Genomic DNA, 56610 nt, shown 5'->3' on the forward strand with positions numbered 1-56610 from the left:
GACGCGGCCGTCGGGGGTGATGCATGCGACTGCTCCTGTCGATGCGTGGCGGTGCTGGCGGTGGCGGTGCGGGCGGTGCGGGCGGTGACGGTTCGGGGCTGGCGGTGATGGGAGCAGCTCCAGCAGGACCGGGAGCGCTCCCATGGATACTCAGCAATGTATCGGGCGGGTCACCGTTTTGTGAAGAGTCCGGATGACGCCAGTGCGCTGCCTCGGAATGGCGATGGGCGGGGCCCCCGCACCGGGAGCCCCGCCCATCTCACCGCCCTCCGCACCGGAGGGCGGTCGTCTGTCACCCCGGCCTCAGCCGGGGCTCTCCGCGGGCGCCGGCACCTCGGCGATCAGCGGCACGGTCATGGTCATGGTCAACAGGGAGTCGTCCCGCTCGACCGCGATCGGTCGGGACAGTCGCCGCAGCGTACGCAGCATCGGCGCGTTGTCCGCCTGGACGTGCAGCACCATCGCCGCGTAGCCGGCCGACTCGGCCTGCCGAGTCAGCCGCCGCAGCAGGGTCGAGCCGAGCCCGCGCCGCTGCCAGTCGTCGCGTACCAGCAGCGCCAGCTCGGCCTCGTCGCCCTCGGCGAGCAGGTTCGCCATCGCGACGACCGACTCCGCCGCCCCGCCGGAGCCGGTCGTCGCGGCGACCAGGGTGAGCCCACGGGCCGGCTCCAGCAGCCGACGCAGCCGGGCCGGGGAGGGCTGGGCAGCGCCGCCCAGGTAGCGACGCTGGCGGCTGCGCGCCGAGCAGGCCTGGTGCAGTTCGACCACCGCCGTCAGGTCGTCCGCGACGGCGGGGCGTACGGTCAGCTCGGCGCCGTCCGGCAGGACCACGGTGACCTGCTCGCCCGCGCGCCGGGCCGCGGTGGCGCCCAGCTCCAGCAGCGCCTGTGCCCGTGCGTACTCGGCCGGCGTGAAGCTCGGCGCGACACGGTGCAGAGCGTACGAACCGCCGTTCGGGTCGGCCAGCAGCATCGTCGCGCCGTCGATCCCCGGTCGGGCCGCGGCCGGCGCGGGTCGCCAGGTCACCTCGTCGGCACCGAGCAGGGCACGCAACACCTCCCCGGTCGCGTCCGGGTCGTGGACCAGTCGGGTCGCCAGCCCGAGCACCCGGGTCGGCTGGTCGGCCAGGCCACGCGCTTCGCTGCGCGCCACCCAGCACTCCCGCCCCCGCCCCCGCTCGACGGCGGCGATGAGATCCGGCTCGTCGATCGTGTCCGGCGCATCGACGAGGAAGTCGTCGACGGCACCGTGCTCGGTGGTGTGCACCTGCACGGTGAGGATGTTGACTCCGCGCAACGCGAGGCTCGCCGTGAGGACCGACAGGTAGCCCGGCCGGTCGTCCACGGTGGCCCGGATCCGCCACAGCGTCATCGTTGCCTCCCTTCCCGTGCCACCCTCGCCTGCGGCTGTTGCCAGCCGGTTGCCCAACCGTGTCCGGCCGCGACCGGCCCTGCGGTCTGCGTCACAGCCGGCGGGTCACGGGTTGGTGCTGATCGACGGGGTGCCGACCAGATCCAGCCGGTCGCCGAGAATGACCGCGCTGGCCCGGACCAGTTGGGCCAGCCGGTCGACCTCGGTGGAGTGGAACGAGGCCGGGGAGAGGGTCTCGCCGTGCTCGCGGGAGACCACCATGACCAGCCCGGCCCGACCGAACGGGGCGACCGCGAAGTGGCCGCCGTCGGGCATGGTCATCGACCGGGCCCGCAGCGGTGTCACCTCCGGCAGCTGCGGCGGTACGGGCGTACGCCAACTGGCGTGCCCCACCGTCGCCCCGCCGCCACCGCCGGTGCGTGACGCCCAGTCGACCGGCACCATCGCCGCCACCGCCCAGTCGGCGGCGAGCAGGCCGGGCACCGCGTCGACCAGGGTGGCCAGCCCGTCGGCCGGGTTGGCGGCGACCTGCGCCAGCAGTTCGGCGTCCTGGCCGGTGGTGGTGGGCGCGCCGATCGCCCGCCACACCCCGTCCACCCGCACCCCGGGGATCGCCGCCAGGCCGGCCAGCAGGCGTTCCACCCGGGCGGCACCCGGCCACACCACGGTGAAGTCGTCGACCGCCCGCCCGCCGAGGCGTTCCAGCACGACCACCTGGACGATGTCCGCGCCCGACACCCCGAGTGTCCGCGCCACCTGGCCGAGCGTGCCTGGACGGTCCGGCAGGGTGACTCGAACGCGCAACAACATCTCAAACCCCTCCGCTCGGCGGGCCGACGCGGTGGCCGGCAGGCTGGTCACAGCCTGACAGTTGACCATTTCGTCCCTGTTGCGGCGGCATGTCCCGAGGGTCAAACCTGACCTTGACAACCCGCCCGAGCTGCCATGAACTGTGCGGATGACCGATCCGGCCGAGGGCACGACCGCTTCCGCCACCGGCTCCCCCGCCGGTCTGGATCTTGATCGGCTCCGCGGCCACCTGGCCCGGCACCGGCCCGATCTGGCCGCCGGGCCGCTGCGGGCCGAGCTGATCGCCGGCGGCCGGTCGAACCTGACCTACCTGGTCCGGGCCGGCGGGCAGGAGCTGGTGCTGCGCCGCCCGCCGCTCGGGCACGTGCTGGCCACCGCGCACGACATGACCCGCGAGTTCCGGGTGATCTCGGCCTTGGCGCCGACCGCCGTGCCGGTGCCCCGGGCCGTGCTGCTGTGCCCGGACGCCGACGTGCTCGGTGCCCCGTTCTACCTGATGGAGCGGGTCACCGGTGAGGTGCTCCGCGACCGCGCCCGGACCGACCAGCTCACCGCCGAGCAGCGGTACGGGCTGGTCATGGCGATGATGGACACCCTCGCGGCACTGCACGCGGTCGAGCCGGCGGCGGTCGGTCTGGCGGATTTCGGCCGACCGGAGGGCTACCTCGCCCGGCAGGTCCGCCGCTGGGCCGCCCAGCTGGACCGCTCCCGGAGCCGACCGCTGCCCGGCATCGACGAGCTGCGCGACCGACTCGCCGCCACCGCGCCCGAGGGGGCGAACGCGGGCCGCGTGGTACACGGCGACTACCGGCTGGACAACCTGCTCGCCACGGTCGACCCGGTGGCGGTGACGGCGGTGCTCGACTGGGAGATGGCCACCCTCGGCGACCCGCTGGCCGACCTCGGGCTGCTGCTGACGTACTGGGAGGTGCTCGGCGACCGCGACGGCGCCGACGGCAACCCGGTCGCCGACGGACTCGGCCCGCGCGCCGGCTTCCCCGGCGGGGCCGAGTTGATCGAGAGGTACGCGGCCCGCAGCGACGTCGACGTCGGACCGTTGCACTGGCACGTGGCGCTGGGCTGCTTCAAACTCGCCGTGATCTGCGAGGGCATCCACTACCGGCACACCCTCGGGCAGACCCTCGGCGCGGGGTTCGGCACCATCGGCGACATGGTGGCCCCACTTGTCGACCACGGTCTGACCGCGGCAAGGGAGGCGTGATGGACTTCGCGTACGACGCCCGGACCGAGCAGTTGCGCGGGGAACTCGCGGAGTTCCTGGAGCAGCACGTCTACCCGGCCGAGGCGGTGCACGCCGCCCAGGTGGCCGCCGCCGGTGACCCGTGGGCCCGCCCGCCGGTCATGACCGAGCTGAAGGCCGAGGCGCGCCGGCGCGGCCTGTGGAACCTCTTCCTGCCCGACCCGCGCCACGGTGCCGGGCTCACCAACCTCCAGTACGCTCCGCTGGCCGAGTTGACCGGGCGCAGCCCGCACCTCGCCCCGGAGGCGCTCAACTGCGCGGCGCCGGACACCGGCAACATGGAGCTGCTCGCCGAGTTCGGCTCCCCCGCCCAGCAACAGCGGTGGCTGGCGCCACTGCTAGCCGGGGAGATCCGCTCCGCGTTCTGCATGACCGAACCGGAGGTCGCCTCCTCGGACGCGACGAACATCGCCACGTCGATCCGTCGCGACGGCGGCCACTACGTGATCGACGGCCGCAAGTGGTGGTCCTCCGGGGCGATGGACCCGGCCTGCGAACTCCTCATCGTGATGGGCAAGACCGACCCGGACGCCGACCGGCACAAGCAGCAGAGCATGATCCTGGTTCCGCGGGACACCCCGGGGGTCACGGTCCGCCGGGGGATGACGGTCTTCGGCTACGGCGACGCCCCGCACGGCGGGCACGCCGAGGTCGACTTCCATGGCGTACAGGTGCCGGCGGAGAATCTGGTCGGCGCCGAGGGCAGCGGTTTCGCCATCGCCCAGGCGCGGCTCGGCCCCGGCCGGATCCACCACTGCATGCGCCTGGTCGGGATGGCCGAGCGAGCCCTGGAACTGCTCTGCCGGCGGGCCGCCGAGCGGGTCGCCTTCGGCCGCCCGCTCGCCGAGCAGGGCGTGGTACGCGAGTGGATCGCCGAGTCCCGGGTCCGCATCGAACAGACCCGACTGCTGGTGCTCAAGACGGCCTGGCTGATGGACACCGTCGGCAACAAGGGCGCACACACCGAGATCCAGGCCATCAAGATCGCCACACCGGCGATGGCCGAGTGGGTGATCGACAGGGCGATCCAGACCCACGGTGCTGCCGGGGTCAGCCAGGACACCCCGCTGGCCGCACTCTGGGCGCAGGCTCGCACGCTCCGCCTCGCCGACGGTCCCGACGAGGTGCACCGGGCCAGCCTCGCCAAGCGCGAGCTGCGCCGCTGGGCCAGCTCCCCCTGACCACCCGCCGCACCGCTGGCCCTGCCCCAAGGTGGCGCGTCGGCCGTGGCGCACGCCCGGATGTCACATTCGGTATTCGTCGACCGGCCCCACCCAATCGCAGTCATGTCCTTTGCTCTGCTTCAACCCACGCATCGGTCACACTCAGTAGCGACCAACGGCCGGCAGCAAAACTCGCTGCCCACATCACCGCTGCTCGGGAGCTGGTGCGTGGGTTGAAGCAGAGCAAAGCGTGCGGGGTGGACATGGCGATACGGGCGAGATGGTCACGCAGCGTCAGAACCGCGGGGAGTTACCGGCAGGTGGCATCGTGCCGCGCCGGCTCGTTGACCGGCTCGGCGCCGCTGGCCGCCGCCGCTGGCCGCCGCCGCTGGCCGCCGCGGGAGGCGGGGCGATCCGGGTGCGGAGATCAGGCGGAGGCGCGCTCGACGAGCTGGGTGTCCAGGACGATGTGTGGCGCGGGAATCTCGTCGCCGCGGATCCGGTCGACCAGCAGCCGCGCCATCTGCCGGCCCATCTCCTCCACCGGCTGGAACACCGACGTCAGCGGTGGGTCCGCCTGCCGGGCGATCGGCGCGTCGTCGAAGCCGACGACGGCCACGTCCTGCGGCACCCGTCGGCCGGCCTCGCGCAGCGTCCGCAACGCGCCGAAGGCCATCAGGTCGGCGGCGACGAACACCGCGTCCAGGTCGGGGCAGCGGTCCAGCAGTTGCCGCATGGCCCGCACCCCGCTCTCCTCGCTGAAGTCGCCGTACGCGATCAGATCGACGTTGACGCCGAACCCGGCGGTGCACACTGCGTCCCGGTAGCCGGACAACCGGGCCAGCCCGGCGCCCATGTCCTGCGGGCCGGCGATGGTGGCGATGCGCCGCCGCCCCGGCTGGCGAGGTGCTCCACCGCCTGCCGCGCCCCGCCGGCGTTGTCGACGTCGACGAACGAGGCGGGCTGGGCGTCGGGGTGCAGCATCCGCGCGGGCCGGCCGCCGAGCACCATCGGCAGGCCGCGCTCCTCCAGCAGGGTGGGCAGCGGATCGGAGTCGTGCAGCGACAGCAGCAACACCCCGTCGACGTGCTGGTTGGTCAGGTGGTGCTCGACCCGTTCCCGTTCCAGCGGTGACTGCGCCATGGCCAGCCAGAGCTGCAACGGCGTCTCCAGCAGGGCCGAGCTGATCCCGCGGACGATGCCGGCGAAGAACGGCTCGGCGAAGAGCCGGTCACCGGACTCGCTGACCACCAGCGCCACCGAGTCGGTCCGCTGGGTGACCAGCGCCCGGGCGGCCCGGTTCGGCACGTAGCCCAGCTCCGCGATGGCCTGCTGGACGGCGGCGCGGGCCTCCGGACTCACCTGGGGAGAGCCGTTGACCACGCGGGAGACCGTGCCGCGGCCGACACCGGCGCGGGCGGCGACCGCGTCGAGGGTCGGGCGCCCGAGCGACCGGGTGCGCTGCGTTGTCATCGTCTGCTCCTCCGACGTCAGGCGGCCCCGGCACCTGCTCCAGGGTCGGTGCCGGGCCGCCCGCTACTGGCTGGCCATCGCCCTATTGTGCGGCCAGACCGTTGCGTCGGATCACCTCCGCGTACCACCTGGCGCTGGACTTGGGGATGCGGGTCTGGCTGTCGTAGTCGACGTAGATCATGCCGAACCGCTTCGTGTAGCCCCAGGCCCACTCGAAATTATCCATCAGCGACCAGGCGAAGTATCCCCGCAGGGGGACTCCCGCGCTGATCGCCTCGTGGCAGGCGCGCAGGTGCGCGTCGAAGTACGCCAGCCGATCGACGTCGTCGACCTGGCCGTCGACCACCGCGTCGACGAAGGCCGACCCGTTCTCGGTGACGTAGAGTGGCAGATCGGTGTACTCCTCGTGCACCCTGCGCAGCGTCTCCACCAGACCGGGGGCGTCGATCTCCCAGTCCATGTCGGTGACCGGGACGCCCCGGGTGACGAACCGGACGTCCTCGCTGCCCGGCCAGCAGGACGCGGCCCGCCAGTAGGGTTCCGGCTCCGCGCCGGCCACCGGCGCGGCCACCACGTGCCGGCTGTAGTAGTTGACGCCGACCACGTCCAGCGGCGTGGCGATGACGGCAAGGTCACCGTCGCGGACGTGCCCGAAGTCGGTCACCTTCGCCAGGTCCGCGACCAGATCCCCGGGGTACGCCCCACGCAGCATCGGGTCGAGGAAGAACCGGTTCGCCAGACCGTCGATGCGTCGGGCCGCGTCGACGTCAGCCGGCGCGTCGGTGGCCGGGGTGACCGGGTAGAGGTTGACGGTCACCCCGAGCTGTGCGGTGGGCACGGCCGCACGCAGCGCCTGCACGGCGAGCCCGTGCCCGAGCATCAGGTGGTGTCCGGCGCGGACCGCGGCGGCCCCGTCGGAACGGCCCGGGGCGTGCACCCCCGAGCCGTAGCCGAGAAAGGCCGAGCACCAGGGCTCGTTGAGCGTGGTCCAGTACTTCACCCGGTCGCCCAACGCGTCCACCATCAGCTGGGCGTAGTCGGCGAACCGGGCGGCGGTGTCCCGCGCCGGCCAGCCGCCGGCGTCCTCCAGTTCCTGCGGCAGGTCCCAGTGGTAGAGGGTGAGCCAGGGCTCGATCCCGTTGGCCAGCAGCTCGTCGACCAGCCGCCGGTAGAAGTCGAGCCCCTCGGCGTTCACCGGACCCGACCCGCCCGGCTGCACCCGGGGCCAGGAGACCGAGAAGCGGTACGACTTCAACCCCAGCTCGGTCATCAGCCGGACGTCGTCGCCGAGCCGGTGGTAGTGGTCGCAGGCGACGTCGCCGGTGTGCCCGGCGACCGTCCGGCCCTCGGTGTGGCTGAAGACGTCCCAGATCGACGGGGTCCGGCCGCCCTCGGCCGCCGCGCCCTCGATCTGGTACGCCGCGGTCGCCGCGCCCCAGAGGAAGCCGGGCGGGAAGGTCAACGGCCCGCGTGCGTCGAGCAGGCCGACGGCGGGTGGGGTGGCGGGGTTGCTCACGACTTGACTGCACCTTCCATGATCCCGCCGATGATCTGGCGGCCGAACAGGAGAAAGACGAGCACCAGCGGGATGGTGCCGACCGCCGTGGCGGCGAAGACCTGGGAGTAGTCGGTGTAGTACGCGTACGACAGGAAGGAGAGCGAGACCTGCAGGGTCGGGTTCTCCGGGGAGAGGATCGCGTACGGCCAGAGGAAGGAGTTCCAGGTCTCCATGAACGTCAGCAACCCGAGCACGCCGGCCGCCGGCCGCAGCGCGGGCAGCACGATGTTCCAGTAGATCCGGAAGGTGCTGGCCCCGTCGACCCGGCCGGCCTCGATCAGCTCGTCCGAGATCGCCTGACTGGCGTACTGCCGCATCATGAACACGCCGAAGGCGCTGACCAGGAACGGCACGGTGACCGCGTAGAGAGTGTCGTACCAGTCCAGCGACTGCATCATGCTCCAGAGCGGGATGAGGCCCATCTGGGTCGGGATCATCATGGTGACGATGATCGCCAGCAGCAGCACGTTGCGACCGCGGAAGCGCAGCTTCGCGAAGGCGAAGCCGGCCAGGGAGCCGGTAAGCACCACCGACACGGTGACCACCGAGGAGACGATGATCGAGTTCATCAGGCCCTTGAGGAAGTTGGCCGCGTCGTTGTCGAGCACCCGGCCGAAGTTGTCGCCGAACGCGCCGCCGGGGGTCATCGGCGGCGGCACGTCGTTGATGGACTCCAGGCTGCGGGTCCCGATCACGATCATGTAGTAGAAGGGGTAGATCGACAGCAGCGCCGCCAGGACGAGCGCCATGTAGGTGAGTGGACTGGTGCGCCACAGGCGCCTTGAAGCCGAGGTCATCGATCTTTCCTCACTTGGCCGCGCGGCGGACGAGTACGAAGTTGATCAGCGACACGAAGACGATGATCATGAAGATCGCCCAGGCCACCGCTGCCCCGTAACCTGCGGTGCTCAGGTTGTAGATGCCCTTCTCGTACATGTACATGGCGAGGGTCTGGTACTCCCGCTGGTTGCCGCCGATGATGCTGCCGTTGGCGAAGAGCAGCGGCTCGGTGAAGAGCTGCATGCCGCCGATCGTGGAGAGGATGACCACGAAGATGAAGGTGGGCTTGAGCATCGGCAGGGTGATCTGCCAGAACTGCCGCCACGGGCTGGCCCCGTCGATCGCGGCCGCCTCGTACAGATCCTTCGGGATGGCCTGCATGCCGGCGAGCAGGATCAGGGTGTTGTAGCCGGTCCACCGCCAGTTGACCATCGTGGCGATCGCGGTCCAGGAACTCCACTCCTGTGCGCGCCAGTCGATCTGGTCCACGCCGACGAGGTTGAGCAGCCAGTTGAACAGGCCGAAGTCGCGCTGGAACAGCATGCCGAAGACGATCGCGACGGCGGCCACCGAGACCACGTTCGGCACGAAGATGGCCAACCGGAAGAAGGTCTTGGCGCGCAGCAGGGTCTGGTTGAGCAGGTTCGCCAGGAACAGCGCCATCAGCAGCTGCGGGATGGTCGACAGGGCGAAGATGCCGAACGTGTTGATCAGCGCGTTCCAGAAGTAGTCGTCGGAGATCAACTCGGTGTAGTTGTCGAACCCGATGAACGTGTGCTCGCCGACCATGTCCCAGTCGTGCAACGACATCCAGGCGGTGCGCAGCATCGGGTACAACCCGAAGGCCCCGAAGATCAGGAAGAACGGCGCGATGTAGAGGTACGGCGAGTACTTGATGTCCAGGCGGTTGAGGAAGTACCTCCGGCGGCGCCGGGAGGCGACGTCGGGAGGTGGCGGTGCTGCTGGCGGCGGCGCCGTGGTGGCCGAAAGGCTCATGACGACACTCCGCTGCGCTCCGTGCCGCCACGAGGCACCAGGGCACTGATGTGATGGTTCGCTCGCTTACGCTCGCTCATGAGAAGTTCCTTTTTCCGGCGAGGCCCGGGGGCCCTCGCGCAGGGTGCTACGCGGAGGGGACCGACCGGTGGCGTTCGGGTAGTCCCCGAACGCCACCGGAAGGGGAATCAATCAGAAGGCACCCTGAGTCGTTGCGTCCGTGGTGAACTGCTTCCAGGCCTCGTCCTTACTGGCCTGCCCGTTCTCGAACGCCCGCATCGCCGGCTCGAACGCGTTCTCCTTCACCGCCTGGTGCTTCGGGCCGAGGTGGATCGGCTCGATCTGGGCGACGCTCTCGCCGAAGATCTTGCCGGTCGGCGCGTTGCTGAAGTACTCGTTGGTGTAGCTGAGGAAGGCCTCGTTCTTCAGCGCCTCCAGGTTGGTGGGCAGCGGGCCCTTGGCCTTGAAGGCCTCCACCTGGCTGGTGGCGTTGGTCAGGAACTGGGCGAGCTTCGCCGCCTCCTCCGGGTACTTGCTCTGCTCCGGCACGGCCAGCCACGAGCCGCCCCAGTTGCCGCCGCCGCCCGGCACGGCCGCCACGTCCCACTTGCCCTTGTTCTCCTCACCGGAGTTGTCCGCGACGATGCCGAGCATCCAGGACGGGCAGAAGGTGGCCGCGAAGGTGCCCTGCTTGAAGCCGCCGGACCACTCGGGCGACCAGGTGGACGCCTTGGCGGAGATGTCGGCCATCGAGGTGGCGGTCTCCCAGGCGGCCTTCACCGCGGGGCTGGAGTCCGCGATGATGTTGTTCTCCTTGTCGTAGAACAGGTCGGCGCCCTGCTGGAACAGCACGCCGTTGGAGACGGCGGTGATCGAGTCGACGAAGGCCTTGCCGGTGGCCTGCTTGTACTTCTGGCCGGCCTGGTGGAAGCCGTTCCATTCCGGCCAGAGCGCCGACACCTGGTCCCGCTCGGTGGGCAGGCCGGCCGCCGCGAACAGGTCCTTGCGGTAGCAGACCGCGAGGCTGCCGACGTCGGTCGGCAGGCCGATCAGCCGACCGTCCGGCGCCTTGCCCAGCTCCCACTTCCAGGGCAGGTAGTCGTCGGAGATCTCGGAGGAGACCAGCGGAGCAAGGTCGGCCCAGTTGCGCGGGTTGGCCTTGAACTCGTTGAGAATGCCCTCTTCCAGGGCGGTCACGTCGGCCGCGCCCTTGCCGGTGGCGAGGTAACGGACCAGCTTGGGCCGGTACTCGCCGAGCTGCGCGGTCTTGCGCAGCTCGACCTTGATGCCGGTCTGCTGCTCGTACTGCTTGACGAGCTCGTCGTAGCCCATCTCGCCGAAGGTGTCGACGACCAGCTTGTCGGGCTTCTCGCCCTCAGCCGGCGTGTCGTCGTTGCCGCAAGCCGCGAGCCCGCCGATGGCGGTGATCGCGGCCAGGGCGGCTGCCGCCATGCGGGTACGCCGCGTGGTGAGGTTCATCCTGACCCCTCTTTCGATGGTGAGGCTGGTTTACGTGTGGTGGGGGGTGCCGCAGCGCTGCCGACACCGACTCGGTCAGCCGGCATCGGCGTCCCATCAGGCGAAATTGTGATCCACGCCTCTTGGGAACGCTCCCATGAGATTGCCGGCAGGTGTCAGGAGTGTCAATAGGCCGCTGGGAGCGTTCCCAGATCGTTACCGCGAAAATGGTTTGAATCGTGGTACGACTGCCTTGCCGAACCGGCTCAGGCCGGGGTCAGCAGAAGCGACGCAACAGCGTGTCGGCCCGACTCGCGTCGAAGGCCGCCGGGTCGAAGTCGGCGCCCACCCAGCCTCGCATCGACCGGTGCTCCGGGTGATCCGGGTCGGCGAGGGCGGCGAGGAGCATCCGGTAGCCCTGCGGCCCACCGACGTCCTCCGGCGGGCAGGCCCGCTCCCCGTCGAGGCAACTGGGGCAGCGCTCGTCCACCTCGGCGGTGCGGGCGTCCTCGACCAGCAGGTCGTGCTCCCACCAGTCACCGAAGTCGTACAGGTAGTGGAACCGGCTCCCCTTGCCGACGACCGCGTCCAGCCGGACCTCCAGTTCGTCGTGCAGGGCCAGCTCGCCGTCGGGGTCGGGCTCGCCGTACTGCACACCGTCGATCTCGAACGAGTGCAGGTGGCAGTCGCGCCAACCCATCGCGTGCTGCACCACCCGGTGGACCCGGTCCAGGGTGTAGCCGCCGGGCACCAGCACCCGGCGCCAGATCGCCGGACGGACCCCGGACAGGGAGATCCTCAGCTCGAAGATCTGACGCGGCATGGGTGTCCCATCCTCCCTCGGCATAGGCTGCGAGCATGATCTGCCGAGCGTGCCGGACGCGACGGCACGACGACTGCCCGGGCCGGAACTGGTGCGACTGCCAGCACCGTACCCCCCGACCCACCCCGGTCGTCACCGGTCCGGCCGGCGAATGAGCGTCGGACTTCCGATTTCCGAACTCTGGCCGGACCCGTCACCCGAACCGGTCGACGACGACACGCTCATCCGCCGCTACGGCCGCGCCGATCTCCCGCACCTGCGAATGAACTTCGTGACCAGCGTCGACGGCGCGGTCAGTGTCGACGGCTACTCCGCCGGACTGTCCGGGAAGCCCGACAAGCGGGTCTTCGGGCTGCTGCGGATGCTCTGCGACGCGCTCCTGGTGGCGGCCGGCACGCTGCGCCACGAGGGATACCGGGCGGTCCGTCTCGACGAGCGGCGCCGGGCGTGGCGGCGCGCGCACGGGCTGGCCGAGTACCCGACGCTCGTGGTGGTCTCCGGCACCGCGAACCTCGACCCGGCCCAGGCGGCCTTCGCCGACGCACCGGTCCGCCCGGTGGTGCTCACCCGCCACGGCACGTCCGCACCGCCCGGCCTGGCCGCCGTCGCCGACCTGGTGCGCTGCGGCGACGACCGGGTCGACCTGGTCGCCGGCCTCACCGAACTGCGCCGGCGCGGGCTCGGCCAGGTGCTCTGCGAGGGCGGCCCGCGGCTGTTCGGTGCGCTCACCGCCGCCGACCTGGTGGACGAGGTCTGCCTCTCGGTCGCCCCGCTGCTCGCCGGTGCCGGCCCCGGCCGGATCACCGCCGGCGACCCCAGCCCGGCCCGTGGCCTGCCGCTGCGTCACGTACTGCTCGCCGGCGACGGCACCCTGCTGCTGCGCTACGCCCGACGCTGACCGGCCCACCGGCGGTCGAGTTGACCGAATCAGGCGCGTGACGGCCGGACCGCTCACTACCGTCAACCCTGGTCGGCGGCGGCCGGAGGGGCGGGGCATTGGCGCACGAGGTGGTCGAACTGAGAATCCACGGGGTCTCCGGCGCCTCCGCCGAGGCGCTGTTGGACCACCCGGTCGTGATCCGGGTGGCGGGCGACGGCAACGCCGGCTTCTACCGGCCCCGCCCCGGCTTCGGCATCAGCGACCGGCCGCAGGCGCTGCGGGTGGAGGCGTACCGCTGGGGCTCGCTGACCGCCGGCAGTGCCGTGCGTACCCTGTCGCTGCTGTTCCTGCTGCCGTTCATGCTGATCAACCTCGCCGTCTGGACCCGCCCGGCGACCGGCGGGGCGGGCGGCCTGATCGGCCCGCTGTGCCGGCTGCTGGCCGCCACCCTGACCGCCGCGTTCGTGCTCTCCGTCGTGGGCGTGACCGTCGACATCATCGGTTGGCAGTGCGTTCCCTACGAACCCTGCCTGGCCGGGCGTGGCTACCTGTCATGGCTGGCCGACCTGCCCCTCGGGCCACGCCTGGCCCTGCTCGCGCTGGTGCCGATCGCCGCGCTGCGGCTGCTCTGGTGGCTCGGGAAGCGCTCCGCCCGGGTGTTCGAGGCGTTTCCGGCCGCCCGGGGGCAGGACCGCACCCGCGGTGGGGAGGACCGCGTCGACGCTCCCGGCTTCTGGAACGACGCCCTCGTGGTGCACCGGCTACGCGCCATCCACATCGCGGTCGGGCTCGGGGTGCTCGACGCGAGCCTGCTCGCCGCGCTCATCCACGTCCATCCGACACCGGTCGCGTACCTGCTCTTCGGCGCCGCCTCGATCCTGCTGGCGGCCTGTGTCGTGCTGCTGAGCCGGCCCGCGCGGTCCACACCGGACGGCCCGGGACGGGGGCCGGTCGACCTGCGCGGCATCCGGCCGCTGCGGGTGGCCGCCATCGTGCTCACCCTGCTGGCCCTCGGCTACAGCGCGGCACCCCTGGAACCGGAACCGCCGCACGGGCAGCTGCCCGGCTACGAGGCGACGGTGGCCGGACTGGTCGCGGTCCAGGCCGCCCTGCTCGTCGCCCTCGTCGCCGCCACCCTGCACGAGCGCCGGCGCAGCTCGACCGCCGGCAGGTCCTGGCTGGGCGGCCTCGCCACCCCGATGCTCGCCGCCGCGGCGACCGCCGCCGCCTACGGCTTCGCCGCCGCGCTCGTCTACCGCGTCGCCGACCTGCTCGACCGGGGGGACATCCCGAATCCGGACCGGCCGGACCGGGCCGGCGCGCCACCACTGGAGCCGCCGGTCTCCTACCGTTGGGCCGCCCTCGCCGGCCTGGTGACGGTCCTGGTCGTGGCCGCGGCGGTGCTCTGGCGGATCGCGGTGACCCGGCGGCGGCGCCGCCGGCTGGCCGAGATGATCGTCCGGCGTGACTTTCCCGACCCGCCGCCGGAGGCCGTGCCCCGGCGCGTCGTCGTCCGGGAGATCGTCGCCCGGGCCGCGATCGCCGAGCACCTGCGGCCGATCTTCGCCGTGTTCCTGGTGCTGTCGCTGCTCGGCGTCACCACCGTCGCGTTCGACCTGGTCGGCATCGGCCCGTCGGAGCTGAGCAGGCGGCTGGCCGGCACCGACGGCACGGCGGCCCGGGGCCTGGCCCTCGCGACCGACGTCGGCGTGTACGTCATCGGCCTGGTCGCGCTCGGGATCGTCGTGCTGGGGTTGCTCTCCTACCGTTCCGACGAGACCCGGCGCACCGTGGCGGCGATCTGGGACCTGGGCACCTTCTGGCCGCGTACGGTGCACCCGTTCGCGCCGCCCTGCTACGCCGAGCGGGCGGTGCCGGAACTCGCCAAGCGGGTCAGCGCGCTCACCGCCCACGGTGGGGTGATCATCTCCGGGCACAGTCACGGCTCGGTGCTCGCCGCCGCCACCCTGCTCCAGTTGCCGGCCCAGGTGCTGCCCCGGGTGGCGTTGCTGACCCACGGCAGCCCGCTGCACCGGATCTACGCGCGGATCTGCCCGGCGTTCTTCGGCGATCCGACCCTGCACGAGGTGGGCGACCGGATCGGCTGGCGGTGGGTGAACCTGTGGCGGGACACCGACTCGATCGGCGGCCCCCTCTTCTCCGCACACCGCCCCGGACAGCCGCCCCAGGTCAAGGGGCCGGCCGGCACCGTCGACCGGCGGCTGCGCGACCCGCGCGGGATCGTCGTGCCGCCCGACGACACGGTCCCGCCGCCGGTCGACCGGCACTGGCCGTACCACACCGACGAGGGGTACGAGGCGGCGGTGCGCGAACTGGTCGGGCGGCTGGACGCGGCCGAATCGGGCTCGGCGCCGGCGCCGCCGCCCGGTCGGTGACCCGCCGACACCGACGTCGGGCGGCGACACGGGCGCCCGAACCGGCGGCACGCGCCGTCAGGGCACCGTCGCCGTACGCGGTCGGCGTGCCGTCGTGGCGTGCGCTACGCCGCGTCGCGTGGCGGCCTGTCGTACTCCTCCGGCAGGATGCAGGGCGTGTGTGCCGACCGCGACGACCAGCCGACCGGAGCTGCCCGATGACTGACGAGGGATTCGACGGCCCGGGCGAGGGGGTGGGCCGGGTGCTGGGCACCGCCGACGCCACTCCCCTGCAGTTCTGGACGGCGGTCTCCCCCGGCAGCTACCTCCAGCTCGACGACGTGGTGGTGACCCGGCGGGAGCTGCCCGACCGGGAGCCGGTGACCATCGCCGGAGTGGTCACCCAGGTCCGCGCCCGGCACGAGGGCGCCCAGTTCGACTCCGACGTCTTCGCCATCGCCGACGGCACCCTGCCGGCGCAGGTGCAGGAGGCGGCCGAGATCACCACCACCCGGGTCGATCCGGAGTTGTACGTGCCCCCGCAGCCCGGTGCGGTGGTGCACCGCGCCGAGGGCGACGCCCGCGCCCGGGCCCTGCACTTCGACCGGATGGAACGCCGCATCCCGATGGGCACGGGCCGCGACGGGGTGCCGGTCTATCTCAACGCCGACTTCCTCGACGGCACCCGCGGCGCGCACGTCTCCATCTCCGGCATCTCCGGAGTGGCCACCAAGACCAGCTTCGCCACCTTTTTGCTCTACTCGGTGTTCCGCTCCGGCCAGCTCGGCGGTGACGCGGTCAACGCCAAGGCGCTGATCTTCAACGTCAAGGGCGAGGACCTCCTCTTCCTCGACCACCCGAACACCCGGCTCGACGACGCCACCCGGGCCGCGTACGCCCGGCTCGGCCTGACCGCCGACGCCTTCCCCGACCTGCGGGTCTACGCCCCGCCCCGGGTCGGCGACTCGTCCGGCACCCCCGACGTGCACAGCCGACTCACCGGGGTGGACAGCTTCTACTGGACGCTCACCGAGTTCTGCGCGAACCGACTCCTGCCGTACGTCTTCGCCGATGCCGACGACGAACGCCAGCAGTACACGATGGTGGTCCACTCGGTCACCGCCCACCTGGCCCGCCACGCCCAGCCCGCCGACGGCGGTGTCAGCATCGACGGCACCCGTCTCGGCACCTACGCCGACCTGGTCGACCACGTCGTCGAGCAGCTCAGCGACGACGAGACCCGGGGTGACTGGGCGGGCAGCGCGGTCGGCCTGGGCACGGTCAACGCCTTCGCGCGGCGCCTCATCGGCAGCAAGAAGGACCTGTCCCGGCTGATCCGCGGCGACCTGGCCAGCCGGCGCCCGCACTCGATCAACACCGCGGAGTCGGCCCAGGTCACCGTCGTCGACCTGCACAACCTGCCGGATCGCGCGCAGCGCTTCGTGGTCGGCGTGACGCTGAAGACCGAGTTCGACAACAAGGAGAAGCAGGGCGCCAAGCCGCTGCTGTTCGTGGTGCTCGACGAGCTGAACAAGTACGCCCCCCGGGAGGGCTCCTCCCCGATCAAGGAGGTGCTGCTGGACATCGCCGAGCGGGGCCGTTCACTCGGGGTGATCCTCATCGGCGCGCAGCAGACCGCCAGCGAGGTGGAGCGGCGCATCGTCACCAACTCGGCGATCCGCGTGGTCGGCCGGCTCGACCCGGCCGAGGCGTCCCGTCCCGAGTACGGTTTCCTCCCCCCGGCGCAGCGGCAGCGTGCCCTGCTGGCCAGGCCGGGCACGATGTTCGTCAACCAGCCCGACATTCCCATCCCGCTCTGCCTGGAGTTCCCGTTCCCGGCCTGGGCGACCCGGTTCTCCGAGGCGGGGGCCGCGCCGTCGCAGACCCTGCGCTCGATCACCCAGTCCGCCGACCCGTTCGCGGTGGTGGGGTCGGGCGGCGGCGCCGACGACGACATCCCGTTCTGAGCCCGCAGTCGTGAACGAAAGGCCGGCACAGTGAAAATCCTGCACACCTCGGACTGGCACGTGGGCAAGGTGCTCAAGGGACAGTCACGGGCCGAGGAGCACAAGCAGGTGCTGGCCGGGGTCATCGAGATCGCCCAGCGAGAGCGGCCCGACCTGGTTCTCATCGCCGGCGACCTCTACGACACCGCCGCGCCGACCCCGGAGGCGACCCGCCTGGTCACCCGGGCGCTGACCGCGCTGCGGCGCACCGGCGCGGACGTGGTGGCCATCGGCGGCAACCACGACAACGGGCCGGCCCTGGACGCGTTGCGGCCGTGGGCGGAGGCCGCCGGTGTCACCCTGCGCGGCGGGGTCCGCGAGGATCCGGCCGAGCACGTCGTCGACGGCGCCACCGCCGGCGGGGAACGCTGGCGGCTGGCCGCGTTGCCGTTCCTGTCCCAGCGGTACGCCGTCCGCGCGGTGGAGATGTACGAGCTGACCGCCGCCGAGACCAACCAGACGTACGCCGACCACCTGGGCCGCATCCTCACCCGGCTGACCGAGGGTTTCACCGAGCCCGACCGGGTGCACCTGGTCACCGCCCACCTGACCGTGGTCGGGGCGGCCACCGGCGGCGGCGAACGGGACGCGCACACCGTCCTGGGTTACGCGGTGCCCGCCTCGGTCTTCCCGGGCACCGCGCACTACGTGGCGCTCGGCCACCTGCACCGTGCCCAGCGGGTGCAGGGGCCGTGCCCGATCCGCTACAGCGGTGCGCCGCTCGCGGTGGATTTCGGCGAGCAGGAGAACGTGCCGTCGGTGACCCTGGTCGAGGTCACCGCCACCACGGCGGCGCGGGTCCGAGAGGAGCCGGTGACCGCGGCGAGGACGCTGCGCACGGTACGCGGCACGCTGGCCCAGCTCGCCGAGATCGCCCCACCGGAGGGCTGGCTGCGGGTGTACGTCCGCGAGCAGCCCCGCGCCGGGCTGCGCGAGGAGGTGCAGCAGCTGCTCCCGGGCGCCTTGGAGATCCGGATCGACCCGGAGCTGGTGCCGGCGCCCGGCAGCGGCACCCGGGTCGCCCAGCGTTCCGGCCGCTCACCCCGCCAGCTGTTCGCCGACTACCTGGACAGCCGGGGCCACGCCGACGACGGGGTGCAGGAACTCTTCGACGAGCTGGTCGAGGAGGTCGATCACTGATGCGGCCGATTCGGTTGGACATGGCCGGCTTCACCGTCTTCCGCGACGAGACCACCGTCGACTTCACCGACGCCGACTTCTTCGCCCTGGTCGGGCCCACCGGTTCGGGCAAGTCGACAGTGCTCGACGCGATCTGCTTCGCCCTCTACGGCACCGTGCCGCGCTGGGGCGGTGCACGCGGGCTGGGCAACGCCCTCGCCCCGTCGACCACGGAGGCACGGGTCCGGCTGGTTTTCGAGTCCGGCGGCGCCCGCTACGTCGCGACCCGGGTGGTCCGCCGGGACAGCCGGGGCAACGCCAAGACCGCCGGGGCCGGGCTACAGCTGATGCCGGCCGGCTTCGACGCCGGCAAGCTGGACACCGGGCTCAGCCCGGAGGATCTCGGCGAGGTGGTGGCCGGTACTCCGGCCGAGATGGACGCCGCCGTGCTGGAGGCGGTCGGCCTGCCGTACGAGCAGTTCACCAGCTGTGTGGTGCTGCCGCAGGGGCAGTTCGCCGACTTCCTGCACGCCCGGCCCGCCACCCGGCAGCAGATCCTGGTGAACCTGCTCGGTCTCGGCGTCTACGAGCAGGTGCAGCAGCGGGCCACCGCGCGGGCCGGTCAGGCGCAGGCGAAGCTGGAGGCGGTCGACCAGCTGCTCGCCGGGCTCGCCGACACCGACGACGCCACGCTGGAGCGCGCCACCGGCCAGGTCGAGCGGATGGGCAGGCTGGCCGAGGCGGTCACCGCCGCCGTACCGGAACTGGAGGCCGCGCGGACGACCGCGCGGGAGGCGAGTGCCGCGCTGGCCGCGCTCGACGCCGAGCTGGGCGTGCTGGCCGAGGTCCGGGCACCGGACGGGGTGGCCGAGGTGGCCCGGGCGGTCGCCGCCGCGCAAGCCGGTCACGAGGCGGCGGCGGGCGCGGTGTCGCTGGCCGAGGAGCGCGAGGAGAAGCTGCGCGGGGAGCTGACCGCCGCGGGCGACGAGAGCGCGCTGCGGTTGCTGCTGCGGGCGTACGCCGATCGGGAACGGCTGGCCGCCCAGGCCGACGGGGTGCGGGCCGTGGTGGAGGCGGCCGGCACCGAGCATGGCGCGGCGGTGCGGGCGCTGGCCGAGGCGCGGCGGGTGGCCGAGCGGGCCGAGGAGGAGTTGGCGGCGGCGTTCCGGGCCCACGAGGAGGCGAAGGCCGCCGACCAGGCGGCGGCGCTGCGGGCGCACCTGTCCGACGGCGACGCCTGCCCGGTCTGCGAGCAGACCGTCGTCCGGGTGCCGGCGATGCCGGCCGATTCGGCGGTGGCCCGGGCGGTGGCGGCCGGCAAGGCCGCCCGGGCGGCGAACGAGGCCGCCGGGCGGACGGTGGCCGAACGCGACACGGCCGCCCGGGAGCTGGACCGGGTGCTGCTGCGCGCCCGCGCCGAACACGACGGGATCCGGGCCCGGCTGGCCGAGTTGGACGAGCGCCTCGCCGGGGCGGCCACCGCGGAGGCGCTGCGGGCGACGCTGGCCGAGCAGGCGCGGCTGCGGCGGGAGTTGGACGAGGCGACCGCGGCGGTCCGCGGCGGCCGGGATGCCGCGCGCCGGGCCCGGGGTGCGGTGGACGCGGCGCAGGAGCGGCTGCGGGTGGCGTGGCGGCGCTTCGACGGCGCCCGCGACGCGGTGGCCCGGTTCGGGCCGCCGGCCGCCGACCGGGACGACGTGGCCGCCGCCTGGGCCACGTTGGCCGGCTGGGCACAGGCTCAGGCGCAGCACCGCCGGTCGGAGCGGGCCGGGTTGGCCACGGCGGTGGCCGAGGCCGAGGCGGTGGCCGGTGCGGCGACGGACCGCATCGCCGGCATCTTCACCGAGGCGGGCCTGCCGGCCCCCGACGACCCGGTCCGCGCCGCCACGGTGGCGCTGGAGCGGGCCGAGGCCGAGCGTCGCCGGCTGGTGGAGCGGCGGGAGCAGGCCGGGCAGTTGCGTGGCCAGCGGGCCGAGCACGAACACCGGGCGCAGGTGGCCCGGGCGTTGGCCGGGCACCTGCGGGCCAACAACTTCGAGCGGTGGCTGCTGGCCGAGGCGCTGGATCTGCTGGTCGACGGCGCGTCGGGGATCCTTCGGGAGCTGTCCGGCGGCCAGTACGACCTGGTCCACGACAAGGGCGAGTTCTTCGTGGTCGACCACCACGACGCCGGGCTCCGGCGCGGGGTGCGCACGCTCTCCGGCGGCGAGACGTTCCAGGCGTCCCTGGCGCTGGCGCTGGCGCTCTCCGAACAGCTGGCCGGGATGTCCACCACCGCCGCCAGCCTGGAGTCGATCGTGCTGGACGAGGGCTTCGGCACCCTCGACGCGGCCACCCTGGACACGGTCGCCGCCACCCTAGAAAATCTGGCCGCCCGGGGCGACCGGATGGTCGGCGTGGTCACCCACGTGCCGGCGCTGGCCGAGCGCATCCCGGTGCGTTTCGAGGTACGCAAGGACGCCCGCTCGGCCCGCGTCGAACGGACCGGCCGGTGAGCGCGAGGGGTACGCCACGGCGGAGCCCCACCGCCGCGGACGGAGGATCGGCCCGGTGACGTTCTTCGTCGACGCCTGGGACCCGGCCTACGGGGCGTCGTTCGAGGCGTCGCCGGGTGGTCCGGCGACGCCGAGCAGCGCGCAGGTGGAGGCCGAGCACGAGCTGCCGGCGGTGGACTGGCGGGCCATCGCTCCCCGTCCGGGGGTGCAGGCCCCCGGGGTGGTGCTGCTGGTCGACGGGGTGCGCCGGATCGACGCCAGCGTCTGGACGGCCGAGGAGGACGGCGGCTCGTTCCCCGGCCTGGCCGCCTCCTACGCCGCCGGCGTGGTGCACTGCGACCTGGAGCGCGGTGCCGCGCAACTGGCCGGCGCCACGGTGGAGCGGGGGCTGTTCACGGCCAGCCCGTCGGCGACCGACGTGGTGGCCGGCAACATCCGCTACCCGGTGCGCCGGGTCAGCGGCAGCGGCGAGTTGGCCAAGCTGCCGGCCGCCGTACAGGGGCCGCTGACCGCCCTGGAGGTGGCGGTCTCGGCGGCCGCCCGTACCGACGGCGACCTGCTGGTGGTGGACGGGCCGTTGCGCAACCGGCGGCAGCTGCCGCGCACGCTGGGTTACGTCAAGACCCAGCACAGCCAGTACCTCGATGCCCGGCTCACCACGGTGGTCACCGGGCTCGCGCCGGGTCACCGCTCACCGGTGTTCCGGCTCGGCACCGCCTGGGGCGGCTGGTCGTGGTATCTGCGGCTGCCGGTGGCGCCGGGGGCGCCCTGGGCGGGGATCGTCCGGCTGGAGTGTTCGGCCGATCTGGAGATCGCCGAGGCGGTGCGCCTGGCCGACCTGTCGCTGGTCACCCTGCCCCGGTTCGCCTCCACCCCGTACAAGGACCCGCGGGCGCCGCAGAACCTGGTCCCGATCGCCGGGCTGGAGCGGCTGCTGCGCTCCCGGCTGGGCGACGCGCGGCTGCTGCACCGCGCGCTGGCCGCCGCCGCGCGGGCCGGCCGCTGATGGGCCGGCGGCGCGACGCCGACCGGATCGCCGAGCAGGTCGACACGGGGCGTGCGGAGCTGGTGCCCGACCCGGACCGGCCCGGGTCGTGGACGCTGCTGCTGGACGGCGCGCCGCAGTCGCATGTGGACCTGACCGACCCGACCCACCTGGAGTTCGAGTACGTCCGCCGGCTGGCCGCCGCGATCGACCTGGCCGCACCGGCCGGCGCGCCGCTGCGGGTGCTGCACCTGGGCGGCGGCGCGCTGACCCTTCCCCGGTACGTCGCCGCCACCCGTCCGGGCTCGACGCAGCGGGTGGTCGAGGTGGACGGCGCGCTTGTCGACCTGGTCCGGCGGGCGTTGCCGTGGCGGCCCGACCCGCGGCTGAAGGTGCGGGTGGCCGAGGCCCGGGCGGCGCTGGCCGCGTCCCGGGACGCCAGCTACGACCTGGTGGTCGCCGACGTCTTCGCCGGTGCCCGGACACCGGCCCGGCTGACCTCGGTGGAGTACGCCGCCGAGGCGGCCCGGGTGCTGCGTCCGGCGGGCTGGTATCTCGCCAACATCGCCGACGGCCCACCGCTGCGGCACGCCCGGGGGCAGGTCGCCACCGTGCGGACCGTGTTGTCCCAGGCGTGCCTGGTCTCCGACGCCGCCGTGCTGCGCGGCCGGCGCTTCGGCAACCTGGTGCTGGTCGCCGGCCGCCGGCCGCCGCCGGTGGCGGAGCTGAGCCGCCGCGCCGCCGGTGACTGGTTCCCGGGCCGGGTGCTCGCCGGCCCGGAGCTGGACCGGTTCACCGGCGGCGCCCCGGTGGTGCACGACGGTGACGCCACCGACTCGACGCCGCCTCCGCCGGGGATTTTTTCCGTCCGGCGTTGATCCGTCCGGTGCCGGCCGTCCGTACCACTCGGCAGCCATGCCCGTGGGGGACGGCTTTCTGTCCGTGGACATCCGGAGGTCTGCATGCACGCACTGGCGGTCGGTTGGCAGGGCGACCGGGTGCGGGTGGACTGGATGTCCGCCCGGTCCCAGTCCCGGCCGACCACGTCCACCCGCGGGGTCGACTCGCGTCCGGCGGCTCGCCAGAATAGCCCGGTGACGCCGCGACCCGCCTCTGGCCGCCACCAGGCCTCGACCACCGAGGCAGCCCACTCCGACCAGTTGGTCCGCACGCTCTACGCCGAGCATGCCGGGCCGCTGCTGATGTTCGTCATGCGGCTGACCGGTGGCGACCGGCAGCGGGCCGAGGACATCGTCCAGGAGACGCTGCTGCGCGCCTGGCGCAACGCCCACCGGCTGGGCACGCAGGGACAGGGGTCGCTACGGCCCTGGCTGGTGACGGTGGCGCGACGGATCGCCATCGACGAGCACCGCAGCGAACAGGCCCGCCCGGCCGAGACGTACGACCGGGATCTGACCGCGTTCGCCGAGTCGGACAGCACCGACCGGGTGCTGCGTTCGATGACGGTCGCGGACGCGCTGCGAACGTTGACTCAGTCGCACCGGGAGATCCTGGTGGCGACGTACTTCCGGGGCCGGACGGTGCCGGAGGCGGCCGAGGAACTCGGCCTGCCACTGGGCACCGCGAAGTCGCGGGTCTACTACGCGCTGCGCGCGCTGCGCACAGCTCTGCAGGAGAGGGGGGTGACGGAATGAGCCGGGTTGACCACATGGACGTCGCCGCGTACGCGCTCGGCGTGCTGGGCGAGCAGGACATGGAGCGGTTCGAGGAACACCTCGCGACCTGCTGGGCCTGCGCCGCCGAGCTGGAGACGATGGTGCCGGTGGTCGGGCTGCTCTCCGACGTCGACGAGGAGTCGATCACGGCGTTGGAGCAGACCCACTCGTCGAATCCGGTCCTGCTGGATCGGACGCTCGTCGCGCTGCGTACGCAGCGCCGGCGGGCACGGTTCCGGCAGGTTCTCGCGACCGCGGCGGCCGTGGTGGTCTTCGGTGGGCTGACCGGTGTCGGGTTCGCCAGCCTGAGCGACACCGGCAACCCGCCGGGCTTCCAGGCCGGGCCGGACGCGAGCGCGCCGGTGGATCAGCCGACCAACCCGGGCAACCCCAGCGGTCCGAACGTGGGCGGCAACGAGCAGGAGGGTGACCAGGTCGACGTCACCGACCCGGACACCGGGGTCACGGCGACGTTCTTCCTCATCTCGAAGGACTTCGGCACCAAGATGGACTTCAGCCTCGGCCGGCTGCCGGGGCCGCGCACCTGCCGGCTGGTCGTGGTGCGGGCCGACGGATCCACCGAGATCCTCTCCACCTGGTCGGTGCCCGAGGGCGGCTACGGCACCAACGCCAACCCGCAGTTGCTGGCCCTCTCGGCGACCACGTCGACGAAGCTGGACGACATCACGCACTTCGAGGTGCAGGAGGTGGACACCAAGGGTGCCACCGACACGCTGGTGACCGTCCCGGTGGCCTGACCGCACCGCGACGAAGGAAGGCCCGCCTCGCCCCGAGGCGGGCCTTCGCCGTCGCCGGCCGGAGCGGAGTACGGACTCCCACGAACAGAGGCCGCGGACGGTTCAACGGATCGATGTGAGCTTAGCCACCGTTTCGGGTTCAACCTTGACAGCGCTTGTCCCGTACTTCCCGGTGACTGTCAAGCATGAGGAGGGGCACGTGGCACAGATGAAGCGGACCGTCATCGCCGTGAGCGCCATGGTCGCACTTACGGCCTGCGCTCCCGCGGGCTACGACGGATCTGACTCCGGCGCGGCCGAGCCGGTCGCCGTCGCCGCGGCCGAGCCCACCGTGACCGCGGACCCGGAGGCCAGCGCGGAACCGGGTGCCTCGGCATCACCGGGCGCGGAGGCCGAGAACGACGTCCCCCTGCCCGACGGTGCCGAGCTGACCGAGAGCCTGACCGGCAAGAAGTTCCCCCGGATGGGCAGCGCCGTGGTCAACCAGGACGGGTTCATCCTGTACCGCTTCGACCGCGACACCAACGACCCGCCGTCGTCCAACTGCGAGGACGAGTGCGCCGAGGTGTGGCCGCCGGCGCTGACCGACGGCAACCCGGACCTGAAGGGCGTCTCCGACGACGCGGTGGGCACCATCACCCGCGAGGACGGCACCCGCCAGATCACCCTCGACGGTTGGCCGCTCTACACCTACATCGGTGACAAGAAGGCGGGCCAGTGGAAGGGCCAGGGCGTCGGCGGCACCTGGTTCGTGGTCAACCCCGACGGCAGCAAGAACCTGGAGTGCCTGCCCAAGGGCACCCCGAAGGCCGTCGCCCCGCCGTCGGAGTCCGAGTCGAGCGACTCCGACTACAGCTACTGATCCGTCGATCCACCGCTGGCCGGTCGCCGCCCCGGAGGGCCGCGACCGGCCAGCGCCGTCTCCGGCGACACGACCGGCCGCGGCGCGCCGGTGACCGGCCGCGTGGCAGAGTGTGGCGGTGATGTCGACCGAGCCGGGTGCCGGCCGGGTGCTTCGGCCGCCGCCGAGCTACCGCCTGGTCCCGTCGGTGCGCCCGCTCACCTTCAGCTCGTACGACCCCTGCGCGCGGATCGTCGCGGGCGTCCTGTGGTGCGCGGCGCGCACGCCCGACGGACCGGCCACCCTCACCCTGCGGCCGGCGGCCGGCGACCTGGTCGCCGAGGGTACGGCCCGGGCGCCGGCTGGGTGGTGGAGCGGGCCGACGCGGTGGCCGGGCTGCGGGACGACCTGACCGGGTTCGCGGACGTCGCGGCGACGCATCCCGTGGTGGCCCGGCTGGCGGCGGCCCACCAGGGGCTGCGGATGCCGGCCACCGGGCTGGTCTTCCCCCGGGTGCTGCGGGCCGTCCTGGAGCAGAAGGTCACCGGCAAGGAGGCCTACCGGGGGTACGCGGCGATCGTCCGCCACTTCGCCGAGCCGGCCCCGGGGCCGATGCGCCTGTTGCTGCCCCCGAACCGGCGGCGGTGGCCGCCGCCGGCTACTGGGTCTTCCACCCGTTCGGGGTCGAGCAGCGCCGCGCCGAGACGCTGCGCCGGGCCGCCCGGATGGCCGACCGGTTGGCGCGGTGCGGCGACTCCGCCGAGGCCACCCGCCTGCTGCGGTCGATCCCCGGCGTCGGGCCGTGGACCGCCGCCGAGGTGGTGCGGGTCGCCCACGGCGACCCGGACGCGGTAAGCGTCGGCGACTACCACGTACCGAACACGGTCGCCTGGGCCCTGGCCGGCGAGGCGCGTGGCGACGACGCCCGGATGCTGGAACTGCTGGAGCCGTTCCGGGGCCACCGGGGCCGGGTCTGCCGGCTGCTGGAGGCCGCCGGCATCCAGGCCCCCGCTACGGCCCCCGCGCCCCCATCCGCTCCTTCGCCCACTTCTGACCGGCCCGCCACCGGGCGGCAACCGGATCTCAGGCGGCCTCGCGCAGGTCGGCCAGGCTCACCGGGGTACGCCGCAGCAGCAGCGCCGCCAGCTCGGTCACCGAGCCGACCTCGCCGAGCACGTCCTTGCCCCCGCCGAAGCGACCGGGATAGCGGTGGACCAGCCGGTAGACGTACCGACCGCGGATCAGTTCCACGCTGACCCGCCACCGTCCGCAGCACCCGCACACCAACTCCGGCATCCCGCGAAAATAGCTCTGACCTGCTGTTTTGCGATCCGCCCAGGCAGGACGTGCGTGCCGTGGGGCGGACACGCCGCCCACCACGCGGCGGTGATCCGTCTCACCGCTGTCGGTGCCGTCTGGTTGACTGGTCGCCGTGGACCTGCCGATCAACCCGCCGGTGGAGCCGATGCTCGCCCGCAGCGTCGCGTCGCTCCCCACCGGGCCGGGCATGACCTACGAGCCCAAGTGGGACGGCTTCCGCTGCATCGTCTTCCGCGACGGTGACGAGGTGGAGCTGGCCAGCCGGGGCGGCAAGATGATGACCCGCTACTTTCCCGAGGTGGTGGAGCAGGCCCGCCGGCAGCTGCCGCCGCGCTGCGTGGTCGACGGCGAGCTGATCGTGATCCGCCGCGACGGCCCGGACGGGCAGCCCCGGCTCGACTTCGAGCTGCTGGCCCAGCGCATCCACCCGGCCGCCTCCCGGGTGAAGCTGCTCGCCGAGACCACCGCCGCCGACTTCGTCGCCTTCGACCTGCTCGCGCTCGACGGCGAGAGCCTGCTCGACGCGCCGTACCCGACCCGCCGCGCCCGGCTGGAGGAGGCGCTGGCCGGGGTGCGCCCGCCGGTGCACGTCACCCAGATCACCACCGACGCCGACACCGCGCGCCGCTGGTTCGACGTCTTCGAGGGCGCCGGGCTGGACGGGCTGATCGCCAAGCCGGCCGACCTGCCGTACGAGCCGGGCAAGCGGCTCATGTTCAAGGTCAAGCACGCCCGGACCGCCGACGTGGTGGTGGCCGGGTTCCGCTGGCACAAGTCCGGCCCGGTGGTCGGCTCGCTGCTGCTCGGGCTCTACGACGACGCCGGGCTGCTGCACCACGTCGGGGTGAGCGCCTCGTTCACCATGGCCCGCCGGTCGGAGCTGCTGGAGGAGCTGGCCCCCTACCGCGACGCCGGGGCGGAGCATCCGTGGGTGCACGGCGACCACGAGCGCGGCCAGCGGATCCCGGGTGGGGTGAGCCGGTGGACCGGCACGAAGAACCTGGAATGGGAGCCGCTGCGCCCGCAGCTGGTGGTCGAGGTGGCGTACGACGCGATGGAGGGTGACCGGTTCCGGCACACCGCGCGGTTCGTCCGCTGGCGACCCGACCGCGACCCGCCCTCCTGCCGATACGATCAACTCGACCGGCCGGTCCGGTTCGACGTGGACCAGGTCCTGCGGGGCGACCCGGCGGTGCCGGCCGGGTCCGCGTAGCGTGGCCGTCGACCCGATCACGGAGGCTCGTTCGTGACCCGTACTTCCGACCGGATCCGCCGTGCCCGGCTCACCGTGGCCGGCCTGGCCGCCGCCGTGGTGGTCGCCGCCGGCTGCACCCTGCCGGCGTTCGCGCCGCGCACCGACGTCGAGGGCGACGTCGAGGCCGCGGCGCCCGGGACGGAGCCGACCTGGCGGGCCTGCCCGGAGGTGCCCGACGAGGTGGTCGGGCGCGGCGCGCCGGACATCCGGTACGAATGCGCCCGCGTCCAGGTGCCCCAGGACTGGGCCGGCGGCAGCGGCGCCACGGCCGGCCCCGGCGCCGGCGAGACCTTCGAGATCGCACTGATCCGGGCCCGCTCCACCAACCAGCGCGACCGGATCGGCTCCCTGCTGGTCAACCCGGGCGGGCCGGGCGGCTCGGGCGTCGACACCGCGGTCTACCTGTCCTTCGGCGAGCAGTTCGGCGGCCTGCCCGACCGCATCCTGGAACGCTTCGACATCGTCGGGTTCGACCCGCGCGGGGTGGCCCGGTCCAGCCCGGTCGAGTGCATCCCGGATGCCGACCTCGACGCCGCCTTCGGCTACGACCCCGACCCGGAGAGCCAGCAGTCGTTCGACGATTTCGTGGCGCTCAACCGGCGGATCGGCCAGGGCTGCGGCGACAAGTACGGCGACCAGCTACCGCTGTACGGCACCGAGCAGGCCGCCCGCGACATGGACGCGATCCGCGCGGCCGTCGGCGACGAAAAGTTGACCTACCTCGGCTACTCCTACGGCACCCTGCTCGGCGCCACCTACGCCCAGCTGTTCCCGCAGCGGGTGCGGGCGCTGGTGCTCGACGGTGCGGTCGACCCCCGCCAGGGGCTGATCGAGGGCTCGGAGAGCCAGGCCAGGGGCTTCGAGCGGGCCTTCGACAACTTCACCCGCTGGTGCGCGGCCAACCCCGCCCGCTGCCCGATCGCGCCGGACGCCCGGGCGGCGGTGACCTCCGCCATCGACAAGGCCAACGCCTCCCCGGTCCGCGCCGCCGACGGCCGCGAGGCCACCGCCGGCTGGGTCTTCTACGCGATCGTCTCCTCGCTGTACTCCGAACCCGGCTGGCAGCAACTCGCCCAGGCCATCGACCGGCTCGGCGAGGGCAACCCCGACGACGTGTTCCGCCTCGCCGACGCCTATACCGAACGCGACGACAGCGGCAACTACACCAACCTCTTCGACGCGAACCTGACCATCAACTGCGCCGACGAGGAGGAACGCCCCGACCTGGCGCGGATCCGCCAGCTCCAGTCCCAGTGGCGCGGGCAGTACCCCCTGTTCGGCGCGCCGCTCGCCGCCGGCCTGGTCTCCTGCACCGAATGGCCGGGCGGCAGCGACCCCTACCCCACCGGCCGCGCCGACGGCGCCCCGCCGATCCTGGTCGTCGGCACCACCGGCGACCCCGCCACCCCGTACGAGCAGACCCCCGCGCTGGCCGAGATGCTCGGCGTCGGCCAGGTGCTCACCTGGGAGGGCGAGGGCCACACCGCCTACCCGCAGACCGCCTGCATCACCGAGGCCGTCGACGCCTACCTGATCGACCTGACCGTGCCGACCGACGGCAAGCGCTGCCCGGCGGGCTAGGCTGTTCGTACATCAGGGTTGATCGGCAGTGAGCGCAGCGATCGCAGACCTTGCCTCCGGCATCTCGAACAGTTCCTCCAGGACCTGGGGATAGCTGACACCCTGCGCGACCCGGCCACGCACTAGTTCAAAGGCCGCCCTAACGCCCGGTGAGGCGACCGGTGGGCGGGCCGGGACGGTGAGCGATTCTGCAGTGGACGGAGACAGCAGAGAGCCGGCGCGACCAACGAGTCGGCTTATCAGGTCAGCGTAGGAGAGGCCGTACCGGTCAAGTATGGGCCGGGAGCTGTGCAACTCCGCCGGCTCAGAAATCTCGCTCAGGGCCAACTGACGGGGGATCGAGGCTGCGGCGAGCACGATGTGCTCGAACTGAACATCGGTAGACCCCTCGCGGACGGCCTGCCGGCTCCCCTCGTTCTCAAGTGTCAGGAGCAGGCCGGAACTCGGCCCGTCGACCTTCCTCGAAATCACGTTAATGGGCCACATCAAAAGGCGGCTTACCATGTTCACGGGTAGGAGTCCCGTCGACTCCAACGAATCGACAGCAGGCGCCCAGGGGCGCTTACCCTGGAATGGCTTCAGGCGGCCGACCTCCGATAACAGGTCACTGCGGTTGACGCCACTGCGCGTCAACAGAGCATTCGCCGTCGTCTCCTCGCTCACGAGAAGCGCGAGCAGCACTTCGCGGTCGCCGACCCATGGAAGTTCCCGCTCCGCGGACATTGATCGCGCATCGGCCAGAACCTGCACGGCTCCTGCCGTCCACGCGGGCAACACCGCGGACTGTCCACCAATCAGGAAGTCCGACCCGTCGCGGACAACCTCGCGAAGGAGGGCACGAGCCCCATACAGGGAAAGTGGCTCTGCATGCCCAGACTCCCCCTTTTGTCGAACCTCCGATCCTCCAATGCCCGACCATCCGACTTCAGGACGGTGTCGAGTGAACGAATCTCACCCCTCATCCTCCGACAATATTCAAGCAGCAGGTCACCGGATCCGACAGATAGTTTCCCGCCATGGGCCGCCCTTTTGAACGCCGGCGTAAGAATCGCCATAACCGTCCACGACGAGTAGTCGAAGACGTCCACCTGAAGGCCACCCACAAGACCTCAACTTCCATCGATCTGTGCATAGTTACTTCGCTAGAAACAACCCCACCACGCAATATCGCCGCCTACGGCATCCAAAAAAAAACGATGGTCAAATCAGGCACAGAAGAACAACGCCGAAGCCGTGGGTGCGGATCAGTTCATACAGGGGGTGAGCATGCCGTCGATCAGCGTTTCCAGCTCGTCCTGGTAGCGCTCCGTGGTCGAGGAGCCACAGGCGAACAGTTCGGCCAGCACGTCCGGTGGCAGGTTGTGCCGCAGCACGACCGCGAACCTGATCTCAGCCACAGCCGCAGAGCCCGAAGGAAACTACTCGCTACGGCCGCCCCCTGACATCAGGTTGATGCCCTGCGCCTCCGCCACTTGCTCGGCGCGACGAATGATCTCATCGATTTCGCGTTCGTAGAGCCCGAGATCCTCGACGGCCTGCACGAACCCAAGCACCTTCACCTGAATCGCTAGTTCCAGATCCACTTCCCCGTATGCGGCGGCATCCTCCCCAAGGACGCCCTCGATTATCGAAGTGGCGGTCGACCGGTCCAACAGTGGGTCTTGCGAAGCGGCGACTACTCTGCCGACGAAACCGGCAACCATCTCGACAGTCCGACCGCGATGAAAGCGTTGCCTGACTGCGATTTCAAACGCAGCGTCGACCACTGCGGCGATCGCGTCGTTCGACTGCTCACGCGGCGACGTAGCCACCCACTCATGATCATAGCCAGCCATAGCTTCCAACGTCTGACCGATCACCGACCTCGGTTGACTGCCGGCAGCATCGCCGCCGCCTTTGGTGGCGGCACCTTCACGTGTCGCACGCCGAGATCGTCCAATCTTACGGCGCCAACGATCCAGCCGCTTCTCCGCAGCCCTGACCAACTCTGCCGTATCCCATTCAGACAGACACGCTGTCCGCACTAAATCGTCAAGAATGGGTAGAACCAGTAGTCGCTCACGCCGACGAAGGTCAAGTGGATGGGCTGCCCCCAGAGCCAGATCAACAAGCGCCGCAACGACATGCGGCGCGACGGGGGAAGTCCCCTGCCTCATCAGGACGGCTGAAACATAGCTTCGCGCCGCCTCGGCACCGGTGTCTTGAGCAAACATTCGCCGCATCGCGACAATCCACGCCTGATAGATCAACTCGGATGCCGAGGCAGGGTGGACCATCAGGCGCAACGTACGTCCCAGATCCTGATCGATCAGATACTGCCACACACGCCTTCCGGCACCCGTCACCGGCGCCAGGGTCACCTCTCCGGCCTCCCGTACCACCGCCTCGCCACCTCCGCGCCCATCTTTGCCGCACGCTTTGCTAGCACCAAGACTCCCAAGAAGCCTATAGAGGCTCCACGAAGGTTGATGGGGGTCGGCTGACGCCGCCGGTCTGTCCAGGGTGGACCATGGACTGAGGGTGCCCGTGGCCATGGTTGAGGATATGTCCGGTGGCGCTGCGCCACCACCCGGCGCACCCGAGGCCACCTCGGCCCCCGGCAACTTCGCTGAGCCCGTATCACGCGGTGCGGAATGCAAGGAAGAGTTACCGGGAGGCCGGCGGCGGCTACGCCGCGCACCGCAAGCCCGTACCCTATCGCGGCAAGCATCGACACGCTCCGCAGCACCGAGGTCAATACAACCCGAATCGGGCCACCGGGATTTTGTTTCGGCAGACGGCGGCGAGGGTGGGAGCCGGAGGACGTAGCCCATAGAACGGAGGCGGCCATGTCCACCGCGATCGGTGGAGGCACGTATTCGGTGCTGCGCCGAGCTGGGCGCGAGGCGGCGCGTCTGAAGAAGACGAGCATCGGCGTCGACGACGTGCTCTTCGGCATGCTGGGGCGTTATCCGCGGCTGCGGATGGCGGTCCCGGTCCGGCCGCAGCCGCAGCGTAGCGAGGAGCCGCGCGAGCCATCCGATGACTTTGAGTTGTCGGTGGAGCTGATGCTTGAGGTGGTTCGGGCGATGCGGGAGGCGTACTGGCGGTCTTTCGGCTGGCCAGGCCCGGCGCGGGACCGGTTTGCGGAGGCGCCCGGCTGGGAGCCTTCTGCGGTGGCGGTGTTACGGCTTGCCGCTCATCTTGCGGTGCTGCGTCGGGCATCGTGCGTGGGCAGCCACCACTTGCTTGAGGCGCTGTTGGAAGGCCCGGGCCGGCACGCTCACGAGTATATTGCGCTGGATCGATTCTTGGCTGGTCGGCTGGATGATGTGGTGGCCCGGCTGTGGCCGGAGGGTGACCGGGAATCGCCCCGGCCGGGGATTGCCGGGCCGTTGCGGGAGATCGGGGTCCTTGGCCGGGAGCCTGGCAGGAGGACAGGCCAGTTGAAGAGGCGCCTGGCTGTCTCGGCCAGTCGGCTGTTCGCCGAGACCACGCCGGCATTGAGCTGGCTGGAGGTGGAGGCGGTCGCCGAGACGGTCCGGCTCGGGCACGACCGCACGTCGCCGGCGCATCTGATCATGGGGGTGCTCGTGCTCGAAGAGGAGATGCAGGCCGGCGACCTTCGGCCCGCCTCGCCGTCCGATATAGCGAACGAGGTCCTGCTCGGCCGTTTCGGAGCGGCCCGGCAGGACGCCAGCCTTGTGACAGCAACGACGAGCTATGGCGCGGAGATAGCTGGACCGCGTCCGAAGCGGTCATGGCAGACCGACCGGAGAAACCCGCCGTGGACGGTGGCGGCTGCCCGGATCGCCGAGCGGGCCCGGGAACTAAGCACACTCGGGGCGCGGGTGCCGGCAGGAAGCGCTCATCTGGTGTACGCCGCCGTCACCGACTCTGATGCAGGTGGCCGACAGTTGCTCTCTGATTTGGGCGTCGATCCTTCAGCCGTTCGCGGCTTGGCCGCCGATCGCCTCGGACTGACTTGACACCAGCACAAGCCGCAAAGCCCGTCGGTCGAAGTAGGCTCCGAAGGCACCAGCCGAGTGATCAAGACCGTCGTCCGCGACGCCTACGCCTCCGCAACCCCGTCAACCAGGAACCACGCACCCGCTGCGCCAGCACCCGCTGCGCCCGGGGCCACCTCAGCCCCGCCAATCTCGTTGAGCCCCAGGGGGAAGGGGCGCCGCCCGACCAGGGCGGTGGTCGGGTTCGGTGCGGGTGGCAGCCCCTTCCCCTTCCAACGCTCCGGGAGGGTAGAGGCGTACAAACCGGGTGACGGTGTCGCGGTCACCCTCCACGCGTACGGTGCCGGCGCGTTCGGCGTCCGCGAGCGGCAGGCCGCCGAAGAGCACCTCGCTCCAGACCGTCGACTCGGCGGTCACGGTCGCCGCCGGGTTGCCGGCGGCACCGGGCTGGACGTCCAGCAGTCGGTCGACGGCGGCCAGCTGGTATTCGCGTACCGGTGGGTTGGTCTGGCGGGCGTCGTACAGGCGCAGGGTGGTCGGCGGCAGGTGGTCGGGGGCCGGCGGCGCCATGGTGCGCATGGCCAGGATCGCGGCGTCGGGGGTCATGCCACCGCTGGTGCGCGGATCCCGGCCGGACGAGTACCACCGGCCGAGCGCCGCGAGCACCGACTCCAGCCCACGACCCCACTCGGTGACGACGTACGCGCGGGTGCGCGCCAGGTCGGGCAGGGTCACCTGCTCGACGACGCCGGCCTGCCGCAGCGATCTGAGCCGGTCACTGAGGACCGCCGGAGTGATGCCACGAACGGCCTCCTGTAGGTCGGCGAAGCGTTTGGGGCCGAGGAGCAGTTCACGGACGACGATGAGCGTCCACCGGTCACCCACCAGGTCGAGGGCGTTGGCCGCCCGGCAGGCGTCGCCGTGCTGCGCGTAGGTCAACTTGGCAGGCAATCAGTCTCTACTTTCTTCACACGAGCAGTAGCTATGTTTAAGATAGCGGAATGCGGAGTACCGACACACACCCAGCGCCCCCCATGGTCGACCGCGACACGTGGCTTCGTGAGCGGAACGCCCTACTCGCACGGGAGAAGGCACACACCCGTGAGGGTGACGCCATCGCCGCCGCCCGCCGCCGCCTTCCGATGACCGGGATCGACCCGGTCAAGCTGGTCGGCGAGCACGGCCCGATCTCGTTGCTCGACGTCTTCGACGGGCAAGACCAACTCGTGGTCTACAAGCACATGTGGCACCTCGGCAAGCCGTTCGAGGAACAGTGCGAAGGCTGCACCCTGAGTATCTGGAACTTCCACGAGGCAAGCTACCTGGCGGCACGGGGCATCAGGTTCGCAGTCTTCAGCGAGGGCCCGTACGAGGAGATCGCACCGTTCCGCGAGTTCATGGGCTACACCCACCCGTGGTACTCGACCCATGGCATCGACGACCCCGCCGTCGCCGGAGGCGGCGACATCGCATGCTATCTGCGCCGAGACGACCGGATATTCCTCACCTACGAGACGACCGGCCGCGGCGTCGAGGCGATCATGGGCTCACTCAAGCTGCTCGACATGACCGCCTACGGACGCCAGGAGGTCTGGGAGGACTCCCCCGACGGCTGGCCACAGGACCCGACCAGCTGGTGGCGCAGAGACGGCCGCCCGGTAGCCCAGTGGTCCCGCCCCGGCGCGACACCAGTCCGGCCACCGGAGCAACACCACTGCCACTGAAGCCTGCCGGAGCGTCCGCTCGACCAGTGCGCGCGCCGGGGCGCGGAGGTCGCGGTGATCGACAACCTGGACGGCTTCCGCGCCGGCTGACCGGGCACTCTCCCGCGCATCGGTTCGCGCCGCTGTGGGACGCTCACGGGATGAGTGAGGTGATCTTCCGCGAGGCGGTCCAGGCGGACCTGCCGGCCGTGCTCGACCTGCTCGCCGACGACGTGTTGGGGCGTGCCCGCGACGTCGGGGAGGTCGACGCCACGTACGAGAAGGCGTTCGCCGACATCACCGCCGACCCGCGCAACCACCTCGTCGTCGCCGAGTTCTGTGGCGAACTGGTGGGCTGCATGCAGCTCACCTACATTCCCGGGCTCGGCCGGCACGGTAGCGAGCGGCTGCTGGTCGAGTCGGTCCGGGTCCGCTCCGACCAGCGTGGTCGAGGGCTGGGGCGGCAGATGATGACCTGGGCGATCGAGCGGGCCCGGCAGCGCGGCTGCGGCCTGGTGCAGCTCACCACCGACAAGAGCCGGCACGACGCGCACCGCTTCTATCTCGGCCTGGGCTTCGTCGCCAGCCACGAGGGCATGAAGCTCAGCCTCTGACGCCGTCACCTGCCGACGGCTCCGCCAGCCGGGGGCGCCCCACCTCGCAGCCGAGAACGGTGGCCCAGAAACCGGTAAGCGTCGACAGGCTCGACCCGTGGACCATGCTCCGGGTGGCGTTGCGGATCATCCAGAAGTCTCCGCCGGGCAGCACCATCGCCCAACCGGCCGGGCCACCGCCGCCCTCTCCCACGAGCACCAGCAGTTCCGGCCTGCTGTCGACGTCGATCTCGGGCAGGTCCTCGACCGTCACGGACCACCGCTCCTGCTCCCCGAATCCCCTGCCGCCCCACCTCACCAGATCAATTGTCGTCACCGTGCGGGAAGCGTGCGGGAGTGTCGGCAGTGGATGCAAGGCTCCGCGTGAGACAGTCATCCAGCGACACGTCAATAAGCCGATGAGACCTCAATTTCCTCGGAGCGGAGCCGATGATGCGTCAGGATGAGACAACCGGCGGAGGCGTGACCGAGACAGGATCGACCGTGCCGCGACGTGAACTCGGCCGGCTGCTCCGACAGACCCGGGAACAGGCCGGCATCGGGCTGGAGGCAGCCGCTTCGGATCTCGAATGGTCCCGGGCCAAGATGTACCGCGTCGAGGCTGGTCAGGCTCCGATCCGCGCCCTGGACGTCGAGCAGATGTGCCGCCTCTACGGTGCCGTACCCGAGATGTCCGAGGTGCTTGTCAGTCTCGCCAAGGAATCCAAGAGCAAAGGCTGGTACCACGCCTACGGCGAGGTGATCCCCCGGTGGTTCCAGCTGTACGTGGGACTCGAATCCGCCGCCAACCGCATCCGCTCCTACGAACAGAGCTTGATTCCCGGGCTTCTACAAACTCCTGAGTACACGGCAGAGGTCGCGCGGTGCCGACCGGGCATCACCGATGGCGAGGTGGCGAAGCTCGTTGAGTTGCGGCTGGAACGTCAACGTATCCTCACGAGACGGCGACCGGCCGCGCCAATGCTGGACGTAATTTTGGACGAGGGTCTGCTCCACAGAAGCCTGCCTGGCATCTCTCGGCAGATCGCCAAGCTGATAGAGGCCGGCGAGGCACCGAACGTCTCCGTCAGAATCGCTCCGCTCAATGGCAAGCTCAATCGTGCCGCCGTCGCCGGCAGTTTCGTCATCCTGGACTTTCCCGTCAAGGGTGCCCGATCAGCCGAGCCGACCACGGTCTACAACGAAAGCCTCTCCGGCGCACTCTACCTTGATCGTCGGGACGAGGTCCGGGCATACGCCGAGGTGTGGAACCAGCTCAGCGCAGCGGCGCTGAGCACCGAGGAATCACGCACGCTCCTGCGTCGAATCATGGAGAGGCATCATGAGTGATCTGAGCGGTTTGACCTGGCGCAAAGCCAGCCACAGCAGCGACCAGGGCAACTGCGTCGAGGTGGCGGGCGGTCTTGCGGGCGTGGTGGGGGTGCGGGACAGCAAGGACGTCGCCGGCCCGGCCCTGATCTTCGGCGCGTACCAGTGGCGGGCTTTTGTCCAGACCCTCAAGAGCAACCGCCCCGCGTAGCCCGGCCGGTCAGCGGGGGCGGTCGCGGTCCTTGGACGGCTGGACCCGCTTCGGTTCGCCGGGCATCTTCGGGTGGTCCGGCGGGTAGGGCAGGTCGCCCTCGCCGGCCGCGGCGTCCCGCTCGGCCCACTCCAGCAGCGGGGTGATGTCCCACCCGGTCTCGTCGATGCCGGCGTGCGGGTCACCCCGCTGCGCCAGCCGCTGCGGCACGGTACGCAGGTCGAAGTCGTCCGGGTCGACGTCGGGCAGCTCGTCCCAGGTGACCGGGGTGGAGACGGTGGCCCGGGCGTTGGCCCGCAGCGAGTACGCGCAGGCGATCGTGCGGTCGCGGGCCATCTGGTTGTAGTCCACGAAGACCCGCTCGCCGCGTTCCTCCTTCCACCAGGCGGTGGTGACCAGTTCGGGGCGGCGGCGGGCCAGCTCCCGGGCCAGCGCGATGGTGGCCCGGCGCACCTCCACAAACGTCCAGCGGGGTTGGATGCGCAGGTAGACGTGCACGCCCCGGCCACCGGAGGTCTTCGGCCAGCCGCTCACGCCCAGCTCGTCGAGGATCGCGCGCAGCTCGGAGGCGGCCGTCGCGGCGTGCGCGAAGTCGGTGCCGGGTTGCGGGTCCAGGTCGATGCGCAGCTCGTCGGGGTGGTCGACGTCGGCGGCGCGCACCGGCCACGGGTGGAAGACCACCGTGCCCATCTGCGCGGCCCAGGCGACGTGGGCCAGGTCCGCCGGGCAGAGCTCCGCGGCCTTACGCCCGCTGGGGAAGCTGATCTCCGCGGTACGCACCCATGGGGGCACGCCCCGGGTGGGCACCCGCTTCTGAAAGAACATCTCCCCCTCGATGCCGTCGGGGAAGCGTTGCAGGGTCGTCGGCCGGTCACGCAGGGAGCGCATGATGCCGTCGCCGACGCTGACGTAGTAGTGGAAGACGTCGGCCTTGGTGAAGCCGCGCCCCGGAAAGATCACGCGATCCGGGCTCGACAACCGTACGGTGTGCCCGGCCACCTCGATCTCCTCGGCCGCGGCTTTCGTGCCTGCCATTGCGCGACCATATGCGATGGGTCCGACCTTCGACGTACCGTTGAGCCGTGAGTCTTCCTGACAGCGAACTGCCCCGCACCGAGGACGAGTGGCGGGTCCGGCTCAGCCCCGACGAGTTCCGGGTGCTGCGCGAGCACGGCACCGAGCCGGCCTGGACCGGCGAGTACGTCGAGACCAAGACGCCCGGCATGTACCGGTGTCGGGCCTGCGGCGTTGAGTTGTATCCGAGCGACACCAAGTTCGACTCGCACTGCGGCTGGCCCAGCTTCGACGACGCCATCCCCGGTGCGATCCGGGAGATCGAGGACAACTCCCTCGGCATGGCGCGCACCGAGATCCGCTGCGCCCGCTGCGACAGTCACCTCGGGCACGTGTTCCGCGGCGAGCACTTCACCGCGAAGGACACCCGCCACTGCGTGAACTCCCTCTCGATCCGCCTGGACCCCGGCGCCGCCTGAGAGTCGGCGAAAACCCCGAGGGCCGGCGTACCCCTAGGCCGCCGGACGGGCGGCCATCAGGGCGACCTGGGCGGTACGTGACTGCTCGACGCGGCGCGCCAGGTCGCGCACCCGCTCGTCGGTGCCGGCCGCCAGGTGCGCCCGGGCCAGGTCGGCCGCCGCCTGCTGGTGGGCGCTGAGCACCTCGATCAGCACCGCGTCGACCTGGGCCGCCGGGGCGTCGCGCAACCGTGCGAGCTGGTCCGGGCCGGCCCCGTGCCCGGCGTGGTCGTCGGCGCGGGCGCTGCGCCCGGCCTGCGTCAACCAGGTCCGCGCGGTCTCCAGTTCGTCGGCCTCGGTTACCTCGACGGCGGCGACCAGGGTCCGCAGGTCACCGTCGGTCAGCCGGTCCCTGACCAGCCGGACGATCTGGAGAGTCTGCTCGGTGTGCCCGGCCATCATCGACAGGAACAGCAGGTCGATGCCGGTCATGTCGGTGGCGGCGGCCGGCGCGACACCGGAGGCGGCAGCCGGTGCCGGAGTGACGGCGGCCGGTGCGCGGTCCGCGGGCGCACCTGCGCAGCCCGCGGCGAGCAGCGCGGCAAGCAGCGCGGACAGCCGGCGTACCGCCGGGTGGGGGCTGTGGGCCGGCGGGAGGGTGGCCGGGCCGGCCACCCTCCCGCTGGTCAGACCTGGCTCCACAGCGCCGGTACGTTCGGCGGTTCCCAGCCGGCGAGGGCGGTGTGCGCCTGCCGGCAGCGGTAGGTGCGACCACCGTAGGTGACCTGGTCGCCGACGGCGTACGCGCGCCCGGCGGCCCAGGTGCCGCCGGCCGGCGGGTTGGTGGTCGGTGAAACCGTCGGGGTGGGCGACGGCGACGGCGGATTGGTCGGGCTCGGGCTGGGCGTCGGATTGCCGCCGCCACCGCCGATCTGCAGGTCGACGCAGGAGTAGAAGGCGTTGGCGGTGTCCGAGATGTTCCACACGGCCAGCAGCTTCTGCCGGCCCGAGTAGCCGGACAGGTTGACGGTGTGCGAGACGGTCGGGCCGGGCTGGCGCCCGCCGCCGCTGAACACCGCCACCCGGCTGTTGCCGATGAAGTACTCCCAGTCCCGGGTGGCGTGCATGGCCGTGTTGACCCAGGTGAACGTGACGGTGCTGCCGACCGAGGTGGCCGGCCAGCCACGGTTGTCGTCGTTGAGGACGGCGAAGTGCGAGATGTTGGCGTGGCAGTTGCGCAGCCCCTTGGGGCCCTCGACGCTCTGCGGCTCCCACCTGATCTGTCCGCAGTCGGGGACGCGGTTCTGGGCGCAGAGCGCCTGGCGGCTGGGCGGCGACGAGACGTAGCCGTGGGCCTGGGCCGGGGTGGCGACGGCCAGGGTGGAGACCATGGCGCCCGCTGCGACGAGCGGAAGGGTGATTCTTCGGCGCATGACGGCAGCTCCTTGTCGGCTTGTTGCCTGGTGAGGTGCCACCAACATAATTTAAACCTTGTTAACAGTAAAGACCCTCATCGATAAAACGGGCGGGTTGGCCGGGTCTCCCCGACCGGCCGACCTGACCGGATTCCGCCACCCTCACCCCGCGCCATGGAGCAAGATGGGGCAAATAACCAATATTTGGAGGTACTTGTCGTGGCAACGTGCGAGGTATGCGGCAACGACTACTGGTTGGCGTTCGAGGTGCGTACGGTCAGCGGCGACGTGCACACCTTCGACTCCTTCGAGTGCGCCGCGCACAGGTTGGCGCCCATCTGCGAGCACTGCCAGGTCAGGATCATCGGGCACGGGGTGGAGGTGTCCGGCCGCTTCTTCTGTTGCGGGCACTGCGCCCGCGCCGTGGAAACCGAGCAGGGCAGCCAGATCCGCGACGCCGTCGGCGCCCGCCCCGCCTGACCACCCCACCCGGCGGCCCACTCACCCCCCGCGCCATAACCTGGCGGGATGCCGAGCACCGAACTGCGGGTCGCCCGCTTCGCCGACCTCGACGCCCGAACCTTCCACGACCTGGTACGCCTGCGCGTCGACGTGTTCGTGGTCGAGCAGGAGTGTGCGTACCCGGAGATCGACGGGCGGGACGTCGAGCCCGGCACCCGCCATGTCTGGCTGGCCCACGACGGCGCTCCGGTCGCGTACCTGCGGATCCTGGCCGAACCCGACGGGTCCGCCAGGATCGGGCGGGTGGTGGTGGCGCCGACGGCCCGCAGCGCCGGGCACGCGGGACGGCTGATGACGGCGGCCCTCGCCGAGATCGGCGACCGGCCGTGCGTGCTGGACGCGCAGTCGCATCTGGTCGACTTCTACACCCGGCACGGCTTCACGGTCAGCGGGCCGGAGTACGTCGAGGACGGCATCCCGCACATCCCGATGCACCGACCGCGCTGACACCGGCACCCGCTGACCGCGCCGCGACCGGCGACGACTCACCGCATTGACGGATGACGATGGTTTGTGCCATTCTTCCGGCCAGAGACAGCGTAGCGGGGCCGCGCTGACGACGCGGGAGGGGCAACTCCCGAGCGTCCGGGCATGTCGAGATCCGACGACTCCCCTGGGGGCCCTCCATGTCCAATTTGCTCAGATCATCGCGCGCACTGTGGCTGCTGGCCATCGCGGCCGTCGCCCTGTTGCTACTCACCACCGCGCTGACGAACCCCGTCTCCGCGCACGGCGCCACGGTCAACCCCGGTTCCCGCGCCTACGGCTGCTGGGAGCGCTGGGGTGGTGACCACATGAACCCGCAGATGGCCACCGAGGACCCGATGTGTTGGCAGGCCTGGCAGGCCAACCCGAACGCCATGTGGAACTGGAACGGCCAACTCCGCGAGGGGGTGGGCGGCAACCACCAGGCGGCCGTACCGAACGGCCAGCTCTGCTCGGGCGGGCGTGCCGAGGGAGGTCGCTACAACGCCCTCGACACGCTGGGTGCCTGGCGGACCACCCCGGTCCCCAACAGCTTCCAGTTGAAGTTCTTCGACCAGGCCAGCCACGGTGCCGACTACCTCCGGGTGTACGCGACCCGGCAGGGTGTGGACACGCTTACCAAGCCACTGGCCTGGTCCGACCTGGAACTGGTCGGCCAGATCGGCTACACGCCGGCGTCGCAGTGGCAACGGGAGGTCGACGGGGTGTCGATCCAGGTTCCGGTGAACGCGCCCGGCCGCACCGGCCGGCACATCATCTTCACCGTCTGGCAGGCCAGCCACTTCGACCAGTCGTACTACCACTGCAGCGACGTGCAGTTCGGTGGCGGCACCACCCCACCGACCACCACCCCACCGACCACCACGCCGCCCACGACCACGCCGCCGACCACCACGCCACCCACCACCACCCCACCGACCACTACCCCGCCCACCACCAACCCGCCGCCGGCGGGTGCCTGCTCGGCGACGTACCGGGTCACCTCGACCTGGTCCGGTGGGTTCCAGGGTGAGGTGCAGGTGACCGCCGGCAGCGCGGCCATCCGTGGCTGGCGGGTGACCTGGACGTACGCCAACGGCCAACAGGTCAGCCAGGCGTGGAACGCCACCGTGACCTCCAGCGGTTCCACGGTGACCGCCACAAATGTCAGCTACAACGGCAGCCTCGGAGCCGGAGCCAGCACCGGCTTCGGCTTCCTGGCCTCGACCGGTGGCACCAACAGCACACCGACGCTGACCTGCTCAGCGACCTCCTGACCCCGGCCGGGGCCGCGCCGGACTCCTCAGGCGCGGCCCCCGCCCGGCTCAGCGCACCGCCCGGTTCGGCGCCCCGCCCGCCCGGCTCAGCGCCCCGCCCGCCCGGCTCAGCGCCCCGCCCGGCCAGCTCAGCGCCCCGCCCGGTTCGGCGCACCGGGCGTCGTGCCGGCCCGACCGGCTCAGGCGAGGGCGGCGACGATGTCGGCGATCGAGCGGCGGCGGCCGGTGTAGAACGGCACCTCCTCGCGGACGTGCAGCCGGGCCCGGGACGCGCGCAGGTCACGCATCAGGTCGACGATCCGGTGCAGTTCGTCGGCCTCGAAGGCGAGCATCCACTCGTAGTCGCCGAGCGCGAACGAGGCGACCGTGTTGGCGCGTACGTCCGGGTAGCCCCGGGCCATCTTGCCGTGCTCGGCCAGCAACTCCCGCCGTTCGGCGTCCGGCAGCAGGTACCAGTCGTAGGAGCGGACGAACGGGTAGACGCAGAGGTAGGAGCGGGCCTGTTCACCGGCGAGGAACGCCGGGATGTGGCTCTTGTTGAACTCGGCCGGCCGGTGCAGCGCCATCTGCGACCAGACCGGGGTCATCGCCCGACCCAGCGTGGTCCGCCGGAACCGCAGGTACGCGTCCTGCAGGTCGTCGCTGGACGACGAGTGCCACCAGATCATCAGGTCGGCGTCGGCGCGCAGGCCGGACACGTCGTAGGTGCCGCGCACCACGACGTCCTTGTCGGCCAGCTCCTCGATCAGGGACTCGACCTCGCCGGTGACGTTGTCCCGCAGTGACGGCAGCGGCGCGCTGACCCGGAACACCGACCACATGGTGTAGCGGATCGTGTCGTTGAGTTCCTTCAGTCTGGCGGCGTTGCTCTGCTCGGTCATCTCCCCGGTCCCTCCAGTGCTGTGATGATCTCCTCGGCCGCGGTCTCGCCGGAGCGGACGCAGACCGGGATGCCGACCCCGTCGTAGCCGGCGCCGGCCAGCCGCAGCGTCGGATGCGCCGCCCGCAGCGCCGTACGCGCGCCGGCCACCCGGTCGAGGTGACCGGGGGTGTACTGCGGCAGCGCCCCGCCCCACCGCTGCACGTGCCCGTCGACCGCCGCGGGCAGCGGCCCGTCGAGCACCGCCGACAGTTCCCGGTGCACGGTGGCGGCGAGGTCCTCGTCGGGGCGCTGGAGCTGGTCCTCCTCGCCGTACCGGCCGACCGAGGCGCGCACCAGGGCCAGCCCGTCGCGCCGGCGCAGGTGGCCCCACTTGGTGGTGAAGAAGGTGGCCGCCTTGATCAGTAGGCCCTCGGTGCTGGGCACCAGGAAGCCGGAGAGCTGCGGCAACGTCGGCTCGGGCAGGGCCAGGGTGACCAGCGCGACGCTGGCATAGTCCAGCCCGCCGATCTCCTTCGCCGCCACCGGGGCGATCTCGGTGAGCAGCCGGGCCGCCGGCCGGGCCGGCACGGCCAGCACCACCGCGTCGACGTCGACATGCTCGGGGTCACGGGTCGGCCCGACCGTCAGCCGCCAGCCGGCGGCGGTCGGGGTCAGCTCGCGTACCGTGGCGTGCCGGCGGACGGTCGCCCCGCTGGCCGCCACGGCCGCGTCGACCAGGGCGCTCAGCCCGCCGTCGAGGGTGCCGAAGACCGGCTCGCCGGGCGCGCGGGGCGTGGCCGCCTGCGCCGCGCGGACCGCGCCGAGCAGCGTGTGCTCCACCCGGGCGGCCCGGGCCAGGGCCGGCATGGTGGTGACCAGGGACAGGTCGTCGGCGCGGCCGGCGTACACGCCGCCGAGCATCGGATCGACCAGCCGGTCGACCACCTCGTCGCCGAACCTCGCACGGACCAACGCGCCCACGGACACGTCGTCGTCGGGGCCGAGCAGCGGCCCACCGCCGTCGCGGTCGGCGTCCGGGGTCGGCCGCGCCACCGCCGCCACCTTCGCCAGATCACCGGGTACGCCGACCAGCGTGCCGCCGGGAATGGGGCGCAGCCCGCCGTCGACGGCGAGGGCCGCCTGCCCGGCGCTCGGATGCACGATCCGTCCGGCCAGGCCGAGCCGGCGGACCAGGGCCACGGCGGCGGACTCCCCGCCGGCCGGGTCACGCATCAGGAACGACTCGGCGCCGAACTCGACCGGCCCACCGGCCAGCTCACCGGTGCGCAGCTTGCCGCCGAGCGCGCCGGACTGCTCGTACACGGTGATGTCGAGGTCGGCGGGGGCGCGGTCGCGCAACCGGACCGCGGCGGCCAGGCCGGCGATGCCGCCGCCGACCACCGCCACCCGCCGCCGCGTCGCCATGGTGGTCAGTCCAGCCCGGCTGGCCGGGCGGACAGCTCGTGCACCAGCGCGACCACCCGGGTCAGCACCTCCGGGTCGGTCTCCGGCAGCACGCCGTGACCGAGGTTGAACACGTGCCCCGGCGCGGCCCGGCCCTGGGCCAGGATCCGGCGCACCTCGGCCTCCACCACCGGCCACGGGGCGAACAGCAGGCACGGGTCGAGGTTGCCCTGCACGGCGCGGTCCGGCCCGATCCGGCCGGTCGCCACGTCCAGCGGGGTACGCCAGTCGACGCCGACCACGTCGGCCCCGGCCTCACCCATCGCGCCGAGGAGTTCGCCGGTGCCGACGCCGAAGTGGATCCGGGGCACCCCCGCGTCGGCGAGCCCGGCGAGCACGGCCGTCGAGTGGGGCAGCACGAACCGGCGGTAGTCGGCCTCGGAGAGCGCACCGGCCCACGAGTCGAAGAGCTGCACCGCCGACACACCGGCTTCGATCTGCACCCGCAGGAACGCCAGGGTCACCTCGGCCAGCCGGCCGGCCAGGGCGTGCCACAGCTCCGGCTCGCCGTACATCAGCGCCTTGGTCTTCGCGTGGGTACGCGACGGGCCGCCCTCGACCAGGTAGCTGGCCAGGGTGAACGGTGCGCCCGCGAAACCGATCAGCGGGGTGTCGCCCAACTCCTTGACCAGCATCCGGACCGCCTCGTCGACGTAGCCGACGTCGTCGCGGCCGATCGGCCGGATCCGCTCGACGTCGGCGGCGCCACGCACCGGTTCGGCCACCACCGGCCCGGTTCCGGGCACGATGTCCAGCTCGACCCCGGCGGCGGCGACCGGCACCACGATGTCGCTGAACAGGATCGCCGCGTCCACCCCGTGCCGGCGTACCGGCTGGAGGGTGATCTCGGTGACCAGATCGGGCCGGCGGCAGGACTCCAGCATCGCCACGTTGGCCCGGATCTCGCGGTACTCCGGCAGTGACCGGCCGGCCTGGCGCATGAACCAGACCGGGGTGTGCGGTACGGGCCGGCGGCGGCACGCCCGCACGAAGGGCGAGTCGGCGGGCCCGCCGGGGCGGGATTCGTCGTCTCGGGCGGCGGTGCCCGTGGTGTCGGTGGTCATCGCGGTCATCGTGCCACGCGCCCGGCGCGCTCCCGCGCCCACCGCCAGCATTGTGACGTGGCCGGAGGAACCGGCCGACACCGGTCGGCCGACTCGGTGTGGCCTGGTGATCGTCGGCGCGCCTCGACGCCGGGACCGGGGCGGCGGCATAGGCTGCGGGCATGGCCCCCCCGCTCGCGCTTCCGGACACCTTCGCCCGCGCGGTCGCCGGGCTCCGGTCGGCGACGCCCCGGCCGGAGATCCTGCTGGAGGAGGTGGGCGCACCGCAGCGGCTGGCGCCGTACTCGTTCGCACTCTCCGCCTCCGTCTCGCCCGACGCCGACGAGGTGGCCAGCGGTCGGCTGATCCTGCTGCACGACCCGGCCGGGCACGAGGCCTGGCAGGGCACCCTGCGACTGGTCACCTACGTGAGCGCCGAACTGGATGTCGACCTCGCCGCCGACCCGCTGCTGCCCGGGGTGGGCTGGACCTGGCTGACCGATGCCCTCGACGCCCAGGAGGCGGGGTACCGGGCCATCGGCGGGACGATCACGCAGACGATGTCGACCCGTTTCGGTGAGCTGGCCGGCCCGCCCGCGACCGGTGACGTCGAGATCCGGGCCTCGTGGACCCCGACCGGCGTCGACCTCACCCCGCACCTGCACGCCTGGTGCACCCTGCTCGCCTCCACCGCCGGCCTGCCGCCGCCCGGCGTCACCGCCCTGCCGGAGCGCCGCCCGGCCACCGCCGGCTGAGCGAGGTCGACGTGCCGACACGCGGCGGGACGGGTGCGCGCCGCCCGATCCACTCGCGCACTAGGGTTGTCAGGTGACCGACGAAACACCCCTACGCCGTCGGGCCGCCGCAAGCCGTACGGGAAACGACACGCACCACCCGCGGTCGGCGCGGCCGGAGCCGTCGGACGCGGGGACCGAGCCCACCAGCGGCGAGACCGTGCCGCTGACCGCGCCCCGCGAGGGCACCCCCGAGCCGGTGGCCGCCCCGGAGCAGTTCGCCGAGGTGGTGGCCCGGTTCGCGGCCGGTGCCGGGCCGGTGGCCCTGGACGCCGAACGCGCCTCCGGCTACCGCTACAGCCAGCGGGCGTACCTCGTACAGCTGCGCCGCGCCGGCGCGGGCACCGCCCTGATCGACCCGCTACCGCTGCCCGACATGAGCGCCCTGGACACCGCGATCGCCGAGGCCGAGTGGGTGTTGCACGCGGCCAACCAGGACTTGCCCTGCCTCGCCGAGCTCGGGCTGCGTCCGCGCCGGCTGTTCGACACCGAACTGGCCGCCCGGCTGGCCGGCTTCGAACGGGTGGGGCTGGCCGCGCTCACCGAGCAGTTGCTCGGCTTCGGCCTGGAGAAGCACCATTCGGCGGCGGACTGGTCGAGCCGGCCGTTGCCGGAGTCCTGGCTGACCTACGCCGCGCTGGACGTGGAGTTGCTGACCGACCTGCGGGACGCGCTGGACGCGGAGCTGACCCGGCAGGGCAAGTCCGAGTGGGCGGCGGAGGAGTTCGCCGCGCTGGTGCGTACCGGTGCCCGGCCGCCCCGGGTGCGGGCCGAGCCGTGGCGACGGACCTCCGGCATCCACCGGGTGCGCGGGGCGCGGGCGCAGGCCCGGGTCCGTTCCCTGTGGTATGCCCGCGACCAGATCGCGGCCCGGCGGGACGCCGCGCCGGGGCGGGTGCTGCCCGACTCGGCGATCGTCGCGGCGGCCGAGCTGGACCCGAAGGACGAGCGGGCGCTGCTCACCCTGCCCGGCTTCGGCGGTCGTTCGGTGCGCCGGCTGGCCCGCACCTGGCTGGCGGCGCTGGACGACGCGCGGGAGTTGCCGGACGCCGCGTTGCCGGTGGCGCCGACGGTGGAGGGCCCGCCCCGCCGCACCGGTGGGCCGAGCGGGATCCGGCCGCCGCCGCCCGCCTGGCCCGCTGCCGGGAGGTGGTGTTGCGGGTGGCCGGCGAGCACAATCTGCCACCGGAGAACCTCATCTCCCCCGACACGGTCCGCCGCGTCGCCTGGCAGCCCCCGGAGGAGATCACCGAGGCCACCGTCGCCGAGCTGCTGCGCGGCTTCAACGCCCGGGAGTGGCAGCTCACCCTCCTCCTCCCCGACCTCGCCGACGCCCTCCTGCCCGCCCTCTCGTCATGATCGGCGGGGCGGCGGGCCGGTGAGTGTGGGGTGGGCCACAGCCCGCCGTGCGGCGCGGCTTATTACTGACGAGTAGCATCGGGGAAACGCCAGTGCCGGCGACCCCCGTTCGGCCCTGGCGCCGTCTGCGGCCGAACTGTGGCCGAAAGGGAGGCTCATCGTGCCCCGTGAAGTCCGGGACGTCGTGTTCGTCGACGGCGTCCGCACCCCGTTCGGCAAGGCGGGTGGCATGTACGCCAACACCCGCGCCGACGACCTGGTGATCCGCTGCATCCGCGAGTTGCTGCGCCGCAACCCGCAGCTGCCACCGGAACGGGTCGAGGAGGTCGCCATCGCCGCCACCACCCAGATCGGTGACCAGGGCCTGACCATCGGTCGCACCGCCGCCCTGCTGGCAGGTCTGCCCAAGACCGTCCCGGGCTTCGCCATCGACCGGATGTGCGCCGGGGCCATGACCGCCGTGACCACCGTCGCCAGCGGCATCGCGGTGGGCGCGTACGACGTCGCGATCGCCGGTGGCGTCGAGCACATGGGCCGCCACCCGATGGGCGAGGGCGTCGACCCGAACCCGCGCATCGTCGCCGAGAAGCTTGTCGACCCGTCCGCGCTGGTGATGGGCTCCACCGCGGAGAACCTGCACGACCGGGTCCCGCACGTCACCAAGCAGCGCACCGACGCGTTCGCCCTCGCCTCGCAGCAGAAGACCGCGAAGGCGTACGCCAACGGCAAGCTCCAGGACGACCTGGTCCCCGTGGCGATCCGCGACCCGGAGACCGGCTGGGGCCTGGCCGCCGTGGACGAGGCACCCCGGGACACCTCGCTGGAGAAGCTCGCCACCCTCAAGACCCCGTTCCGGCCGCACGGCAAGGTCACCGCGGGCAACGCGGCCGGCCTCAACGACGGCGCCACCGCCAGCCTGCTCGCCGACGAGGCGACCGCCCGCGAGTTGGGCCTGCCGATCGCGATGCGGCTGGTGTCGTACGGCTTCGTCGGCGTCGAGCCCGAGGTGATGGGCGTCGGTCCGATCCCGTCGACGGAGAAGGCGCTGCGCATCGCCGGCCTGACCATCGACGACATCGGCCTGTTCGAGCTGAACGAGGCGTTCGCCGTGCAGGTGCTCGCCTTCCTCGACCACTTCGGCATCGCCGACGACGACCCGCGGGTCAACCAGTGGGGCGGCGCGATCGCCATCGGTCACCCGCTCGCCTCCTCCGGCGTGCGGCTGATGACCCAGCTCGCCCGGCAGTTCGCCGAGCACCCCGAGGTCCGCTACGGCGTCACCGCCATGTGCATCGGCATCGGCATGGGCGGCACCGTCATCTGGGAGAACCCACACTGGACGGAGTCCAGCAAGCCGGCTCAGCGGAAGGGTGGAGACAAGTGAACGCGCTCGCCGCACCGAACGAGGTCGTCACGAAGGCCCTGCTGCGGCAGGTGAACGTGCCGGGGCTGGACCGTCCGGCCGCCCTGATCACCCTGGACAACGGGTTCGACCACACCAAGCCGAACACCTTCGGTCCGGGCGGCCTGACCAGCCTCGACGAGGCGATCAGCGCCGCCCTCGCGGCCGATCCGGCGTTCGTCGCGGTCACCGGCAAGCCGTACGTCTTCTGCGTCGGCGCGGACATCGTCGGCCTGCCGGCGTTGCGGTCCCGCGAGCAGGCGCTGGAGATCGGCCGGCTCGGCCACCGGGTCTTCGCCCGGCTGAAGGACAGCCAGATCCCGACCTTCGCCTTCGTCAACGGCGCGGCCATGGGCGGTGGCCTGGAGCTGGCCCTGCACTGCCACTACCGGACGCTGTCGGCGGGCGCGGCGGCCCTCGCCCTGCCCGAGGTCTCCCTCGGCCTGATCCCGGGCTGGGGTGGCACCCAGCTACTGCCGAACCTGATCGGCATCCCGGCGGCCACCCAGGTGATCATCCAGAACCCGCTGATGCAGAACAAGATGCTCAAGCCGAAGCAGGCCGCCGAGCTGGGCATTGCCGACGTGCTGCTGGAGCCGGCCGACTTCCTGGAGCGCTCCCTGGAATGGGCGGCCGGCGTCGTCCGGGGCGCGGTCACCGTGACCCGGCCGGAGGTCGACAAGGACATGTGGGCGGGCGTGCTCTACTTCGCCCGGCAGACCCTCGATCAGCGGCTGCACGGCGCGGTCCCGGCCGCGTACCGCGCGCTGGACCTGCTGGAGACGGCGAAGGACGCCGACTTCGCCACCGGCACCGCCGCGGAGGACGAGGCCCTAACCGACCTGGTCTTCTCCGAGGAGTTGCGCAGCGGCCTGTACGCCTTCGACCTGGTGCAGCGGCGGGCCAAGCGGCCGGCCGGCGCGCCGGACAAGGGCCTGGCCCGGCCGGTCACCAAGGTGGGCATCGTCGGTGCCGGCCTGATGGCCAGCCAGCTGGCGCTGCTGTTCGCCCGCCGCCTCCAGGTGCCGGTCGTGCTGACCGACCTGGACCAGGCCCGGGTCGACAAGGGCGTGGGCTACGTGCACACCCAGATCGAGAAGGCGGTCAGCAAGGGCCGGATGGACAAGGGCACCGCCGCGAAGCTGTACGGCCTGGTGTCCGGCTCGCCGAAAGCAGAGGCCTTCGCCGCGTCGACGCCGGGCCAGCGCACGTCGTTCGCTGACTGTGACTTCGTCATCGAGGCCGTCTTCGAGGACCTGGACGTCAAGAAGCAGGTCTGGGCCGAGCTGGAGAAGATCGTCAAGCCGGAGGCCGTACTGGCGACGAACACCTCGTCGCTGTCGATCACGGCGATGGCGGCGGAGCTGGAGCACCCGGAGCGGGTGGTCGGCTTCCACTTCTTCAACCCGGTCGCGGTGCTGCCGCTGCTGGAGATCGTCCGGGGTGAGCGCACCGACGATGTCACCCTGGCCACCGCCTTCGCGGTCGGCAAGCAGCTCAAGAAGTCGAGTGTGCTGGTGAAGGACGCCCCGGCGTTCGTGGTGAACCGGCTGCTCACCCGCTTCCTCGGCACGGTCTTCGCCGCCGTCGACGCCGGCACCCCGCTGGAGGTGGCCGACCGCGCCCTGGACCCGCTGGGCCTGCCGATGCGCCCCCTCGCCCTGCTCCAGCTGGTCGGACCGGCGGTCGCGTACCACGTCGGCGGCACCCTGCAGACCGCGTTCCCGGACCGATTCGGGGTCAGCGAGAACCTGAAGCGGATCGCCGACTCGGGCCAGCCGATCGTCGTCGACGACGAGATCAACGCCGAGGTGGCGAAGCTGTTGGTCGTCGGCGACCAGCCGCTCACCGAGGAGCAGGTCCGCCGCAACGCGCTGGACGCGCTGGCGCAGGAGATCCGGAAGATGCTCGACGAGGGCGTCGTCGCGCAGGCGCAAGACATCGACCTGTGCATGATCCTCGGTGCCGGCTGGCCGTTCCACCTGGGCGGCGTGACGCCGTACCTGGACCGGACCGGCACCAGCGAGCGGGTCACCGGCCGGCGGTTCCTGCCGCCCGGCGCGGCCAGCCTGGCCGGCTGAGCGGGGGCCGAGAGGGATTGAGGCGCCTGGCTACGATGACCGGTTCCACCGACACCAGGAGCTGACAGCATGTCCCACCCTCCGGACGAGCACCAGAACCCGCCGGCCGCCGGGTACCCGCCCGCGCCCGCGGGCCCGTACCCGGCGGCGGCTCCCGGTCCGTACCCCCAGCCGGGGGCCGCGCCGTATCCGCCGGCCGGTGGCTCGTCGGTGCCGCAGCAGCCCGGTGGTTACCCGCCGCCCGGCGGTCCGTGGCCCGGCGGTCCGTGGCCTGCCGGTCCGGGACCCGCCGCAGCACCGTCGAAGGGGTTCGGCGTCGGGAAGATCGTGCTGATCGTCCTCGCGGTGCTCCTGGTGCTCTGTGCCGGCGGTGCCACGGCCATCTGGTTCGCGGTGAAGGACGAGGTCGGCGAGGCCGTGGACGCCACCCGGACCCGGATGGTCGCGCCGGACACCCTGGCCGGCCGGCCGAAGATCACCGACCCGGAGTTGCAGCAGGCGGCCGACGACATGGTCCGCAACATCACGTCCACGGTGCAGAACGAGACCAGCGCGGTGGGCGCCTTCTACGGTGACCTGGCTGCGGAGGACCTGGTCATGATCGCGGGCGCGTCCGGGCTGATGGCCGACCCGCAGCAGGAACTGGATCAGGCGATCACGGATCTTTCCGCCCAACTGGGCCTCACCAATGTGGCGGCGACCGATCCGGGTCCGCTCGGCGGCGAGGCCAGCTGCGGCGACGGCCGGTCGGACGGTCTGCCGCTCGGTGTCTGCGCCTGGGCCGACCGGGGCAGCGTCGGCGTGTTCGTGATCTTCTTCGCGTCCCGTGCGGACGCCGAGGCGGAGTTCACCACCATCCGCGGCCAGATCCAGCAACGCGAGTGATTCGGTAGCCGGCGTGGGCCGGGCCCCGCCGCCGAGGCGGCAGCGGCCCGGCTCCGCCGCCTGCTGGCTCACCACGTGTCACCGTGCGGCCTCCACGGTCGGCGCGGCGTCCGCGGCCGGCAGGTCGACCGTCACCTCCAGACCGCCGCCGGGCTGTGCCACGGCGGTCACCGCGCCGCCGTGCGCATCACAGACCGCCCGGACGATGGACAGGCCGAGGCCCGATCCGCGCGCCCCCGTGCGTTCCCGGCCACCGCGCCGGAAAGGCTCGAACAGCCCCGGCACGTCGGCCGGGTCCACCTCGAAACCGGTGTTGCCGACCACCAGCCAGGAGCGCTGCCCGTCCGAGCCGGTGCGCACCCAGAGCCGGCCGTGCAGGTGGTTGTAGCGGACCGCGTTCTCGATCAGGTTGCCGGCCAGCCGGTCCAGCAGCCCGGGATCGCCGACCACCGGCGCCGGTTTCAGGGACGTCCGCACGTCCAGCTTGATCCGCTCGACCTCCCGGCGTACGGCGGAGAGCGCGTTGACGGTGCCGGCGGCCAGGTCGCACTCGCTGCGCCGGCCCAGGCGACGGCCGGTCTGCGCCTCGCTGCGCGCCAGCACCAGCAGCGCGTCGACCAGCCCGTTGGCCCGCTCCGAGGCGTCGCGCACCACGGTGGCCATCCGGCGGTACTCGGCCGGATCCGCCTCGTCGTCGCTGAGCGTCACGTCGATCTCGGTACGCATCACCGCCAGCGGCGTACGCAGTTCGTGGGAGGCGTTGGCGACGAACCGTTTCTGCGCCTCGAAGGCGGCGGCGATCCGGTCCAGCATCGCGTCGAACGTGTCGGCCAGCTCGGCCACCTCGTCGTCCGCCCCGGTGTAGCAGATCCGCTGGTGCAGGGTGGTCTCGCCGAGCCGGCGGGCCGTGGCGGTGACCTGGTGCAGCGGGCGCAGCGCCCGGCCGGCGACCGCGTACGCCCCGACCACGCCGACCACGCCGATCGCCAGCAGCGCGGCCAGTCCCTTGGCCAGCAGTTCCCCGGAGGCCGAGTCGACCAGCTGCCGTTGCCAGGCGGCGCCCTCCAGCGTGCTTCCGTCGGCCAGCACCACGGTGGTGCCGGGCAGCAACTCGTCGGTGGGACGCAGCGCGTCGCGGACCAGCAGCCAGGCCAGCAGCACCAGGATGGCGCCCGCGCCGACCAGCAGCACGCCGTTGAGCAGGGTCAATCGCAGCCGCAGCGTCGGGCGCAGGGTGGGCCGCCGCAACGTGGGCCGCCGCAGTCCGGACCCCAGCCGCAGCGTCGGCCGCCGCAGTGGGCGGGTCACGCCCCCACCTCGGCCGTGCGGTAGCCGGCACCGACCACCGTCTCGATCAGTGGCGGGTCGCCGAGCTTGCGGCGCAGGGTCATCACCGTGACCCGGACGATGGTGGTGAACGGGTCGGTGTTGGCGTCCCAGACCCGCTCCAGCAGTTCCTCGCTGGACACCACCGCGCCCCGCGCCTTGAGCAGCTCGCAGAGCACGCCGAACTCCTTGTTCGTCAGCTCCACCGGCACCCCGCCCCGGGTCGCCGTGCGTCGTGCCGGGTCGACCACCAGGTCGGCCGCCTCCAGCACCGGCGGGGCCGCCGGGGTGGCCCGCCGGCCCAGCGCCTGCACCCGGGCGACCAGCTCGTCGAAGGCGAACGGTTTGGGCAGGTAGTCGTCGGCGCCCAGCGCCAACCCCTCGACCCGGTCGGCGACGGTGCCGCTGGCGGTCAACATCAGCACCCGGGTCAGCGCGCCGGACGCGGCCAGCTCGGCGCAGATCTGGTCGCCGTGCATGCCGGGCAGGTCCCGGTCGAGCACCACCACGTCGTAGCGGGTCACGAAGGCCAGTTCGTGACCGTTGTCGCCGTCGTAGGCCACATCCACCGCCATACCACGCTTGCGCAGGCCACGCGCGATCGCGTCGGCGAGGTTGCGCTCGTCCTCGACCACCAGTACCCGCATGTTCCGCCCCTTTTCGCCCCAGCGACCACCGACAACGTAGCGCCGGCGACCAAGCCGCCCCCACCGCGGGCGCGCTCGGCCCGGCCCGCCTGGCGGCGGCGGGGTCAGCCCGGCAGCTGCCAGATGCCGTAGCCGCCGTCGAACAGGCGGCAGGCGACCAGGTCGTACCGGCCCTGGCAGCTGCCGCCGGCACGGGGCAGCACGTCGATCCGGCGCGCCGGTCGTCCGCTCGGGTCGAGGCGGGCCAGCACCAGGCCCTCGTCGCTGAGCGGGCGCACGCCGAGCAGCTGCGGCGCGTACTCGTAGCGGATGATCGGCTCCCACGTCCCGTGTTCGGTCACTATCGCACCGGTCTCCACGTCGAGCGTGACCACCTCGTTGGTGCCCCTGACCAGCGCGACGGTGTTGCGTTCGCCCACCAGCATGAGGTCGAGGACATCGCCGCTGCTCCACCGGACGGCCCCGGTGCCCGGGTCGAGGACGGTCAACCCGCCGCCGGCCATTCCGGCGCAGAGCAGCCGGCCGCAGGGGGTGACATAGGTGGCCGTCGGCACGCTCACCTGCCAGCGCCGGATCAGCCCGTCGACGGTGTGCGCGGCGATGGTGTTCGAGTTGCGGATGACCAGCACGAGGTCACCGACCACCGCGGCCTGCTGGTAGCCGGCCGGGTCGTCGTCGGGTGCGGGCAGGCGGTGCCGGATCGTGCCGGTCTCCGGATCGACCACCTCGACCTCACCGTCCACCGTGGCCACCACGACGGCGTCGACCACGCCGTCGTGCTGGCGGTAGTCGACGCTGGCCGCCGACAACGGCATGGACCACAGTTCGCGGGCCGTGGCCAGCTCGATCATGCGCAGCGAGTTCGACACCCCGTCGTTGAACGTACGCAGCAACGCCCGGTCGGGCATGTCGAAGATCGCGATCCCGGGCTGGCGCCAGCGCTCCTGGCCGGTGCGGGCGTCCAGTCGCACGGTCTCGCTGGTCCTGGTGGACTCCCGGCCCATGGAAACCAGCACCCCACCGTCGTCGACGGACTGCACCCGGTAGATCCGGTTGGCCGGTTGCACCGGCACCCGCCACAGCGGTGCGAGGCGCTGCGGCCGGACGGTGGCACGCACCGGCCGCGGATAGGCGAGCAGCTCCTGGCTACCGTCGGTGACCTGCGGCATCGGCGAGACGGCGAAGATCTGGTCGTCGGTGAGGAACAGATCGGTCCCCAGCGCCGCGGCCACGGTCGCGTGGATCCGCCGGGCCGGCGGCGCGGCGCCGGCCAGGGTCAGCAGCGCGACCAGCGCCACGACGGCGGCCCCGAGGCGACGGCCACCGGTCCGGCGCCGGCGCGTCGGCGCCGGATCGGCCGGCTCGGTCAGCTCACCGAGGTCGATCAACGTCACGCTCGTCCTCCCCCGCCGCGCACCCGCGGCACGGCCGTCACGGCCCGTCGGGTGGCCCGGCTCCCGCCTGTACGATGGCCCGTCGTGGCCGTGCCGGTGGTAGATCCCTCGCTGAATCCCGTTTCCGCGACCGTCGAGGCGGAACCGACGACAGCGCGTCGGCGACGCCGGCCGACCCGCGCCGACGTGCTGGCCATCGGAGCCTACGTGCTGCTCGGTGTCGTCGTCTGCCTGAGCTACTGGGTCGACGTGCAGAACCGTGTCTCGTCCCACCTGCCCACCGACCACAGCTGGTTCGAGTGGCTCTTCTCGCACGGCGCGTACTCGGTGCGTCACCTGGAGAACCCGCTGTTCACCGAGCGGCAGAACGCCCCCGACGGGGTGAACATGATGGCCAACACCTCGCTGCTCGGGGTGACCCTGCCGCTGGCTCCGCTCACCATGCTGCTCGGCCCCCAGGTGGTGTACGCGCTCTACCTGGGCGGCGCGCTCGCGGCCACCGCCGGCACCTCGTACTGGGTGCTGTCGCGGCACCTGGTGCGCTCGCGGGCGGCGGCCTTCGTCGGTGGCGCGTTCCTCGGCTTCGCCCCCGGCATCGTGCACCACGCCAACGGCCAACCCAACTTCGTCTCCAACTTCCTGCTGCCGCTGATCGTGGTGCGGGTGTTCCGGCTGGCCGAGCCGGGCCGGTGGCGGCGCGACGGGCTGGTGCTGGGGCTGCTGGTCGCGTACCAGATCTTCATAAACGAGGAGATGCTGCTGCTCACGGCGCTGGCCTGCCTGGTCGTCGTGATCGCGTATGCGGCGATGAGGCCAGCCGAGGCGTGGCGACGCGCCGGCACGTTCGCCACCGGGCTGGGCACCGGTGCCGCGGTGGCCCTGCTGCTCGCCGCCTACCCGATCTGGTTCCAGTTCAACGGCCCGCAGTCCTACCGGGGCCTGCAGGGCGGGGTGTTCCACAGTTGGGGCGAGGACGTGGCCGCCTTCGTCACCTTTCCCCGCGACACGATCGCCGGTGACGAGGCGGTGGAGGCGACGATCGGGCTGACCGAGCAGAACACCTGGTTCGGCTGGCCACTGGTGGTGCTGTCCGCGGTGGCGCTGCTGCTGCTGGTACGCCGATCGTTCGTGGCCCGGATCCTCGCCGTGCTGGTGGTGTTCTTCTCGGTGGCCGCGCTGGGCCCGGAGATCCGGTTCAACGGCGAGCTGACCGGCATCGCCGGCCCGTGGTCGTACATTCCGGCGGACCTGCCCCTGGTCGAGATGATGATGCCGACCCGGCTGGCCCTGGTGACCACCGCCGCGCTCGGCGTGCTGCTCGCACTCGCCTGGGACGCGGTGGCCGGCAACCGCCGCCCGCCGGTGCCGGCCCCCGCGCCCCCGAGGGCGCGCGCCGCACCGGGCGGCGGCCCCGCTGGCAGCGGCCGATCGGGTA

General features: G+C 72.1%; 50 protein-coding genes and 4 pseudogenes (2 of these 54 cut by a window edge). 30 read left to right on the forward strand and 24 right to left on the reverse strand.

The window, feature by feature from the left end; genetic code table 11:
- The 3 genes from KIF24_RS21035 to KIF24_RS21045 form a co-directional block, all read right to left on the reverse strand.
- Positions 1–25 carry the beginning of a glycoside hydrolase family 9 protein gene (locus tag KIF24_RS21035; RefSeq protein WP_221085498.1) on the reverse strand. Its footprint begins 2642 nt before the window's first position, so the window shows 25 of its 2667 coding nt (coding positions 1–25); it begins with the start codon at positions 23–25; its stop codon lies off the left edge, out of view.
- 278 nt (positions 26–303) lie between these two features.
- Entirely contained in the window at positions 304–1371 is a 1068-nt protein-coding gene (locus KIF24_RS21040; protein WP_221085499.1) for a GNAT family N-acetyltransferase, read from the reverse strand.
- Between the two features lie 105 nt (positions 1372–1476).
- On the reverse strand, positions 1477–2181 hold the full coding sequence (locus tag KIF24_RS21045) for an ACT domain-containing protein (RefSeq protein WP_221087472.1): 705 nt from the start codon (positions 2179–2181) through the stop codon (positions 1477–1479).
- Positions 2182–2329: 148 nt separating this feature from the next.
- Here KIF24_RS21045 and KIF24_RS21050 point away from each other — a divergent pair, with 148 nt between their 5' ends.
- Positions 2330–3403, forward strand: coding sequence for a phosphotransferase family protein (locus KIF24_RS21050; protein WP_221085500.1), 1074 nt, complete (start codon positions 2330–2332; stop codon positions 3401–3403).
- On the forward strand, positions 3403–4623 hold the full coding sequence (locus KIF24_RS21055; protein ID WP_221085501.1) for an acyl-CoA dehydrogenase family protein: 1221 nt from the start codon (positions 3403–3405) through the stop codon (positions 4621–4623). Before KIF24_RS21050 ends, KIF24_RS21055 begins: the two co-directional genes overlap by 1 nt.
- A 409-nt stretch (positions 4624–5032) precedes the next feature.
- On the opposite strand, the pseudogene KIF24_RS21060 reads toward KIF24_RS21055, so the two are convergent.
- The 6 genes and pseudogenes from KIF24_RS21060 to KIF24_RS21085 form a co-directional block, all read right to left on the reverse strand.
- Positions 5033–6078: pseudogene (locus KIF24_RS21060) on the reverse strand (LacI family DNA-binding transcriptional regulator).
- Between the two features lie 82 nt (positions 6079–6160).
- Positions 6161–7594, reverse strand: coding sequence for a GH1 family beta-glucosidase (locus KIF24_RS21065; RefSeq protein ID WP_221085502.1), 1434 nt, complete (start codon positions 7592–7594; stop codon positions 6161–6163).
- Positions 7591–8433: a carbohydrate ABC transporter permease gene (locus KIF24_RS21070; RefSeq protein ID WP_221085503.1), complete on the reverse strand. Its 843-nt coding sequence runs from the start codon at positions 8431–8433 to the stop codon at positions 7591–7593. The genes KIF24_RS21065 and KIF24_RS21070 overlap by 4 nt, the downstream gene beginning before the upstream one ends.
- A 10-nt stretch (positions 8434–8443) precedes the next feature.
- The gene (locus KIF24_RS21075) at positions 8444–9412 is read right to left on the reverse strand and encodes a carbohydrate ABC transporter permease (RefSeq protein ID WP_221085504.1); all 969 of its coding nucleotides are present in this window, start codon (positions 9410–9412) and stop codon (positions 8444–8446) included.
- 192 nt (positions 9413–9604) lie between these two features.
- Positions 9605–10891 carry an ABC transporter substrate-binding protein gene (locus tag KIF24_RS21080; RefSeq protein WP_221085505.1) on the reverse strand — a complete coding sequence of 429 codons (1287 nt, stop codon included), beginning with the start codon at positions 10889–10891 and terminating at the stop codon, positions 9605–9607.
- Positions 10892–11147: 256 nt separating this feature from the next.
- A complete protein-coding gene (locus tag KIF24_RS21085; protein WP_221085506.1) occupies positions 11148–11693 on the reverse strand; it encodes a plasmid pRiA4b ORF-3 family protein in 546 nt (181 codons plus the stop codon).
- A 151-nt stretch (positions 11694–11844) separates the two neighbouring features.
- Between KIF24_RS21085 and KIF24_RS21090 the strand changes: the two genes are divergently transcribed.
- The 11 genes and pseudogenes from KIF24_RS21090 (at position 11845) to KIF24_RS21140 (ending at position 25882) form a co-directional block, all read left to right on the forward strand.
- Positions 11845–12591 (forward strand): pyrimidine reductase family protein, encoded by a 747-nt coding sequence (locus KIF24_RS21090; protein WP_221085507.1) that lies wholly within the window; start codon positions 11845–11847, stop codon positions 12589–12591.
- 110 nt (positions 12592–12701) lie between these two features.
- Positions 12702–14969 (forward strand): hypothetical protein, encoded by a 2268-nt coding sequence (locus tag KIF24_RS21095; RefSeq protein ID WP_331461232.1) that lies wholly within the window; start codon positions 12702–12704, stop codon positions 14967–14969.
- A gap of 197 nt (positions 14970–15166) precedes the next feature.
- Complete coding sequence (locus KIF24_RS21100; protein ID WP_221085508.1) at positions 15167–16915, forward strand: ATP-binding protein; 1749 nt, start codon at positions 15167–15169, stop codon at positions 16913–16915.
- A 30-nt stretch (positions 16916–16945) separates the two neighbouring features.
- Positions 16946–18094, forward strand: a complete 1149-nt coding sequence (locus KIF24_RS21105; protein ID WP_221085509.1) for an exonuclease SbcCD subunit D — start codon at positions 16946–16948, stop codon at positions 18092–18094.
- Positions 18094–20568, forward strand: coding sequence for an AAA family ATPase (locus tag KIF24_RS21110; protein WP_221085510.1), 2475 nt, complete (start codon positions 18094–18096; stop codon positions 20566–20568). The genes KIF24_RS21105 and KIF24_RS21110 overlap by 1 nt, the downstream gene beginning before the upstream one ends.
- A gap of 55 nt (positions 20569–20623) precedes the next feature.
- The gene (locus tag KIF24_RS21115; RefSeq protein WP_221085511.1) at positions 20624–21574 is read left to right on the forward strand and encodes a hypothetical protein; all 951 of its coding nucleotides are present in this window, start codon (positions 20624–20626) and stop codon (positions 21572–21574) included.
- The gene (locus tag KIF24_RS21120) at positions 21574–22431 is read left to right on the forward strand and encodes a spermidine synthase (RefSeq protein WP_221085512.1); all 858 of its coding nucleotides are present in this window, start codon (positions 21574–21576) and stop codon (positions 22429–22431) included. The genes KIF24_RS21115 and KIF24_RS21120 overlap by 1 nt, the downstream gene beginning before the upstream one ends.
- An 84-nt stretch (positions 22432–22515) precedes the next feature.
- Positions 22516–23208 carry a sigma-70 family RNA polymerase sigma factor gene (locus KIF24_RS21125; RefSeq protein WP_221085513.1) on the forward strand — a complete coding sequence of 231 codons (693 nt, stop codon included), beginning with the start codon at positions 22516–22518 and terminating at the stop codon, positions 23206–23208.
- Positions 23205–23987 (forward strand): anti-sigma factor family protein, encoded by a 783-nt coding sequence (locus tag KIF24_RS21130; RefSeq protein ID WP_221085514.1) that lies wholly within the window; start codon positions 23205–23207, stop codon positions 23985–23987. Before KIF24_RS21125 ends, KIF24_RS21130 begins: the two co-directional genes overlap by 4 nt.
- A gap of 199 nt (positions 23988–24186) precedes the next feature.
- Positions 24187–24849 (forward strand): COG4315 family predicted lipoprotein, encoded by a 663-nt coding sequence (locus KIF24_RS21135; protein WP_221087474.1) that lies wholly within the window; start codon positions 24187–24189, stop codon positions 24847–24849.
- Between the two features lie 118 nt (positions 24850–24967).
- Positions 24968–25882: pseudogene (locus tag KIF24_RS21140) on the forward strand (DNA-3-methyladenine glycosylase family protein).
- 29 nt (positions 25883–25911) lie between these two features.
- Here the strand turns inward: KIF24_RS21140 and KIF24_RS21145 are convergent.
- A complete protein-coding gene (locus KIF24_RS21145; protein ID WP_221085515.1) occupies positions 25912–26124 on the reverse strand; it encodes a hypothetical protein in 213 nt (70 codons plus the stop codon).
- A gap of 136 nt (positions 26125–26260) precedes the next feature.
- Here KIF24_RS21145 and KIF24_RS21150 point away from each other — a divergent pair, with 136 nt between their 5' ends.
- Positions 26261–27361 carry an ATP-dependent DNA ligase gene (locus KIF24_RS21150; protein ID WP_221085516.1) on the forward strand — a complete coding sequence of 367 codons (1101 nt, stop codon included), beginning with the start codon at positions 26261–26263 and terminating at the stop codon, positions 27359–27361.
- A 54-nt stretch (positions 27362–27415) separates the two neighbouring features.
- Positions 27416–28984 (forward strand): alpha/beta hydrolase, encoded by a 1569-nt coding sequence (locus tag KIF24_RS21155; protein ID WP_331461385.1) that lies wholly within the window; start codon positions 27416–27418, stop codon positions 28982–28984.
- Positions 28985–28996: 12 nt separating this feature from the next.
- On the opposite strand, the gene KIF24_RS21160 is transcribed toward KIF24_RS21155, so the two are convergent.
- From KIF24_RS21160 to KIF24_RS21170, 3 genes are all read right to left on the reverse strand, one after another.
- Positions 28997–29734 carry a hypothetical protein gene (locus KIF24_RS21160; RefSeq protein ID WP_221085518.1) on the reverse strand — a complete coding sequence of 246 codons (738 nt, stop codon included), beginning with the start codon at positions 29732–29734 and terminating at the stop codon, positions 28997–28999.
- A gap of 494 nt (positions 29735–30228) precedes the next feature.
- Positions 30229–30381 (reverse strand): hypothetical protein, encoded by a 153-nt coding sequence (locus KIF24_RS21165; RefSeq protein WP_221085519.1) that lies wholly within the window; start codon positions 30379–30381, stop codon positions 30229–30231.
- A gap of 21 nt (positions 30382–30402) precedes the next feature.
- Positions 30403–31344, reverse strand: a complete 942-nt coding sequence (locus KIF24_RS21170; protein ID WP_221087678.1) for a hypothetical protein — start codon at positions 31342–31344, stop codon at positions 30403–30405.
- Positions 31345–31812: 468 nt separating this feature from the next.
- Here KIF24_RS21170 and KIF24_RS21175 point away from each other — a divergent pair, with 468 nt between their 5' ends.
- Positions 31813–32952, forward strand: coding sequence for a Clp protease N-terminal domain-containing protein (locus KIF24_RS21175; protein WP_221085520.1), 1140 nt, complete (start codon positions 31813–31815; stop codon positions 32950–32952).
- Positions 32953–33108: 156 nt separating this feature from the next.
- Here KIF24_RS21175 and KIF24_RS21180 read toward each other — a convergent pair whose 3' ends face one another.
- On the reverse strand, positions 33109–33870 hold the full coding sequence (locus KIF24_RS21180) for a winged helix-turn-helix transcriptional regulator (RefSeq protein ID WP_221085521.1): 762 nt from the start codon (positions 33868–33870) through the stop codon (positions 33109–33111).
- Between the two features lie 95 nt (positions 33871–33965).
- Between KIF24_RS21180 and KIF24_RS21185 the strand changes: the two genes are divergently transcribed.
- The gene (locus KIF24_RS21185; RefSeq protein WP_230415804.1) at positions 33966–34655 is read left to right on the forward strand and encodes a DUF899 family protein; all 690 of its coding nucleotides are present in this window, start codon (positions 33966–33968) and stop codon (positions 34653–34655) included.
- A 140-nt stretch (positions 34656–34795) separates the two neighbouring features.
- Positions 34796–35248, forward strand: a complete 453-nt coding sequence (locus tag KIF24_RS21190) for a GNAT family N-acetyltransferase (RefSeq protein ID WP_221085523.1) — start codon at positions 34796–34798, stop codon at positions 35246–35248.
- Here KIF24_RS21190 and KIF24_RS21195 read toward each other — a convergent pair.
- Positions 35238–35501 (reverse strand): hypothetical protein, encoded by a 264-nt coding sequence (locus tag KIF24_RS21195; RefSeq protein WP_221085524.1) that lies wholly within the window; start codon positions 35499–35501, stop codon positions 35238–35240. The two genes, KIF24_RS21190 and KIF24_RS21195, sit on opposite strands and share 11 nt — an antisense overlap.
- 176 nt (positions 35502–35677) lie before the next feature.
- Between KIF24_RS21195 and KIF24_RS21200 the strand changes: the two genes are divergently transcribed.
- Positions 35678–36577, forward strand: coding sequence for a helix-turn-helix domain-containing protein (locus KIF24_RS21200; protein WP_230415806.1), 900 nt, complete (start codon positions 35678–35680; stop codon positions 36575–36577).
- Positions 36570–36767 carry a DUF397 domain-containing protein gene (locus KIF24_RS21205; RefSeq protein ID WP_221085525.1) on the forward strand — a complete coding sequence of 66 codons (198 nt, stop codon included), beginning with the start codon at positions 36570–36572 and terminating at the stop codon, positions 36765–36767. The genes KIF24_RS21200 and KIF24_RS21205 overlap by 8 nt, the downstream gene beginning before the upstream one ends.
- 9 nt (positions 36768–36776) lie before the next feature.
- Here the strand turns inward: KIF24_RS21205 and ligD are convergent, their stop codons facing one another.
- Positions 36777–37802 carry a non-homologous end-joining DNA ligase gene (gene ligD, locus KIF24_RS21210; protein ID WP_221085526.1) on the reverse strand — a complete coding sequence of 342 codons (1026 nt, stop codon included), beginning with the start codon at positions 37800–37802 and terminating at the stop codon, positions 36777–36779.
- Between the two features lie 47 nt (positions 37803–37849).
- On the opposite strand from ligD, the gene msrB reads away from it, so the two are divergent.
- Positions 37850–38260 carry a peptide-methionine (R)-S-oxide reductase MsrB gene (gene msrB / locus KIF24_RS21215; protein ID WP_221085527.1) on the forward strand — a complete coding sequence of 137 codons (411 nt, stop codon included), beginning with the start codon at positions 37850–37852 and terminating at the stop codon, positions 38258–38260.
- A 33-nt stretch (positions 38261–38293) separates the two neighbouring features.
- Here msrB and KIF24_RS21220 read toward each other — a convergent pair whose 3' ends face one another.
- Both KIF24_RS21220 and KIF24_RS21225 read right to left on the reverse strand, forming a co-directional pair.
- Positions 38294–38941, reverse strand: coding sequence for a DUF305 domain-containing protein (locus KIF24_RS21220; RefSeq protein WP_407939944.1), 648 nt, complete (start codon positions 38939–38941; stop codon positions 38294–38296).
- The gene (locus KIF24_RS21225) at positions 38926–39672 is read right to left on the reverse strand and encodes a lytic polysaccharide monooxygenase (protein WP_221085528.1); all 747 of its coding nucleotides are present in this window, start codon (positions 39670–39672) and stop codon (positions 38926–38928) included. The genes KIF24_RS21220 and KIF24_RS21225 overlap by 16 nt, the downstream gene beginning before the upstream one ends.
- A 201-nt stretch (positions 39673–39873) precedes the next feature.
- Between KIF24_RS21225 and KIF24_RS21230 the strand changes: the two genes are divergently transcribed.
- The 3 genes from KIF24_RS21230 (at position 39874) to KIF24_RS21240 (ending at position 41918) form a co-directional block, all read left to right on the forward strand.
- Positions 39874–40134, forward strand: a complete 261-nt coding sequence (locus KIF24_RS21230; RefSeq protein ID WP_221085529.1) for a Prokaryotic metallothionein — start codon at positions 39874–39876, stop codon at positions 40132–40134.
- Between the two features lie 48 nt (positions 40135–40182).
- Entirely contained in the window at positions 40183–40623 is a 441-nt protein-coding gene (locus KIF24_RS21235; protein ID WP_221085530.1) for a GNAT family N-acetyltransferase, read from the forward strand.
- A 179-nt stretch (positions 40624–40802) separates the two neighbouring features.
- Positions 40803–41918: a lytic polysaccharide monooxygenase auxiliary activity family 9 protein gene (locus tag KIF24_RS21240; protein WP_221085531.1), complete on the forward strand. Its 1116-nt coding sequence runs from the start codon at positions 40803–40805 to the stop codon at positions 41916–41918.
- Positions 41919–42097: 179 nt separating this feature from the next.
- Here KIF24_RS21240 and hemQ read toward each other — a convergent pair whose 3' ends face one another.
- The 3 genes from hemQ to hemE are packed head-to-tail and all read right to left on the reverse strand — an operon-like array spanning position 42098 to position 45308.
- Positions 42098–42799, reverse strand: coding sequence for a hydrogen peroxide-dependent heme synthase (gene hemQ / locus KIF24_RS21245; protein WP_221085532.1), 702 nt, complete (start codon positions 42797–42799; stop codon positions 42098–42100).
- Positions 42796–44205, reverse strand: a complete 1410-nt coding sequence (gene hemG, locus KIF24_RS21250) for a protoporphyrinogen oxidase (protein ID WP_221085533.1) — start codon at positions 44203–44205, stop codon at positions 42796–42798. Before hemG ends, hemQ begins: the two co-directional genes overlap by 4 nt.
- 5 nt (positions 44206–44210) lie before the next feature.
- On the reverse strand, positions 44211–45308 hold the full coding sequence (gene hemE, locus KIF24_RS21255) for a uroporphyrinogen decarboxylase (protein ID WP_221085534.1): 1098 nt from the start codon (positions 45306–45308) through the stop codon (positions 44211–44213).
- Between the two features lie 161 nt (positions 45309–45469).
- On the opposite strand from hemE, the gene KIF24_RS21260 reads away from it, so the two are divergent.
- From KIF24_RS21260 to KIF24_RS21280, 5 genes and pseudogenes are all read left to right on the forward strand, one after another.
- Positions 45470–46042, forward strand: coding sequence for a DUF3000 domain-containing protein (locus KIF24_RS21260; protein WP_221085535.1), 573 nt, complete (start codon positions 45470–45472; stop codon positions 46040–46042).
- A 199-nt stretch (positions 46043–46241) separates the two neighbouring features.
- A pseudogene (locus tag KIF24_RS21265) lies at positions 46242–47440 on the forward strand (HRDC domain-containing protein).
- Between the two features lie 160 nt (positions 47441–47600).
- A complete protein-coding gene (locus KIF24_RS21270) occupies positions 47601–48824 on the forward strand; it encodes a thiolase family protein (RefSeq protein WP_221085536.1) in 1224 nt (407 codons plus the stop codon).
- Positions 48821–50923: a 3-hydroxyacyl-CoA dehydrogenase NAD-binding domain-containing protein gene (locus tag KIF24_RS21275; protein ID WP_221085537.1), complete on the forward strand. Its 2103-nt coding sequence runs from the start codon at positions 48821–48823 to the stop codon at positions 50921–50923. Before KIF24_RS21270 ends, KIF24_RS21275 begins: the two co-directional genes overlap by 4 nt.
- A 69-nt stretch (positions 50924–50992) precedes the next feature.
- Positions 50993–51808 carry a hypothetical protein gene (locus KIF24_RS21280; protein WP_230415809.1) on the forward strand — a complete coding sequence of 272 codons (816 nt, stop codon included), beginning with the start codon at positions 50993–50995 and terminating at the stop codon, positions 51806–51808.
- Between the two features lie 78 nt (positions 51809–51886).
- Here the strand turns inward: KIF24_RS21280 and KIF24_RS21285 are convergent, their stop codons facing one another.
- The 3 genes from KIF24_RS21285 to KIF24_RS21295 form a co-directional block, all read right to left on the reverse strand.
- On the reverse strand, positions 51887–53056 hold the full coding sequence (locus tag KIF24_RS21285) for a sensor histidine kinase (protein ID WP_221087478.1): 1170 nt from the start codon (positions 53054–53056) through the stop codon (positions 51887–51889).
- Positions 53057–53112: 56 nt separating this feature from the next.
- The gene (locus tag KIF24_RS21290) at positions 53113–53781 is read right to left on the reverse strand and encodes a response regulator transcription factor (RefSeq protein ID WP_221085538.1); all 669 of its coding nucleotides are present in this window, start codon (positions 53779–53781) and stop codon (positions 53113–53115) included.
- Positions 53782–53885: 104 nt separating this feature from the next.
- On the reverse strand, positions 53886–55175 hold the full coding sequence (locus KIF24_RS21295) for an outer membrane protein assembly factor BamB family protein (protein WP_221085539.1): 1290 nt from the start codon (positions 55173–55175) through the stop codon (positions 53886–53888).
- A 96-nt stretch (positions 55176–55271) separates the two neighbouring features.
- Here KIF24_RS21295 and KIF24_RS21300 point away from each other — a divergent pair.
- Positions 55272–56610 (forward strand): annotated as a pseudogene (locus KIF24_RS21300) (hypothetical protein) (it continues 498 nt past the right edge of the window).

Source organism: Micromonospora tarapacensis, from assembly GCF_019697375.1.
Classification (GTDB): Bacteria; Actinomycetota; Actinomycetes; order Mycobacteriales; family Micromonosporaceae; genus Micromonospora; species Micromonospora tarapacensis.

What these genes read in the sequence shown, in the direction of transcription:
- KIF24_RS21200 (WP_230415806.1), top strand. Translation starts at nt 35,678, where the DNA reads ATGATGCGTCAGGATGAGACAACCGGCGGAGGCGTGACCGAGACAGGA.
- KIF24_RS21185 (WP_230415804.1), top strand. Translation starts at nt 33,966, where the DNA reads ATGGTCGACCGCGACACGTGGCTTCGTGAGCGGAACGCCCTACTCGCA.
- KIF24_RS21080 (WP_221085505.1), bottom strand. Translation starts at nt 10,891, where the DNA reads ATGAACCTCACCACGCGGCGTACCCGCATGGCGGCAGCCGCCCTGGCC.
- KIF24_RS21205 (WP_221085525.1), top strand. Translation starts at nt 36,570, where the DNA reads ATGAGTGATCTGAGCGGTTTGACCTGGCGCAAAGCCAGCCACAGCAGC.
- KIF24_RS21120 (WP_221085512.1), top strand. Translation starts at nt 21,574, where the DNA reads ATGGGCCGGCGGCGCGACGCCGACCGGATCGCCGAGCAGGTCGACACG.
- KIF24_RS21225 (WP_221085528.1), bottom strand. Translation starts at nt 39,672, where the DNA reads ATGCGCCGAAGAATCACCCTTCCGCTCGTCGCAGCGGGCGCCATGGTC.
- KIF24_RS21110 (WP_221085510.1), top strand. Translation starts at nt 18,094, where the DNA reads ATGCGGCCGATTCGGTTGGACATGGCCGGCTTCACCGTCTTCCGCGAC.
- KIF24_RS21050 (WP_221085500.1), top strand. Translation starts at nt 2,330, where the DNA reads ATGACCGATCCGGCCGAGGGCACGACCGCTTCCGCCACCGGCTCCCCC.
- hemQ (WP_221085532.1), bottom strand. Translation starts at nt 42,799, where the DNA reads ATGACCGAGCAGAGCAACGCCGCCAGACTGAAGGAACTCAACGACACG.
- KIF24_RS21085 (WP_221085506.1), bottom strand. Translation starts at nt 11,693, where the DNA reads ATGCCGCGTCAGATCTTCGAGCTGAGGATCTCCCTGTCCGGGGTCCGT.
- KIF24_RS21075 (WP_221085504.1), bottom strand. Translation starts at nt 9,412, where the DNA reads ATGAGCCTTTCGGCCACCACGGCGCCGCCGCCAGCAGCACCGCCACCT.
- KIF24_RS21280 (WP_230415809.1), top strand. Translation starts at nt 50,993, where the DNA reads ATGTCCCACCCTCCGGACGAGCACCAGAACCCGCCGGCCGCCGGGTAC.
- KIF24_RS21130 (WP_221085514.1), top strand. Translation starts at nt 23,205, where the DNA reads ATGAGCCGGGTTGACCACATGGACGTCGCCGCGTACGCGCTCGGCGTG.
- KIF24_RS21235 (WP_221085530.1), top strand. Translation starts at nt 40,183, where the DNA reads ATGCCGAGCACCGAACTGCGGGTCGCCCGCTTCGCCGACCTCGACGCC.
- KIF24_RS21260 (WP_221085535.1), top strand. Translation starts at nt 45,470, where the DNA reads ATGGCCCCCCCGCTCGCGCTTCCGGACACCTTCGCCCGCGCGGTCGCC.
- ligD (WP_221085526.1), bottom strand. Translation starts at nt 37,802, where the DNA reads ATGGCAGGCACGAAAGCCGCGGCCGAGGAGATCGAGGTGGCCGGGCAC.
- KIF24_RS21290 (WP_221085538.1), bottom strand. Translation starts at nt 53,781, where the DNA reads ATGCGGGTACTGGTGGTCGAGGACGAGCGCAACCTCGCCGACGCGATC.
- KIF24_RS21090 (WP_221085507.1), top strand. Translation starts at nt 11,845, where the DNA reads ATGAGCGTCGGACTTCCGATTTCCGAACTCTGGCCGGACCCGTCACCC.
- KIF24_RS21190 (WP_221085523.1), top strand. Translation starts at nt 34,796, where the DNA reads ATGAGTGAGGTGATCTTCCGCGAGGCGGTCCAGGCGGACCTGCCGGCC.
- KIF24_RS21045 (WP_221087472.1), bottom strand. Translation starts at nt 2,181, where the DNA reads ATGTTGTTGCGCGTTCGAGTCACCCTGCCGGACCGTCCAGGCACGCTC.
- KIF24_RS21070 (WP_221085503.1), bottom strand. Translation starts at nt 8,433, where the DNA reads ATGACCTCGGCTTCAAGGCGCCTGTGGCGCACCAGTCCACTCACCTAC.
- KIF24_RS21240 (WP_221085531.1), top strand. Translation starts at nt 40,803, where the DNA reads ATGTCCAATTTGCTCAGATCATCGCGCGCACTGTGGCTGCTGGCCATC.
- KIF24_RS21055 (WP_221085501.1), top strand. Translation starts at nt 3,403, where the DNA reads ATGGACTTCGCGTACGACGCCCGGACCGAGCAGTTGCGCGGGGAACTC.
- hemE (WP_221085534.1), bottom strand. Translation starts at nt 45,308, where the DNA reads ATGACCACCGACACCACGGGCACCGCCGCCCGAGACGACGAATCCCGC.
- hemG (WP_221085533.1), bottom strand. Translation starts at nt 44,205, where the DNA reads ATGGCGACGCGGCGGCGGGTGGCGGTGGTCGGCGGCGGCATCGCCGGC.
- KIF24_RS21145 (WP_221085515.1), bottom strand. Translation starts at nt 26,124, where the DNA reads ATGCCGGAGTTGGTGTGCGGGTGCTGCGGACGGTGGCGGGTCAGCGTG.
- KIF24_RS21175 (WP_221085520.1), top strand. Translation starts at nt 31,813, where the DNA reads ATGTCCACCGCGATCGGTGGAGGCACGTATTCGGTGCTGCGCCGAGCT.
- KIF24_RS21125 (WP_221085513.1), top strand. Translation starts at nt 22,516, where the DNA reads ATGCACGCACTGGCGGTCGGTTGGCAGGGCGACCGGGTGCGGGTGGAC.
- KIF24_RS21100 (WP_221085508.1), top strand. Translation starts at nt 15,167, where the DNA reads ATGACTGACGAGGGATTCGACGGCCCGGGCGAGGGGGTGGGCCGGGTG.
- KIF24_RS21040 (WP_221085499.1), bottom strand. Translation starts at nt 1,371, where the DNA reads ATGACGCTGTGGCGGATCCGGGCCACCGTGGACGACCGGCCGGGCTAC.